General features: G+C 58.8%; 54 protein-coding genes (2 of these 54 running past the window's edge). 43 read left to right on the top strand and 11 right to left on the bottom strand.

The window, feature by feature from the left end; genetic code table 11:
* The 11 genes from smc to ffh form a co-directional block, all read left to right on the top strand.
* Nucleotides 1-80 carry the 3' end of a chromosome segregation protein SMC gene (smc, locus tag ABRP86_RS04790; protein ID WP_349862781.1) on the top strand. The gene continues 3433 nt to the left of window position 1, outside the view, so 80 of the gene's 3513 nt are visible here — the last part of the coding sequence; its start codon lies off the left edge, out of view; its stop codon occupies nucleotides 78-80.
* A gap of 54 nt (nucleotides 81-134) precedes the next feature.
* Nucleotides 135-2204, top strand: a complete 2070-nt coding sequence (ftsY, locus tag ABRP86_RS04795; RefSeq protein WP_349862783.1) for a signal recognition particle-docking protein FtsY — start codon at nucleotides 135-137, stop codon at nucleotides 2202-2204.
* A gap of 251 nt (nucleotides 2205-2455) precedes the next feature.
* Nucleotides 2456-5437 (top strand): DUF4040 family protein, encoded by a 2982-nt coding sequence (locus ABRP86_RS04800; protein ID WP_349862784.1) that lies wholly within the window; start codon nucleotides 2456-2458, stop codon nucleotides 5435-5437.
* Nucleotides 5437-5913 (top strand): sodium:proton antiporter, encoded by a 477-nt coding sequence (locus ABRP86_RS04805; RefSeq protein ID WP_349862786.1) that lies wholly within the window; start codon nucleotides 5437-5439, stop codon nucleotides 5911-5913. Before ABRP86_RS04800 ends, ABRP86_RS04805 begins: the two co-directional genes overlap by 1 nt.
* Nucleotides 5913-7454: a monovalent cation/H+ antiporter subunit D family protein gene (locus ABRP86_RS04810; protein ID WP_349862788.1), complete on the top strand. Its 1542-nt coding sequence runs from the start codon at nucleotides 5913-5915 to the stop codon at nucleotides 7452-7454. The genes ABRP86_RS04805 and ABRP86_RS04810 overlap by 1 nt, the downstream gene beginning before the upstream one ends.
* Nucleotides 7455-7988 (top strand): monovalent cation/H+ antiporter subunit E, encoded by a 534-nt coding sequence (locus ABRP86_RS04815; protein WP_005278609.1) that lies wholly within the window; start codon nucleotides 7455-7457, stop codon nucleotides 7986-7988.
* Entirely contained in the window at nucleotides 7985-8275 is a 291-nt protein-coding gene (locus ABRP86_RS04820) for a cation:proton antiporter (RefSeq protein WP_005278611.1), read from the top strand. Before ABRP86_RS04815 ends, ABRP86_RS04820 begins: the two co-directional genes overlap by 4 nt.
* 3 nt (nucleotides 8276-8278) lie before the next feature.
* Nucleotides 8279-8647, top strand: a complete 369-nt coding sequence (locus tag ABRP86_RS04825; RefSeq protein ID WP_349862790.1) for a Na+/H+ antiporter subunit G — start codon at nucleotides 8279-8281, stop codon at nucleotides 8645-8647.
* Nucleotides 8648-8874: 227 nt separating this feature from the next.
* Nucleotides 8875-9213, top strand: a complete 339-nt coding sequence (locus ABRP86_RS04830; protein WP_005278617.1) for a P-II family nitrogen regulator — start codon at nucleotides 8875-8877, stop codon at nucleotides 9211-9213.
* Between the two features lie 6 nt (nucleotides 9214-9219).
* Nucleotides 9220-11352: a [protein-PII] uridylyltransferase gene (locus ABRP86_RS04835; RefSeq protein ID WP_349862792.1), complete on the top strand. Its 2133-nt coding sequence runs from the start codon at nucleotides 9220-9222 to the stop codon at nucleotides 11350-11352.
* 51 nt (nucleotides 11353-11403) lie between these two features.
* Nucleotides 11404-13044: a signal recognition particle protein gene (gene ffh, locus ABRP86_RS04840; protein WP_005278622.1), complete on the top strand. Its 1641-nt coding sequence runs from the start codon at nucleotides 11404-11406 to the stop codon at nucleotides 13042-13044.
* Nucleotides 13045-13124: 80 nt separating this feature from the next.
* Here ffh and ABRP86_RS04845 read toward each other — a convergent pair whose 3' ends face one another.
* Nucleotides 13125-15392 (bottom strand): acyltransferase family protein, encoded by a 2268-nt coding sequence (locus ABRP86_RS04845; protein ID WP_349862794.1) that lies wholly within the window; start codon nucleotides 15390-15392, stop codon nucleotides 13125-13127.
* A 356-nt stretch (nucleotides 15393-15748) separates the two neighbouring features.
* Here ABRP86_RS04845 and rpsP point away from each other — a divergent pair, with 356 nt between their 5' ends.
* Nucleotides 15749-16249: a 30S ribosomal protein S16 gene (rpsP, locus tag ABRP86_RS04850; RefSeq protein ID WP_349862796.1), complete on the top strand. Its 501-nt coding sequence runs from the start codon at nucleotides 15749-15751 to the stop codon at nucleotides 16247-16249.
* Between the two features lie 151 nt (nucleotides 16250-16400).
* Here rpsP and ABRP86_RS04855 read toward each other — a convergent pair whose 3' ends face one another.
* Together ABRP86_RS04855 and ABRP86_RS04860 are read right to left on the bottom strand one after the other, a co-directional pair.
* The gene (locus ABRP86_RS04855) at nucleotides 16401-17099 is read right to left on the bottom strand and encodes a TetR/AcrR family transcriptional regulator (protein ID WP_349862798.1); all 699 of its coding nucleotides are present in this window, start codon (nucleotides 17097-17099) and stop codon (nucleotides 16401-16403) included.
* A gap of 29 nt (nucleotides 17100-17128) precedes the next feature.
* On the bottom strand, nucleotides 17129-17554 hold the full coding sequence (locus ABRP86_RS04860; protein ID WP_349862800.1) for a cupin domain-containing protein: 426 nt from the start codon (nucleotides 17552-17554) through the stop codon (nucleotides 17129-17131).
* Between the two features lie 88 nt (nucleotides 17555-17642).
* On the opposite strand from ABRP86_RS04860, the gene rimM reads away from it, so the two are divergent.
* The 15 genes from rimM (at nucleotide 17643) to ABRP86_RS04935 (ending at nucleotide 32464) form a co-directional block, all read left to right on the top strand.
* On the top strand, nucleotides 17643-18140 hold the full coding sequence (rimM, locus tag ABRP86_RS04865; RefSeq protein ID WP_349862802.1) for a ribosome maturation factor RimM: 498 nt from the start codon (nucleotides 17643-17645) through the stop codon (nucleotides 18138-18140).
* Nucleotides 18137-19027: a tRNA (guanosine(37)-N1)-methyltransferase TrmD gene (gene trmD / locus ABRP86_RS04870; RefSeq protein ID WP_349862804.1), complete on the top strand. Its 891-nt coding sequence runs from the start codon at nucleotides 18137-18139 to the stop codon at nucleotides 19025-19027. The genes rimM and trmD overlap by 4 nt, the downstream gene beginning before the upstream one ends.
* Before the next feature lie 5 nt (nucleotides 19028-19032).
* On the top strand, nucleotides 19033-19407 hold the full coding sequence (locus ABRP86_RS04875) for a hypothetical protein (protein WP_349862805.1): 375 nt from the start codon (nucleotides 19033-19035) through the stop codon (nucleotides 19405-19407).
* A gap of 97 nt (nucleotides 19408-19504) precedes the next feature.
* Complete coding sequence (locus ABRP86_RS04880) at nucleotides 19505-20098, top strand: hypothetical protein (protein ID WP_349862807.1); 594 nt, start codon at nucleotides 19505-19507, stop codon at nucleotides 20096-20098.
* A 159-nt stretch (nucleotides 20099-20257) separates the two neighbouring features.
* Entirely contained in the window at nucleotides 20258-22582 is a 2325-nt protein-coding gene (locus tag ABRP86_RS04885) for a Tex family protein (RefSeq protein ID WP_349862808.1), read from the top strand.
* Between the two features lie 255 nt (nucleotides 22583-22837).
* On the top strand, nucleotides 22838-25045 hold the full coding sequence (locus tag ABRP86_RS04890; RefSeq protein WP_349862810.1) for a YhgE/Pip family protein: 2208 nt from the start codon (nucleotides 22838-22840) through the stop codon (nucleotides 25043-25045).
* 172 nt (nucleotides 25046-25217) lie between these two features.
* Entirely contained in the window at nucleotides 25218-25562 is a 345-nt protein-coding gene (gene rplS, locus ABRP86_RS04895) for a 50S ribosomal protein L19 (protein WP_005278655.1), read from the top strand.
* A gap of 244 nt (nucleotides 25563-25806) precedes the next feature.
* Entirely contained in the window at nucleotides 25807-26502 is a 696-nt protein-coding gene (lepB, locus tag ABRP86_RS04900; protein WP_349852787.1) for a signal peptidase I, read from the top strand.
* A complete protein-coding gene (gene lepB, locus ABRP86_RS04905) occupies nucleotides 26480-27217 on the top strand; it encodes a signal peptidase I (RefSeq protein ID WP_349852729.1) in 738 nt (245 codons plus the stop codon). The genes lepB (ABRP86_RS04900) and lepB (ABRP86_RS04905) overlap by 23 nt, the downstream gene beginning before the upstream one ends.
* Nucleotides 27195-27845 carry a ribonuclease HII gene (locus tag ABRP86_RS04910; protein WP_349852788.1) on the top strand — a complete coding sequence of 217 codons (651 nt, stop codon included), beginning with the start codon at nucleotides 27195-27197 and terminating at the stop codon, nucleotides 27843-27845. Before lepB (ABRP86_RS04905) ends, ABRP86_RS04910 begins: the two co-directional genes overlap by 23 nt.
* Before the next feature lie 62 nt (nucleotides 27846-27907).
* Complete coding sequence (locus ABRP86_RS04915; RefSeq protein ID WP_005278666.1) at nucleotides 27908-28213, top strand: DUF2469 domain-containing protein; 306 nt, start codon at nucleotides 27908-27910, stop codon at nucleotides 28211-28213.
* A gap of 182 nt (nucleotides 28214-28395) precedes the next feature.
* Nucleotides 28396-28794 carry a YraN family protein gene (locus ABRP86_RS04920; protein ID WP_349862811.1) on the top strand — a complete coding sequence of 133 codons (399 nt, stop codon included), beginning with the start codon at nucleotides 28396-28398 and terminating at the stop codon, nucleotides 28792-28794.
* Entirely contained in the window at nucleotides 28781-30346 is a 1566-nt protein-coding gene (locus ABRP86_RS04925; RefSeq protein WP_349852730.1) for a YifB family Mg chelatase-like AAA ATPase, read from the top strand. The genes ABRP86_RS04920 and ABRP86_RS04925 overlap by 14 nt, the downstream gene beginning before the upstream one ends.
* Nucleotides 30343-31524 carry a DNA-processing protein DprA gene (gene dprA, locus ABRP86_RS04930; protein WP_349862813.1) on the top strand — a complete coding sequence of 394 codons (1182 nt, stop codon included), beginning with the start codon at nucleotides 30343-30345 and terminating at the stop codon, nucleotides 31522-31524. Before ABRP86_RS04925 ends, dprA begins: the two co-directional genes overlap by 4 nt.
* A 22-nt stretch (nucleotides 31525-31546) precedes the next feature.
* Complete coding sequence (locus ABRP86_RS04935; protein WP_023022897.1) at nucleotides 31547-32464, top strand: tyrosine recombinase XerC; 918 nt, start codon at nucleotides 31547-31549, stop codon at nucleotides 32462-32464.
* Between the two features lie 7 nt (nucleotides 32465-32471).
* Here ABRP86_RS04935 and ABRP86_RS04940 read toward each other — a convergent pair whose 3' ends face one another.
* Nucleotides 32472-32993 carry a M23 family metallopeptidase gene (locus ABRP86_RS04940; RefSeq protein ID WP_023022894.1) on the bottom strand — a complete coding sequence of 174 codons (522 nt, stop codon included), beginning with the start codon at nucleotides 32991-32993 and terminating at the stop codon, nucleotides 32472-32474.
* A gap of 391 nt (nucleotides 32994-33384) precedes the next feature.
* Here ABRP86_RS04940 and rpsB point away from each other — a divergent pair, with 391 nt between their 5' ends.
* From rpsB to ABRP86_RS04965, 5 genes are all read left to right on the top strand, one after another.
* On the top strand, nucleotides 33385-34218 hold the full coding sequence (rpsB, locus tag ABRP86_RS04945; protein WP_005278684.1) for a 30S ribosomal protein S2: 834 nt from the start codon (nucleotides 33385-33387) through the stop codon (nucleotides 34216-34218).
* A gap of 305 nt (nucleotides 34219-34523) precedes the next feature.
* Nucleotides 34524-35336 (top strand): translation elongation factor Ts, encoded by an 813-nt coding sequence (tsf, locus tag ABRP86_RS04950; protein ID WP_284769594.1) that lies wholly within the window; start codon nucleotides 34524-34526, stop codon nucleotides 35334-35336.
* Between the two features lie 229 nt (nucleotides 35337-35565).
* Nucleotides 35566-36252, top strand: a complete 687-nt coding sequence (pyrH, locus tag ABRP86_RS04955) for a UMP kinase (RefSeq protein WP_051138368.1) — start codon at nucleotides 35566-35568, stop codon at nucleotides 36250-36252.
* 70 nt (nucleotides 36253-36322) lie between these two features.
* A complete protein-coding gene (gene frr, locus ABRP86_RS04960; protein ID WP_023022888.1) occupies nucleotides 36323-36880 on the top strand; it encodes a ribosome recycling factor in 558 nt (185 codons plus the stop codon).
* Nucleotides 36881-37004: 124 nt separating this feature from the next.
* The gene (locus ABRP86_RS04965) at nucleotides 37005-37883 is read left to right on the top strand and encodes a phosphatidate cytidylyltransferase (RefSeq protein WP_023022886.1); all 879 of its coding nucleotides are present in this window, start codon (nucleotides 37005-37007) and stop codon (nucleotides 37881-37883) included.
* Between the two features lie 113 nt (nucleotides 37884-37996).
* On the opposite strand, the gene ABRP86_RS04970 is transcribed toward ABRP86_RS04965, so the two are convergent.
* Nucleotides 37997-38398 (bottom strand): LapA family protein, encoded by a 402-nt coding sequence (locus tag ABRP86_RS04970; protein ID WP_349862815.1) that lies wholly within the window; start codon nucleotides 38396-38398, stop codon nucleotides 37997-37999.
* 92 nt (nucleotides 38399-38490) lie between these two features.
* Here ABRP86_RS04970 and rlmN point away from each other — a divergent pair, with 92 nt between their 5' ends.
* Complete coding sequence (gene rlmN / locus ABRP86_RS04975) at nucleotides 38491-39615, top strand: dual-specificity RNA methyltransferase RlmN (protein WP_349862817.1); 1125 nt, start codon at nucleotides 38491-38493, stop codon at nucleotides 39613-39615.
* Between the two features lie 178 nt (nucleotides 39616-39793).
* Here rlmN and ABRP86_RS04980 read toward each other — a convergent pair whose 3' ends face one another.
* Nucleotides 39794-40282 carry a DUF2631 domain-containing protein gene (locus ABRP86_RS04980; RefSeq protein WP_349862818.1) on the bottom strand — a complete coding sequence of 163 codons (489 nt, stop codon included), beginning with the start codon at nucleotides 40280-40282 and terminating at the stop codon, nucleotides 39794-39796.
* Between the two features lie 140 nt (nucleotides 40283-40422).
* Here ABRP86_RS04980 and dxr point away from each other — a divergent pair, with 140 nt between their 5' ends.
* From dxr to map, 5 genes are all read left to right on the top strand, one after another.
* Nucleotides 40423-41583, top strand: coding sequence for a 1-deoxy-D-xylulose-5-phosphate reductoisomerase (dxr, locus tag ABRP86_RS04985; protein ID WP_349862820.1), 1161 nt, complete (start codon nucleotides 40423-40425; stop codon nucleotides 41581-41583).
* A 13-nt stretch (nucleotides 41584-41596) separates the two neighbouring features.
* Nucleotides 41597-42805, top strand: coding sequence for a M50 family metallopeptidase (locus tag ABRP86_RS04990; protein WP_349862822.1), 1209 nt, complete (start codon nucleotides 41597-41599; stop codon nucleotides 42803-42805).
* A gap of 177 nt (nucleotides 42806-42982) precedes the next feature.
* Nucleotides 42983-44146, top strand: coding sequence for a flavodoxin-dependent (E)-4-hydroxy-3-methylbut-2-enyl-diphosphate synthase (ispG, locus tag ABRP86_RS04995; protein ID WP_023022875.1), 1164 nt, complete (start codon nucleotides 42983-42985; stop codon nucleotides 44144-44146).
* A gap of 95 nt (nucleotides 44147-44241) precedes the next feature.
* Nucleotides 44242-46092 carry a penicillin-binding transpeptidase domain-containing protein gene (locus ABRP86_RS05000; protein WP_349862824.1) on the top strand — a complete coding sequence of 617 codons (1851 nt, stop codon included), beginning with the start codon at nucleotides 44242-44244 and terminating at the stop codon, nucleotides 46090-46092.
* Nucleotides 46093-46157: 65 nt separating this feature from the next.
* Nucleotides 46158-47027 (top strand): type I methionyl aminopeptidase, encoded by an 870-nt coding sequence (map, locus tag ABRP86_RS05005; protein ID WP_023022871.1) that lies wholly within the window; start codon nucleotides 46158-46160, stop codon nucleotides 47025-47027.
* 119 nt (nucleotides 47028-47146) lie between these two features.
* Here the strand turns inward: map and mtr are convergent, their stop codons facing one another.
* Together mtr and ABRP86_RS05015 are read right to left on the bottom strand one after the other, a co-directional pair.
* Entirely contained in the window at nucleotides 47147-48547 is a 1401-nt protein-coding gene (gene mtr, locus ABRP86_RS05010; protein ID WP_349862826.1) for a mycothione reductase, read from the bottom strand.
* A gap of 35 nt (nucleotides 48548-48582) precedes the next feature.
* The gene (locus ABRP86_RS05015; RefSeq protein ID WP_349862828.1) at nucleotides 48583-49620 is read right to left on the bottom strand and encodes an alpha/beta hydrolase; all 1038 of its coding nucleotides are present in this window, start codon (nucleotides 49618-49620) and stop codon (nucleotides 48583-48585) included.
* A gap of 285 nt (nucleotides 49621-49905) precedes the next feature.
* Between ABRP86_RS05015 and mqo the strand changes: the two genes are divergently transcribed.
* Nucleotides 49906-51402, top strand: a complete 1497-nt coding sequence (mqo, locus tag ABRP86_RS05020; protein WP_349862829.1) for a malate dehydrogenase (quinone) — start codon at nucleotides 49906-49908, stop codon at nucleotides 51400-51402.
* A gap of 107 nt (nucleotides 51403-51509) precedes the next feature.
* Here mqo and ABRP86_RS05025 read toward each other — a convergent pair whose 3' ends face one another.
* Entirely contained in the window at nucleotides 51510-52865 is a 1356-nt protein-coding gene (locus tag ABRP86_RS05025) for a protein adenylyltransferase SelO (RefSeq protein ID WP_349862831.1), read from the bottom strand.
* Nucleotide 52866: 1 nt separating this feature from the next.
* Complete coding sequence (locus tag ABRP86_RS05030; protein WP_349862833.1) at nucleotides 52867-53691, bottom strand: PhzF family phenazine biosynthesis protein; 825 nt, start codon at nucleotides 53689-53691, stop codon at nucleotides 52867-52869.
* Nucleotides 53692-53757: 66 nt separating this feature from the next.
* Between ABRP86_RS05030 and ABRP86_RS05035 the strand changes: the two genes are divergently transcribed.
* From ABRP86_RS05035 to ABRP86_RS05050, 4 genes are read left to right on the top strand one after another with little or no spacing between them, the layout of a single operon-like run.
* Nucleotides 53758-54939, top strand: coding sequence for a sensor histidine kinase (locus tag ABRP86_RS05035; RefSeq protein WP_284630972.1), 1182 nt, complete (start codon nucleotides 53758-53760; stop codon nucleotides 54937-54939).
* Nucleotides 54932-55684 (top strand): response regulator, encoded by a 753-nt coding sequence (locus ABRP86_RS05040; protein ID WP_349862835.1) that lies wholly within the window; start codon nucleotides 54932-54934, stop codon nucleotides 55682-55684. Before ABRP86_RS05035 ends, ABRP86_RS05040 begins: the two co-directional genes overlap by 8 nt.
* 59 nt (nucleotides 55685-55743) lie before the next feature.
* A complete protein-coding gene (locus tag ABRP86_RS05045; RefSeq protein ID WP_349862837.1) occupies nucleotides 55744-56643 on the top strand; it encodes an ABC transporter ATP-binding protein in 900 nt (299 codons plus the stop codon).
* A 28-nt stretch (nucleotides 56644-56671) separates the two neighbouring features.
* Nucleotides 56672-57409 carry an ABC transporter permease gene (locus ABRP86_RS05050; protein ID WP_023022852.1) on the top strand — a complete coding sequence of 246 codons (738 nt, stop codon included), beginning with the start codon at nucleotides 56672-56674 and terminating at the stop codon, nucleotides 57407-57409.
* A 22-nt stretch (nucleotides 57410-57431) separates the two neighbouring features.
* Here the strand turns inward: ABRP86_RS05050 and yaaA are convergent, their stop codons facing one another.
* Nucleotides 57432-57671: the 3' portion of a peroxide stress protein YaaA gene (gene yaaA, locus ABRP86_RS05055; RefSeq protein ID WP_023022850.1), read on the bottom strand. 483 nt of this gene lie beyond the right edge of the window; 240 of the gene's 723 nt are visible here — the last part of the coding sequence; its start codon lies beyond the right edge, outside the window; it ends in the stop codon at nucleotides 57432-57434.

Below are 57671 nucleotides of genomic sequence, written 5' to 3' on the forward strand. Positions count from 1 at the left end.
CCGGACTCGCGCCGGGAGCCGAGCAAGCAAGCCGGGATGCGACGCGGCTTGGAGTTGATGCACCGCAATCAACGGAATAGAAGATTTCGCCGCCCCTATGTGCCGCAAGTCCGAAAGGCTGGCACTATAGAGGCATGAATTCTTTATGGTTATGGATCGGCATAGCAATCGTTGTCATTGTGCTGATTGTCGTCTTCATTGCAATCGGCAAAAAGCGCGGTGAATCCAAGAAGGTTTCTTTCGAAAAACCCAAGGAAGAAGAGCCCAAACAGCTAACCCAAGAGCAAAAGTCCGGCAATTACCAGGCGAAGTCCGGCTTCAACTTTGCCCCAGCGGGCTCAAAAGACCCCGAAAAGGTAGCGCAGGAGAAGCCACGGCAGACCCAACCGCAGCAGGCTAAGCAGCCGCAGCAGCCGGAATCTTCGGAGCAGTCGGAGCCCAGCGCCACCGATATCGCGAATGCCCAGCTCAACGGTGAAGAGCCACCGGCGGCTAAGCGGCTTGAACCGGCTAAGGACAAGGACGCTGCCCCCGATAAAGCGGCCAAGCAGGAAGAACCGCAGCGCCAAGAACCTGCATCTGACGAGCAGTCAAAGAAGCCCGCAGAACCTGAGCAACCTGCAGACGAGGGCGGCGTAGCCAAGCAGGATAAGGGCATAAGAAAAGACGACGGCGCTGGCGATGAAGCTAAGGCCGAGTCCGAGTCCAAGCCTGTCGCGGATAAGTCTGAGGGTAAGGGCACTGCCGGCACGGCCGCTGCCGCTGCAGCCGCCACTGGGGGAGTCGGTGCCGCTGCTGCAGCTTCTGGTGACCGACAAGAATCCGCCGCAGATAACGAAGCGGAAAAGGAAGCTGCAGGCCAAGCAGAGGATCACTCTGGCGAGCCGGATTCCGCGCAGGCTTCTACGCCTGCTTCTGGTGAGAAGGAAGCAGAAGGTAAAGAAGCGAACGGCAGCGAGCAATCCGCCCCAGCCGCCGCCGAGAAACCTGCGGCAGAAAGTGCGGACGACCGCGGCGCGCTGGACCATGAAGAAAAAGACCCAGAAGACGTTGTATCCGTCGAGGCCGCCGAGGTAGAGGACGAATTGCCGGTCTTTGACGCGGTAGTAGATGATAAAGACGCAGACCACATCGAAGAACGCGTCGATAACCACGAGGAAGCCGAAGAAGCCGCAGCTGCAGCCGATGCACAAACGGATGCCGCGGAAGCAGCGAAGGAACAAACCCCGGTACCAGATGGCGAACCTGCTGCGGCGGCCCAACCCACCGAGGACATCGCTCCGGCGGGAGGCCGCCTCGGCCGTCTGCGCGGCCGCCTCTCTCGTTCTCAAAACGCCATCGGCCAAGGCCTGATGGGAATTCTTTCCGCCGGTGATCTGGATGAAGACGCCTGGGAGGAAATCGAAGATACCCTCATCATGGCGGATCTCGGCACCAAGTCCACGATGAAGGTCACCGATTCTTTGCGTGACAAGATCGCAGAGCGTGGCGTGTCGAGCGAAGAAGAAGCGCGTGCGATGCTGCGTGAATGCCTCATCGAGGCCTGTCACCCAGAAATGGATCGCTCCATTCGCGCGATGCCTAATGATGGCAAGCCAGCCATCGTCATGGTCGTAGGCGTTAACGGCACCGGTAAGACCACCACCACCGGTAAGCTCGCCCGCGTCCTCGTATCGATGGATCACAGCGTCCTGCTGGGTGCGGCAGATACCTTCCGTGCCGCAGCAGCTGATCAGCTAGAAACGTGGGGACGCCGCGTGGGCGCCGAAACCGTGCGCGGCAAGGAAGGCGCAGATCCCGCCTCCGTGGCTTTTGACGCCGTGGCCACCGGTGTGGAGCAGCAGGTCGATGTCGTCTTGGTTGATACGGCCGGCCGCCTGCACACCTCGACCGACCTGATGGATCAGCTGGGCAAAGTCAAGCGCGTTGTAGAAAAGAAGACCGAGGTTGATGAGGTTCTCTTGGTCCTCGATGCCACGGTGGGCCAAAACGGCCTGGCACAGGCCCGCATTTTCCGCGAGGTAGTGGACATCTCCGGCGTGGTGCTTACCAAGCTGGACGGCACGGCTAAGGGCGGCATCGTCTTCCAGGTGCAAGAGGAGCTGGGCGTTCCAGTCAAGCTTGTGGGCTTGGGCGAGGGCGCCGATGACCTTGCGCCATTTGAAGTCGAAGGATTCGTCGATGCCTTGTTAGGTGAGAAATAGGGTCTTCTCTCTCAATCGTTTTAGATAACTCCTCAGTACCCCGGCTGCTTACAAAAGCGAGAGAGCCGCGGACGCTGGGGAGTTTTCGCTCGTCTATGTGCCGTGCACGTATGCCCCGCGAGCATGGGGAGCCGTGGATTACTGTGATCTGGATTGGGCTGGTGAGCAATGGTAATCTGGTATGGCTGTATTTAGTGATTTGTGCGAAATTCGCACCAATCCAAGACCAAGGTTCGTGAGGCAAGTATTTCGTGACGCTACTTTTTGCTGTCCTCCTTGCGGCATTGGCAGTGATCTTGGCACCGGTGACCGTAAAGGTCATGGACCGACAGGCGGGCTATCCATTAGCCGTCCTCTTTCTCATCGCAGCGGTGCTCATTGCTAAGGATTTTTCTGCCATTGCAGCGGGGGAGGAACTCAGTTTCCAAGCCACCTGGGTACGCGATTTTATTGCACCGGGGGTTGACGTAAGTTTCGCTCTGCGCGGAGATGCATTGAGCATCTTCTTCGCCATGTTGGCTCTCGTTATTGGCGCTGTCGTGTTGACGTACTCGGCAGCGTATCTCCCGAAAAATGAGGGAAATACGAGCTTTTATACATTGATGACGGCATTCACGCTGTCTATCTTGTTGCTGGTTCTGGCCAATGACGTTGTTGTCCTATTCCTCGCTTGGGAGCTTGTCTCCTTGGCTTCCTTCATGCTCATTGCGCGCTCTGGCTCTGGGGGAGAGGCAGGTTCGCAGCGCACCTTAATCCTGACGTTCATCGGTGGCCTGACGCTATTGACGGCATTGGGCATCGCCGCGGTGACCACCGGTTCGACCACCATCTCTGAGATCCTTGCCTCCTCGGTATGGGATGAACGTCCAGGCGTGACTGCAAGCGTTGCCGTGCTTATCGCGGCTTCTGCCTTTACCAAGTCCGCTCAATTCCCATTCCACTTCTGGCTGCCAGAAGCCATGGCCGCCGCTACGCCAGTCTCGGCGTTCCTGCACGCCGCGGCCGTGGTTAAGGCGGGTATCTACTTGCTTATTCGCTTCTCCACGGTCTTCTACGATGTCGCGGTATGGAACTGGGTGCTCATCGTCGTCGGTATGGGCACGGCGGTTATGTCCGCGGTATTCGCGGTGCAAAAGACGGACCTGAAGAAGCTGACCGCTTATTCCACCGTGTCTCACCTGGGTTGGATTGTCGCCACCATCGGTGTGGGCACCCCGTTTGCTATTGGGGCAGCACTGGTGCACACCTTGGCACACGCGCTCTTCAAATCCTCGCTGTTCATGCTCATCGGCGTCATTGACCATGAAGCAGGGTCGCGCGATATCCGCCGCCTTGGCCCGCTGTGGAATAAGATGCCGTGGACGTTTGGTTCTGTAGTCATCGGCGCCGCATCCATGGCTGCGGTACCTCCACTACTGGGCTTTGTATCCAAGGAAGGCATGCTTACCGCCTTCGAGGACGCCCCGATCGGCGGCGCAGGTCAAGCAATCCTGCTCATCGTGGCAGGTATCGGTGCCTTCTTTACCTTCACCTACTCTGCGAAGATCGTCTTCGGCGCATTCTTCGATGGACCGCGCTCTATGGACGATGTCCACGAAGCCCCAGTTGCCCTGTGGCTTCCCGCGGCATTGCCAGGCTTTATGTCCCTGCCGCTCGTCTTCGTCCTGGGTATTTTCGATGAGCCTTTGGAGCATGCCGTTGGCGCCGTGGGCATGGAAACGCATTCGCACCTTGCGGTATGGCATGGAATCAACGTGCCATTTATCATCTCGATCCTCGTGCTGGTGGCCGGCATCGCCGGTCTCTTTGCCCGCAAGAAGATGTGGCCGGCCTTCGAGGGCCGGAACTTCATGCCGCGCAGCGGCAACGAGCTCCTACAAAGCCTGCAAGATGGCTGCGCCAAGCTCGGCCAGGTATTGGGCAAGATGTCCGATTCCCACAACCCTTCCCGTCATATCCTGCCGATCGTCATCGTGGTTATCGTCCTCGCGGGTACTACCTTGTTTGGTGAGGGTGTCGACGGCGTACCGTTGCAACCGCGCGTCGATGGCCTCGATAACCCGTGGGACCTGCTGCCTTTGGGCATCATTGCTTTGTCCGTATTTGGGTTGGTTCGCACCAAGAACCGCCTTACCGGCGCCGTCATGATCGGCATTGCAGGTACGGGAGTTACCTTGCAGATGTTCCTCTTGGGTGCACCGGACGTGGCACTTACCCAGTTCATGGTGGAAGCACTCTCTGTGGTCGTCATGATGATGGTGCTGCGTTATCTGCCGGAGACTTTCCAGCCTGTTACTGATAAATCCCGCAGGGTAGGCTCCATCGTCATTGCCGTCTTGGCCGGTATTGCGGCCTTCCTCGGCGTGTGGGGCCTGATGGGCCGCCACGAACGCTCGGATTTGGCGCTGTGGTACCTCGACAAGGCACCGGATATCACGGGTGGCGATAACGTCGTGGCCACCATCATCGTGGAATTCCGTGCACTCGATACCTTGGGCGAGCTGTCCGTGCTGGGGATGGCCGCCGTCGTTATCGCAGCCATTACTACGACGCTGCCGCGCTTCCCGTTCAGCTCGGGTACGCGCCCGGCGCCATTCGGTCAGTCGCAGCTGAACTCCGTGCCGCTGCGCAAGGGAATCAATATTGTCATTCCTTTGCTCATCATTATGTCCGTCATCGTCTTCTTCCGCGGGCACAATGCCTCCGGCGGCGGATTCCCCGCGGCGCTCATCATGGGTGCGGCTATTGGCCTGACCTACCTGTCCCGGGGTTCCGATGAAATCGTCTTCGGCCGGATGACCCCAGTGCACCTCACCGGCATTGGCATCATTACGGCGCTATTGGCAGGCTTTATTGGTTTCTGGCACGACGGCTTTGGCAATGGTGGTTTCCTCACCGCCCTGCACGGCGAAGCCTTTGGCCAGCACTGGACGACGTCCCTCATCTTCGACCTCGGTATTTACCTGGCCGTGTTGGGCATGCTCACGACGGCCATCAACGCCTTGGGCGGCTACCTCAGGCCTGGTACCGAGCGGGACTACCTGCCGTGGATTCATGACGATGACTCGGCCCTGCCGGCCACGCCGCGCATTGCCGTTGAGGATGCGGACGATCCGTATCCAGACCCAATCAACCCGTCGACGGATCCGCTCGCTTTGCTGAGCCCCAAAGAGGCAAGGACAAAGACAAAGCAACGTCGCCGTTCTAACGCCAACCGAGGAGGGGAGAAGTAATGATTCTCGCGTTAACTATCGCCATCCTCATCGGTGGCGCCGTCTACCTCATTCAGCAACGCGGCTTGGTCCGCATTGTGTTGGGCATGATGGCATTCGGCCACGGTGCCAACCTGACCTTGTTGGCCACTGGCGTGTACTCCTACCGAGGTGAAGCCTTTCCCTCAGAGGTGCCCCATGACCAGATGGCCGATCCGCTACCGCAGGCTTTCGTTCTGACGGCAGTTGTTATCTCCATGGCAACCTCGACCATCCTGTTGACCATGGCTGCGATGGGCAAAAACGATGACACCGATGTTGTAGAACCCGTCGATGACAACACTATCGATCACGCATTTTCTACATTGGGCCGCGATGCCCAGAACTGTGCGATCTTGGAAGAATCCGCGAATGAGCTCGATCGCATTGGCCGGGTAGACCACGACACCCCTGTGGCTGAACGCGGGGTAAATAGGAAGAAGGAGGATGAAAAATAATGGCTGATGTTGTAGCCCAACTTCTTCCGCTTTTCCCGGGCATTCCGCTCATTGCTGCGGCTCTTGCCTTGCTGGCGCCGTGGCGCGCCGTCCGCGATGCGATCATGCTCATCATCCCCGGAGTCGGTGTCTTCGCCGGCCTGGGACTGTTGATCTACACCATGAACAATGGGGTAGTGGCGCATACCGTGGGCCTCTACGTAGGCAACGTGGGTATTCCGCTCGCTGCGGATGCGTTCTCTGCGCTGATGATCATCACCACGATGATCGTGGCCTTTGGCGCAAACTGGTTCGCCATTGTGGGCGGGGAAACTAAGTCTCGTTACTATCCATCGCTCACGCTGATTCTTATCACCGGTGTATGCGGTGCGTTGCTAACCGCTGATCTCTTTAACTTCTTCGTGTTCATTGAGGTCATGCTGCTGCCGTCCTACGGCCTTATCACCATGTCTGGTACGTGGTCGCGCCTGGCGGCAGGACGCGCGTTCGTCCTCGTTAACCTTTTTGCCTCCACGCTGCTGGTGGTTGGTGTCGGCTATATCTATTCCGTCACCGGCTCGGTTAACCTGGCTGCCCTGCAGGGAGCCGCCGCCGGCAACGGCCCGGTGACCGTCGCCGCGGGCATTATCCTTATTGCGATTACCGCCAAGGCCGGTGTCTTCCCGGTGCAGTCTTGGCTGCCGCGTACCTATCCAGGCACCTCGGCCGCAGTGATGGGCCTTTTCTCCGGCCTGCACACGAAGGTCGCCGTCTACATGCTCTACCGGCTGTACGTGCAGCTTTTCGATCTCGAACAGCGGTGGAACGTCCTCATCATCGTCCTCATGCTGATCTCGATGATGATCGGCGCCTTTGGTGGTCTGACCGAAAAGACGATTCGCCGTGTGCTGGGTTACCAGATGCTCAACGGTATGCCGTTCATCTTGGTGATGCTGGCCTTTACCTCGGAAGACCCAAGCCGCGCCCTGGCCGCCGGTATCATGTACACGATTCACCACATGGTGACCGTTGGCTCGTTGATCCTGGCGTCCGGTGCTATCGAAGAGACCTATGGCACGGGTGACTTGACCAAGCTATCCGGCCTCGCGCGCCGCGATACCATCATCGCCTGGATTTTTGCCGCCGGTGCCTTCTCCGTGGTGGGCTTCCCGCCATTCTCCGGCATGTGGGGCAAGCTCATGATCGTCTTCGAGGTCGCCCGCAATGGCGGCGCTTGGGCCTGGATTGCTATTGCCGCCATCATCATCGCCTCCTTCGCAGCATTCTTGGCGATGTTGCGCGTCTGGCGCGAAGCCTTCTGGGGACACGATTTGCCCTCGGACAAGGTTCCAGATGAGCTCATCATCCGCAAGAAGCTCATGGCGCCTTCCGCAGCGCTCATCTTGGTCTCGCTGGGCATGTTCATTTTCTCCGGCGTGGTTATTGATGCGGTGGAAACCGCAGCCGAGCAACTGCTGGACACGACGGCTTATACTGACACCATCTTGGGCGATGATTCAGCCGCACTACCTAATATCGATGACATTCAGGAGGGCCGATAAATGCATGCCGTAGCTTATGCACTCTGGCTCATCAAGGAGATTTTCGTTGCTGGGTTCACCCTGGCGATGTCAGCATTTAAGCCCGATAACGAATACCACCCGGTGATCATTCGGTACCCACTGCGCGTTACTAGCGCCTGGGAGATTTTCTGGTTCACTTCTTCCATTACCGCTACCCCTGGCACGCTGTCTTTGGGACTGCGCGAACCACCGCGCAAGGGCTTGCCCCGCATCGTGCTAGTACAAGCGGTACAGGGGTCCGATCCTGCGGCGATTGTGGCTGACTTGGCCGATATGGAAGAGCATTTGGCACCGCGCGTTAAGAGCATCGACTATGGCGTTCCTGGGCAAGGGGATACGACGGAGCTTGATGAGGCTTTCTACGAATTCCCCTTGGATACCCTCGGCCGCTATATGCGCTCGCCGGACCTCGCGCGGGCGGAGGACACTCCGCTTTCGGAGAGCCAGGCGGACGTCGAAAAGCCCAAGCACCTCGCCCGGAAAATTCAACGCAGGAAGGAGACCGACCGATGATTGATTTTGCAACATTGTCCCCATTCGGTTGGGTTGTACTGGTGTGCGTGTTCATCATGGGCGGGGCCGCCTGGTGCGGGGTGCTATTAGCGCTGCGAACCCGCGATGAGCTCACTCGCGCGGTGATGTCAGACATCGTCTTTTACGGCATGATCTGCATGTACCTCGGCTGGTCAATGATCAACAATGCCCCCTTGGCCTATGACATTGCCCTGATTGGCGCCATCGCGGCCGGTATTTTGCCGACCTTGTCTATGGCCCGCATTATTTCGAAAGGTCGGCGATAAGTCATGGCTGTTTATGAGATTATTGCTTCGGTTCTGCTCATTGTCGCCACCATCCTTGTGGTGGCAACCGTGGTCTCCTTGTGGCGCGCGCCGGATGCCTTGACCCGTGCCAACCTGATGGGCCCGACCGTGGGTTTGGCGGTGCCGCTTATTATCGTCGCCAAGCTCGTGGTGGATTTTGGCCAAGATGGCTTTTCTTTGGCGCTTCTTATCAAGGGCCTCATCGCTTGCTTTGGCGTGTGGATTATCGGCTCGGTGGGCTCGTTCTACCTGGGACGTTCCATCTATGGCGTTGCGGTTACTGACGTCAAGCACGCCAAACACAATAATGAGAAAATCCAGACCGTCTATGCAGATGAAGACGAAATCTAGGGTTATTCTTTCCTCATGAGTAGCGCGGGTGCGTACCTCCTCCAAGGAGGGGTGCGGCCCGCGCTTCTTTTGCGCTGCCGCGGTGCTTAGCGCAGCGGGTCCTAGCTTGATTTACCGATTGCCACCGTAATTCGGGCACATTCGGAAGTTGGGCGGGGTTAGACTGGAACGCAGCATATCCGCGCCAGGTTTGGCCGCTGAACTTTACTTTTCTTCAGGAGGATTAAATGAAACTAATTACCGCCATTGTTAAGCCGTTTACTCTGCCGGATATCCGGGAGGCATTAAAACAGCAGGATGTGCACGGCCTTACCGTGACCGAAAGCCAGGGCTTTGGGCAGCAGAGCGGGCACAGTGAGGTTTACCGCGGTGCCGAGTACGCGACGGACTTTGTGCCCAAGGTGAAACTTGAAGTTTTGACCGCTGATGACCAGGTGGAAGACCTCATTGATGCCATCGTGGATGCCGCTTATACCGGTAAGATTGGCGATGGCAAGATTTGGATTACTCCGGTAGAAGACGTCATCCGCATCCGCACCGGGGAGCGCGGCGAGACCGCCCTGTAATTACAGATGGTGGCAGCATCCGCTCTTCGCAGCGAAGCTTATGCAGCGGCGGTGCGCATAGTCCAGGGTTTGGACCTGCCGCCGCACACGGCGCTAGCAGCAACCGGCTCTTTAGCCCGCCAGGAGATGACTCCCTATTCCGATATTGATGTCATCTTGATTTTCCCAGAGGACCATGAGCCAGATGCCAACCTGGTAGAGGACTTGTGGTATCCGGTCTGGGATGCCAAGTATCGGTTGGACTTTGCTCTGCGTACCCCGCAGGAGTGCGCGGAGATTGCCCTGCAGGATGCCTCGGCCGGTTTCGCGCAATTGGACCTGACTTATATCGCTGGCGATAAGCCGCTTGTCGATGACGCCCGTCAGCGCCTCCTGCACGCGTGGCGTCGGCAGCTGCAGCGGGGCTTTGATAGCTTCGTCGATATCGCCATCGCCCGGTGGAACCGCTCCGGCGCCGTCGCCACCATGACCAACCCAGACTTAAAAAACGGGCGTGGGGGATTGCGCGATATTCAGCTCCTGCGCGCTTTAGCCCTGGGCAACCTATGTGATCTGCCCGCGCTGGAGGAAGAGCGGCGGCTGCTACTCGATGCCCGGACCCTGCTGCACGTCAAGGCCCGCCGTCACCGCGATATTTTGGATCCGGACTTCGCGGCAGATGTTGCTGATGAATTGGGCTTTAGCAGCCGCTATGAGCTCACCGCGGCGTTGGTTACTGCGGCCTCTGCGGTCGATGAGGCGGTAGAGCGTAGCTTGGCCACAGCCCGCGGCGTTTTGGGTAGCCGCAGCGCTGGTCCGGCGCAGGGGCGAGACCGCGTGCGACGCCCCCTCGATGTGGACGTCGTGGCCGATGGTGCCGTTATCTCCCTGGCTCGCACACCCAATTGTGAAGATCCATGGTTATTGACCCGCGTCGCGGCGGCCGCGGCGCGGACGGGCTATTCCGTCTCGGCGGCGACGTGGCGAGCACTGCAAGAGCTGCCGCCCCTGCCGGAGCGGTGGCCGCGGGCGGCCGTCGATGACTTTTTCGCGATCCTTTCCTCGCCGTCCCATACCCCACGGGTGATTGCGGAGTTGGATCGCTATGGGCTGTGGGAGCGCTTGGTCCCCGAATGGGGCCATGTGCGCGGATTACTGCCCAGGGAACGAAGCCACATGCATTCCGTGGATTATCACTTGGTTGCCACAGTGACGCGCTGCGCCGAGGTGCGCACATCTGTGGCCCGCCCAGATCTCCTCCTCTTGGCTGCGTTGTACCACGATCTGGGCAAGGGCCATGACCGCCCGCACGAGCAGGTAGGGGCAGAGCTGGTGGCGCGGCAGGCAGCGCGCATGCGGTTTAATCTTGCAGATATCTCCCGCGTGCAAACCGTGGTGGCGGAACATACGAGCCTGGCGCGATTGGCGGCGACGATGGATCCGAGTTCGGACGCCGCGCGCGATGCCCTATTAAATGCGTGCCATTATGACCAGTTGACCATTTCGCTGCTTGCCACCTTATCCAAGGCGGATGCCTTATCGACGGGCCCTGGGGTTTGGTCCGCTCGCACCGCTCAGGCGCAGGCCCTGATCGTGGCCCGCGCCTTGGAGGCCAATAAGCCACGCATAGTGACCCGCCCCATAGTGCGTGTTCCGCAGGATGATTACGGGGTAGGCCTTGCGGTCGATTGGCAAGAGGAAGTGGTCACCGTGACGTGGTCCGGCGCCAATAAGGCAGAGTTTAAGCGCATTTTTGCGTTGATATCTGCCCTGGGATGGACCATCGTGCGGGCCAATTTCGTGCGCGGTGATGCTGGTGACTATCAGGCGGAATTTGTCATCCGCACCGTGCAAAAGACGCTGAGGGAGGCCGCGGAACCGGACAGGTTTATCCAGTCCTATAATTCGCGGACGTACACCGAGCTTCCCGAGATCGCAGGTGAGCCCACGACGGCGGCGTTTAACGTTGGCGGAATCTTAGAGATTCGCACCGTGGAGAGAATAGGCGCGTTGGGCTATCTGGTGGAGGCTTTGCCGGAGTTTATGTGGCTGCGCCATGAGATTTTGGGCGCCACGATGATTGTGCACGTTTTCTTTGGCGCTTCGGTTTCTCGCGCCCAGGTGGTGGGGAATGTGACCAGGGCCCTGGCTAGGGACTAAGATTGAATAATTGAACTTTAGATCGATCTAATTTAAGGGAGCGCATCCGTAGTGTTTGACTCACTATCAGACCGCCTACAGTCAGCCCTGGCGGGCCTGCGCGGCAAGGGCAAATTAACTGAGGCGGATATCAACGCCACGACTCGTGAGATTCGTTTGGCATTGCTGGAAGCTGACGTTTCTCTGACGGTGGTGCGCGGGTTTATCAAGCGCATCAAGGAACGCGCCCGCGGCGCGGAAGTATCTGAGGCGCTCAACCCCGCCCAACAGGTGGTCAAGATCGTCAATGAGGAGCTCATTGAGATCCTCGGCGGCGAAACCCGTCGGTTGAACCTGGCCAAGAATCCTCCGACCGTCATCATGCTGGCCGGTCTGCAAGGTGCTGGTAAAACCACCCTGGCCGGTAAATTGGCCAAGCACCTCACGAAGCAGGGGCACACCCCCATGCTCGTGGCCTGTGACTTGCAGCGCCCAGGCGCTGTGCAGCAGCTGCAGATCGTCGGCGAGCGCGCGGAGGTCCCTACCTTTGCCCCAGACCCAGGTACCTCCCTGGATTCCAATGACCACGAGATGGGTACCTCTCACGGGGACCCAGTGGACGTCGCCAAGCGCGGTATTGCTGAGGCGAAGCAGAAGCAGCACGATGTGGTCATCATCGATACCGCCGGCCGCTTGGGCATTGATGAAACCTTGATGACGCAGGCGCGCAATATCCGCGACGCCGTAAACCCGGATGAAGTCCTGTTCGTCATCGACTCCATGATTGGTCAGGACGCCGTGCAAACGGCGGAGGCCTTCCGCGATGGCGTGGACTTTACCGGCGTGGTTCTCACGAAGCTGGATGGTGACGCCCGCGGTGGTGCAGCGCTATCCATTCGTGAGGTGACCGGTAAGCCGATTTTGTATGCTTCTACCGGTGAGAAGCTCGATGATTTCGATGTCTTCCACCCAGAGCGCATGTCTAGCCGCATTCTGGGCATGGGTGACCTGCTCTCCCTAATTGAGCAGGCGGAAGCCACCCTGGATCACCAGAAGGCCGAAGAAGCAGCCTCTAAGCTTGGCTCCGGCGAGCTCACGCTGAATGACTTCTTGGATCAGATGCTGATGATCCGCAAGATGGGTCCCATTGGCAACTTGCTGAAGATGATGCCTGGCGGCAAGCAGATGAATGAGATGGCCGCCATGGTGGATGAAAAGCAGCTGGATCGCATCCAGGCCATCATCCGCGGTATGACCCCAGAAGAGCGCGAGAACCCGAAGATTTTGAACGCATCGCGCCGCAAGCGCATCGCCAATGGTTCCGGTGTGAGCGTATCCGAGGTCAACCAGCTCATCGAGCGCTTCAACCAGGCCAAGAAGATGATGTCCAAGATGGCCGGCCAATTTGGCATGGGAGGTGGCGGACGTTCTGCCACCAAGAAAAAGCCTAAGGGGCGCAAGGGCAAAAACGGCAAGCGCAAGAAGGGCAAAGGTGGCGGCGGCAACCGCGGGCCCAAGATGCCAGGCGGTATGCCAGGAATGGGCGGCGGTATGCCGTCGATGGAAGAGCTACAGCAGCTGCAACAGCAGATGGGAGGCGCTGGCGGTGCCGGTGGCCTCGGTGGTGGAAAGATCCCTGGTATGCCCAAGATGCCCAAAGGCATGGAGAATATCGACCTCGATAACCTCAACTTTGGCAAGGGTAAAAAGTAGCCGCGCAGAGAAATAAATAGAAGGTGGCCCATTGCTTACAGGTAATGGGCCACCTTTGTGCGTGCCGTCGCGGGGAGCGTTTACACCGGATCGTTTTCCGGGGTATTGGGGTACGGCACTGGGTTGGCGCGCCGCGCACCACCGGTGGTGGGGGAAGCTGGCGATTCCTCTAGTGCTGCCTCCGCCTCTTCAGGGGAGATTTCTGGCGCCTCTTGCTGGACTTTTTCGCCGTTCAAGAAGGGCGTGAGGGCTTCTCGGATCATCGGCATCGCGGAATCCGCAAAGGCATTGGTGATGTGGTGCATATCGCGGTAGACCATGGTGTTGCCGATGATGACCGGGCAATCGCCATTAGCATCGCAGAACCACGGCGCGGTATCGAGTGACAGCATGTTTTCGTACTGCGATAGAACAACGGCACCTGGATCGTAAGGTTGGTAGACCTCCTCAAACCGCATGCCGCAGCCCACAGCGTCTTCAGTGGCAACGTAGCACTCATCGAATTCGCGCGGCTCCCCGTCCTCATCGAATCCCCACGGGTTATCGCGGAAACCCAGGAAGGGGATATCGCGCTTGGACAGCTCATCCCAGAAGGCTTGGTAGCCGGCGGGCACCGCGTCGGGGCCATGCCCAAACTCGTTTTGCGGGCGGGTGGTATTGGAGATAACCAACTCTGGCTGAGCTTCGGCAATGCGGTCCATGACCAGTTCACCCCACTCGGCGCACTCTGGGCTGACCGTGACGTCATCGCCAAGCTCGATGGGGCAACCTTGGCGCAAGAGAGGAACCAGCTTGAAACCCATCTCTCGGCCGAGGCGGTCCAAGGCAGAGGAGTATTGCTCCGCGTGGGATCCTCCCACCAAATAGACTTCCTTTTCGGCAGTGGTGTCGCCGAAAATGCAGGGGGTCTTGCCGTCCCTGCGCGTCTCAAAGAAGAAATCAGCGGGCTGAGTATCGGGCACGAAGCACCAGTTTGCAGCAACCGGCGGCTCGATTCCTCCAGCAACGATGGGATCTGGTTTGATTTCTACTCCGTCCGGCGGGGTGATGTCATTAATGAATGTCGTGGCTCCGGGATATTGCTGAGGATTGAGCATTTCCGCGTCAGCATTATTAATGGTGCGCAGCCACAGCGGCTGAATGAGAAGCAGCGCCGCGACACAGCTGGCCACTACGACACCGCCGATGGCTCGACCGGCACCGGCACGGGTGGACAGACTAGAGACCGCCTTGTGGGCCGGAAGGTCCTCTGCCAAGGGTCGCTTGCGGTGCTGGCGCAGGGGGCGTTCGATGAAGCGATGCGTGATATCTGCAAGCAGCAGGGAGATGGCAATAATAATGATGCCCAGCCACCACGACGGGGTCTGCTGACCCAAGTACGAGGTGGACAGAATAAGCAGCGGCCAGTGCCAAAGGTACAGCGGATAGGCGATATCGCCTAGCCAGCGCGCCTTCTTAGAGGCCATGGCCTTGGAGATCTTGCCGCCACCGCCCAAAATGATGAGCACGGCACCGCCCAAAGGCAAAAGCGAGAGCGGTCCTGGGTAGGCGGTGGTCTCTGCGATGATGGCGCCGGTAAAGACCAGCATGAAAAGGCCAAGGCCGGTAAACAGGTCATAAAAACGTGCAGGGATTTTCCATGCGGAACCGTAGATGGCTAGAACCGCACCGAGGGTCAACTCCCAGGCACGCGACCACGTGGAGTAGTAGTTTTCTGGCGTTCCGTGCAGCCCATGGCGCGAGGCATAGGCAAAGGACACGATGGTCACTACGATGAGAATGGGGCCGGCGATTTGATTGACCGTGGGGAAGCGGCTGGTCCGCAGCGAAGAATGCTGCGGACGCCATTTCATAATCGCGGCCAGGATGAGGGCAAAGGCTATGCCCATCAGGTAGAACTGGCCCTGCACAGACATCGACCACATATGCTGCAGCGGGGAAGTATCGGCGGCGGCCGCAGTGTAGTCAGCGTTTTGGCGCGCCAGTTCCCAGTTCTGGTAGTACAGCATGGTTGCTGTAATTTGCTGGGTAAATTCAGTGCCCATGAGCTGCGGCGTGCAAAGGCGCACCAAGATATACGTCACACCGATGACTAAAACGAGGCTTGGTACCAAGCGGCGCAGCGTGCGCCAGATTGGCCACCATGGGTTCAAGGAGGCGTTGGGCTTGCCGGCATAGCGCAGCTGCGAGCCTAAGAAGAAATAACCGGAAAGCAGTAAGAAGACATCCACGCCGCCAGATACACGACCGACAAAGACGTGGTAGATAACTACGAGGCCAATTGCGATACCGCGCAGACCATCGAGGTCATAGCGGTATCGAAAGTTGCGTGGAGAATCATTTGTCATAAAACGTCATTTCGTGCGCTTGTTCATGGAAAACAAACGCGGCGTATTTCAAAGCCTTCTGTGGCAAAGGTTTACATTCGGCTAATAAGGGTACTCTTTAAAGGTCTCGAAGGCATAACGGGGCAACGTAAAATGCGGGAGACGCGAAGATTTTAAAATACTGCCTGCACACGCTAAAATGGTTCGGGTTATCGCGGTGGTGCGAACTGCTGATGATAATGAGACGTTTCATTCTGCGTAACACCGTTCCCGTCTACGGTCGGCCGGTACGTCACGCGCAGATAAAATCCAAGGGTTGAACCGGCGTGCTAAACAGCGCGTGTCTGAACTGCCCAGTGACTAGAAAAGGAGCCATCATGGCTGTCAAAATTAAACTGCAGCGCGTAGGTAAGATCCGCGCCGCTGAATACCGCGTAGTTATCGCTGATGCTCGTACCCGCCGCAGCGGCAAGGTCATCGAGAACATTGGCATCTACCACCCGAAGGAAGAACCTTCCCTCATCAAGATTGACTCCGAGCGCGCACAGCACTGGCTGTCCGTTGGCGCACAGCCAACCGAGCCTGTATTGGCACTACTGAAGGTCACCGGTGACTGGCAGAAGCACAAGGGCCTGCCGGGTGCCGAAGGCACCTTGAAGGTTGCCGAGGAGAAGAAGTCCAAGCTGGACCTCTTCAACGAGGCATTGTCTGAGGCTAATAACGGCCCAACCATCGAGGCCATCACCGAGAAGAAGAAGGCCAAGGAAGAAGCGAAGAAGAAGAAGGAAGCTGAAGAGGTCGCTGCAGCTGAGGCTGCCGCCGCTGCTGCCGGCGAGGCAGACGCTGATGCAGAAGCTTCTGAGGAGTCCGCAGAGTAATCTGCTCGTTCTCTAGCGCCCGTTTCTAATTAGGACGGCTGTGCATAAACTTCATCCCCCACCCGTCATCGTTGCATTTATGCGCGATAACGAGTGGGGGATTTTGCGCGCTCGGCCAGCGCGCAGCCATCACCAAGGCTAGTGGCTAGCGCTATTCACTGCGTGGCCGTAATTCGGGGTAATTGGCGTATACATCGCCCGGATCTTCAAAATCCATTCCGCGCAGGTTGCCTGCGACGACAGGCTTAAACAGCTTATAGATTTCCTCCCGCGGCAGTTTAGACAGGGGCCCATCAATGGCAAGTACGGTAAACCCGTGGACGGCGGACCACGACAGCAAGCTATTGTGTAGGAAATATTCTTTATTGGGCGTTTGGCCGAGGGCTTGGGCGTGGCGGGCCAAGAGATCGAAGTAGCGCTGAATCATATTCAGGTGCTCGCTTTTTGGATCATCGGGAGTCAAAGGGTCTACGCCAAGCATAAAGCGCAGCGCCTTCCACTCCAGCATGCAACGGAAGAAATTCGTTTCATCCAAGGCAAATTCGAGGTAGGCATATCCGACCTGCACGAGGTGATCGGGAAAGGTGAGGTCGCCAGCTTTATCGGTGGTGTGGTGAAGGCGGCGCACGAGCTCGTCGGTGGCTAGCTCGGCCACCTTATCGTGCAGTTCTTCCTGATCCTTAAAGTGCCGGTAGGCCGAGGTAGGGGACACTCCTGCAGCGCGGGTGACGGCGCGGATGGTAATAGCCCCGGGGCCTTTTTCCTTGCCTAATTGCACAGCGATCCGTAGCAGCTCGTCGTGGAGGTTTCCGTGGTGATAGGGCTTGTTATGAGACTGCGGTGTATCCAAAATCTTTCCTAATGGTGTGTGTATTCCAATTAGCCTGTGAGCATCGTTAAAAGCATTAGTGCCGGTTGCCTGTCCGACTGTACTGTGGGTGAGTCCGAAGTCACATTCGGTAGGGGTGCGGCAACGCTATGCACTATATAGGCCGGTAAGTGCACAATGTTACCTGGGGCTAGTGTGACCGTGTTCTCCCCGCAGGTGAAATTCACTTCGCCGCGTATCACCTGCACGGTGATCGGGTGGGCGGCTTTGTGATCCGGCAAGGTTTGACCAGGGGAAAAACTGAAAAGGATGAGGTTTGCGCGCTCACCGTTCAAGACTCGCTTGACCCCAGGGCGCTCGCGTTCAGGATTGGTGGGAGGTGCCAAAGCCACCAGATCAAGGTCGATCAAGGGGGAGCTCGGTGCCACCTGATGCGCACTGCGTGGATCGGAGGGCGGGTGGGGAGAGTCGTTCATGCTTCAAGCGTAATGCCTAAGAGCGAGATTGTGGGGGGGGTGCGGCAGGAAACAAGAGCAACTGGGTGTATGCGGTAAACTCTGCGCCATGGAATTGATGATTGGGCGCGTCATTAAGTCGCACGGTATCAAGGGAGAAGTGGTGGTAGAGCCCACCACCGATGAGCCTGAGGTGCGCTTCGCGGTGGGAGAAAAACTGCAGGGAAGGCAGGGCCGCAAGGAACACGAGTTGACCATCTCTGCGGTGCGCAGCCACAAGGGCAGGCTTTTGGTGACGTGCAAGGAAATTGCCGATCGTACGCAGGCGGAAAGCTTGCGTGGCACCCAATTTTTCGCTGCCCCATTAGAGGATGACGATGAGGGCTTTTATGACCACGAGCTCGAAGGTCTGCGCGTAATCCACGACGGGGAAGACATCGGCTCTGTGGCTTCCGTCGTGCACGGGCCTAGCCAAGATCTCTTGGAGGTTGAGCTGTCTACCGGCACTTCTGCCTTGGTGCCCTTTGTCCATGCCATCGTTCCCGAGGTCGACTTGGAAGCCGGCTTGTGCATCATCCAACCCCCAGAAGGGTTGTTAGACCTATGAGGCTCGATGTAGTGACCATCTTTCCGGAGTACCTGCAGCCGCTGCGCCATGCCCTTTTAGGCAAGGCAATTGAGCAGGGCCGCCTCGAGGTGGGCGTGCACGATTTGCGGCAGTGGGCCACGGATGCGCATAAATCGGTCGATGACTCGCCCTTTGGCGGTGGCCCAGGAATGGTTATGAAGCCGGAGGTATGGGGCCCGGCGCTTGACGATGTCGCATTCGGGACCACTGCCCCCACCCTCGATTCTTCCCTGCCGCACTTAAACCGCCCACGCCACGATGAACTAGAGGGCGTCAAAGCTCAGGCGTATGGCGCTGAGGCGGAACAAGATGAGTGGGAGAGCGGCAGTGAAGATGGCGATCTCCCGCTGCTTCTGGTTCCCACCCCAGCTGGGGCGCCGCTGACCCAAGCGGACGCGCGGGCATGGTCAACCGAGGAACATATTGTTTTTGCCTGTGGGCGTTACGAGGGCATCGACCAGCGCGTGGTTGAAGATGCAAAGAAGCGCTACCGCGTTCGGGAAGTATCCATCGGGGATTATGTGCTCATCGGCGGGGAAGTCGCCGTATTGGTGATAGCAGAAGCCGTAGTCCGTCTTATCCCCGGGGTATTGGGCAATAAGCGCTCGCATGAAGAAGATTCCTTTTCTGATGGCCTATTGGAGGGGCCGAGCTATACCAAACCGCGCGAGTGGCGAGGGCTTGCGGTGCCGGAGGTTTTGACCTCTGGAAACCATGGGCTAGTAGACCGGTGGCGCCGAGAACAAGCGTTGGAGCGCACGTGGCAGCGCCGCCCGGAGTTATTGAATCAGGTGGAATTGAGCAAGGCGGAGAAGGCGTATGTAGCGCAATTGCGCGATCGTGAATCTAAAGGAAAGGCACAGTAGTGCAGGTGAGCGCGGATCTTTCTGTACTGATGCCCCAGGAAGAATGGGAAGAATGCCTGGCAGGTATGCCAGAGAAATTGCGCGATGCAGGTTTTGTGCCGGTAAATATTTTTGCCGCCATGATCGCCCCGTCACCGCCGGCAGATAGCCCTTTGGTCCAGGAATATGAATTCAGCAATGGAACCGCGGCGGAAGGGACGCCGTTGTGGCGGGTCATCGTCAATGGCGATACTGCCGCACCCCTGCCTGCTATAGCGCCCATGGTTGCTGAGTGCCTGCCGCCCACCGCGGCGTGGTTGGGGAGTACAGAAATTGGGCATACCGAATTTGCGTGGTCGGCTGAGCCGGTATGGAGCGCAGAGACCAGTGAAGAAAATTAAGAAAAATTCCCTGGGAAACTTGTATTAGGGCTGGGTAGTGCTACTGTAAGGGCAGCATACACTCGCAGTTTTACTTGCTCTCCAAGGATTTTCTCGCATGACTTCTCCCAACGGAAATGATTTTGGCGGATATAACCAACAGCCGCAATACGACCAGTACCTTGGGTATTCTCAGCCCGAGCAGAGCCGCGGCGGGAATGGCGCCATGATTGCGGCGATCATTTTGGGAGTTGTGGCACTCCTTGCTATTGCCGCTGCGACCGTCTTTTTCGTGGTTGGAAATAAGGATAATTCCAGCACTACCGCGCAGGAAACCCAATTCCAGCAAAAGGCTGACTCCTCAAAGGCTGATGACAAGGACGACGAGAAGTCGTCGGATAGTGAAGCTACCGTGACCAAGACCGAGCAGGCACCTGCACCCGCCCCGGCACAGGCACCTGTAAGCAGCGGCAATGGGCACTCGTGGGGCGACTACACGAGCTATTACGCTGCCACCAGTAAAACGTCAGAGGCATTTGCAAAAAATGTCTACAACACCTTTATGAATAACTGGGTGTCCGGTGGCGGAACGGATGCCACCTTGAGCGTCTATTCACCGACTACCGGTGGTACCTATACGATGTACTGCTCCGGGAACTCCTCGCGGGTGAGCTGCTCTGGCGGCGATAGGGCCCAAGTAGTCATCCACTAAAATAGCGCGTCTTTTGTTCCTCTTCTTCCTGCTTTCAGCGTGCAGGAGGAAGAGGATTTTTGTGTGCCCTGCGGTGGCAAGCCGGGGCGATGGAAAAGGCATGCGGTAGATTGGGTGGGTCCCATACCAAGCTGTGAAATAGAAGTGTGAGGAATCTACGTGAATATTGCGGCCACCATCGCGGCGGAGATCGGCGCTCAAGAACCCCAGGTTTCGACGGCGCTGAAGCTCCTTGCGGAGGGAAATACGGTGCCTTTCATTGCGCGCTATCGCAAGGAGGTCACGGGTGGTTTGGATGACGCCCAACTGCGCACCATCGAAGAGCGGGCCACCTACCTGCGCGAGCTAGAAGAGCGCAAAGAGACAATCCTTGCCGCCATCGATGAGCAGGGCAAGCTGAGCGATGACCTGCGCAGCCAGATCCTTGCCTGCGATACCAAAGCTCGGCTTGAGGATTTGTATCTGCCGTATAAGAAGCGGCGCAAGACAAAGGCGGATATCGCGCGCGAAGCCGGCTTGGAAGAGCTGACCGACATATTGATTGCGCAGCCGCAGGCCCAGCCGGAGGAACTGGCACAGGGCTATCTCACGGAGGGTTTCGCGGATACCAAAAAAGCTCTGGAGGGTGCGCGCTCTATTCTTATCGATCGCTTCGCGCTCGATGCGGACTTGGTAGGTGGCGTACGCGAGCGCATGTTTAACCAGGGTGCCATGCAAGCGCAGGTGGTGGAAGGAAAGGAAGCCGAGGGGGCGAAGTTCAAGGATTACTTCGACTTCAACGAACCTTTTTCTTCGCTGCCCTCTCACCGCATACTGGCGCTCCTGCGCGGGGAGAACGAGGGAGTGCTGCAGCTGCACCTGGACGCCGGTGATGACGCCGACTACGAGGACCTCATTGCGGATCGCTTCGATCTGGATCGCAGTTCCGCGTGGCTGGATAACGCAGTGCACTGGGGGTGGCGCACCAAGCTGTATGTCTCCTCCAGTCTGGATGTGCGCATGCGCTTGAAAGAAGCGGCAGAAGAAGGCGCGCTCAAGGTCTTTGCCACGAACCTGCGCGACGTGCTGCTTGCCGCTCCCGCGGGCCAGCGCGCCACCATCGGCCTCGATCCGGGCTACCGCAACGGCACCAAATGCGCCGTGGTGGATAAAACAGGCAAGGTACTCGATACCACCATCGTCTATCCTCACCAGCCGCAAAACCAGTGGTCGCAGGCGGTACAGACCCTGTCCACGCTGTGCGCGCGGCACTCGGTTGACCTCATGGCCATCGGCAATGGCACTGCCTCCAGGGAAACAGAAAAGCTCGCGCACGAGATTGCTGACCTGCTCAAACAAGCTGGCGGCCAGCGGCCGACGCCCGTCGTGGTCTCCGAATCCGGTGCATCGGTCTACTCTGCTTCGCAACTGGCGGCGGAGGAATTTCCCGATATGGACGTCTCGCTGCGCGGCGCGGTCTCCATTGCCCGACGCCTGCAGGATCCGCTGGCAGAGCTGGTGAAAATCGATCCTAAGGCCATCGGTGTGGGCCAGTATCAGCACGATGTGAACCAGACGTCGCTGGCGCGCACGCTGGATGGCGTGGTGGAAAGTGCCGTCAATGGCGTCGGCGTTGATCTCAATACGGCCTCGGCGCCGCTGTTGGAGCGCGTGGCGGGTGTTAATCCCACCATTGCCGCCAATATCGTGGCCTACCGCAATGACAACGGTTCTTTTGCTACCCGCAAGGAGCTGAAGAAGGTGCCGCGCTTGGGGCCGAAGGCCTTTGAACAGTCTGCGGGCTTCCTGCGCATTAATGGGGGAGCGGACCCGCTCGATGCGTCCGCAGTTCACCCGGAGGCCTATCCCATCGTGACGCGGATAGCGGAGCAGACGGGGCTGGGCATCGGCGAGCTCATTGGCAATACCCGGGTACTGGACAAGCTGGATCCCGCCGATTTTGCCGACGAGACCTTCGGTATTCCTACCGTGAGCGATATTATCGCCGAGTTGGATAAGCCCGGCCGCGATCCGCGCCCTGAGTTTAAGACCGCTACCTTTAAGGAAGGCGTGCATAAGGTCTCTGACCTTACTCCAGGCATGGTTTTGGAGGGCACGGTCACCAATGTGGCGGCTTTTGGCGCGTTTGTCGATGTCGGAGTGCACCAAGATGGCCTTGTTCATGTCTCTGCCATGAGCCATCAATTTGTTTCTGATCCCCACGAGGTGGTGCGCTCTGGCCAGGTGGTCAAGGTCAAGGTGATGGAGGTCGACGTCGATCGCCAGCGCATTGGACTGTCGCTGCGGTTGGATGATGAGCCAGGCCAGCCCGCGCCGAAGCGTCGCGGCGGCGATTCGCAGCGCGGATCCGGCAAGCGCGGCGGTCAAAAGCCCTCGCGCGAAGCGGGGAAGAAGGGCGGCCGCAACTCCGATCGCGGAGGCTCCCGCGGGCGCCCGGCAGCCAAGGGGACCATGGCCGCTGCCCTGAAGAAGGCCGGCTTCTAACCTCTCATTTCAGCGGCCTACCAGCACCGCAGGGTGGGCCGTTGCCTGAGGTCGCGGTGGGGAGAATTTCCCCTCCGACCGCGCACACGACAAAAATATGACCGCCACTTGCAGTCGATGCGGACTCCCGCGCCTTCTAATGGTAAGTTGGGCAAAACTAAATAAATGGCGTCCTTCCTCTCCTGCTTTAGCGAGGTACTCCTGAGCGGATGGGGAGTAAGGGAGGCGCCGAACTACTGCCATAAGGAGACAACTATGAGTCGTGCGGCCGATAGCAGCCACGGTGCCGAGGATACCGCAGAGATGCCTTCGATAAGCGGCGGGGAACACAAGGGCCGGGGAGCGCTGGGCTGGCACCGCCTCCTAGATTGGCGCCCGCGCAGTGCTTTGTCGCGGGTGCTTATCGTATTTTTCCTCGTTGCGCCCATCATCGTGGCTGGAACCATGATGTGGGCCATGTGGGATCCATCCAAGTACATGCGCAATATTAACCTCGCCGTGGTCAACGAAGACGCGGGCGTGGATAAGCAGGGCAAGCACACCAACTATGGCGACCAGGTGGTCAAGGGCTTGCTGGATACCGATTACCTCAACTTCTCTGAGGTTAACAAGGGCGAAGGCGATGAGGGACTGGTCAAGGGCGAGTACTTGATGGTCGTGACGATCCCGAAGAATTTTTCCGAACAAGCCGTCACCATCATCAGCGATAAGCCCGAAAAGCCTGAGATCAACTTCGCTAGCAATGACTACTACGGCACGAATGGCTCCGTGATTTCCTCCAGCCTCATTCCGCAGGTGCAAACCAGCGTGGAAAACGCCATTTCCAAAAAGTACGCAGACCAAGTCATCGAGGGGCTTACTAAGCTGAGCGATGGCCTGAACAATGCCTCGGATGGTGCGGGGCGCCTCGATGAGGGCGTCGGAAAGCTGCAAGAGGGCGGCGGGCGCGCGATTGAGGGCATCAACAAGCTCGACAATGGTGCGGGAACGCTTAATAACGGCACGGCCGAGCTCCTCAACGGAACGACGCGGTTAAATGACAGCGTCGGGCGGTTGAATGACGGTGCGGGTCGGCTGAGCGATGGCGCCGCGCGCCTCGATGACGGCGCCTCTCAGCTTGCCGATGGCTCCGACAAGCTCCTTGCCGGCACCGGCCGCCTCGCCGATGGTGCAGGCCAGATCGATGCCGGAGTCAATCAGCTCACGGGCATGCTCATCCCCGTGCTGAAACAAGCCCAAGCCGTGGTGCCCGGTCTTAACCAGCTGGTAGACGTTCTGCGCGGGCTTGGCATGAACCAACAAGCAGACCAGCTTTATTCCCTCGTATCCAAGCTCGATCCCGCATCCAGTGAAAATATGGTGGGGCAACTGGAAAAACTGTCCGCAGGTACCGGCCAGCTGCACTACAACCTGTCCGATCCGCAATCGGAATATCTGGGTGGCCTTACCACGCTGAACGGCGGGGCACACCGCCTGTCCGATGGCATTAAGGAATTGCGCGGTGGAGTCGGAACGCTAAGCAGCGGTACCGCACAGCTGCAGGACGGCGCGTCCCGCCTGCAGGATGGCGCAGCTCGCCTCCACGATGGCACGGGCGCGCTCAAGGACGGCACCGGCCGGCTGATAGAAGGCGGAGCCGAGCTCAAGGGCGGCATGGATCGCCTCAAGGAAGGTTCCGGCGAACTATCCACGAAGCTTGCCGATGGCGCCGCCAAAGCCCCCACCGTTTCCCGTCCAGAGGATTCGGCGCAAAATATGGCGGTGCCCATCAATTTCACCGCATCCAATGTCCACCCCGTGCAAACGGTGGTCAACCCAGCGGATCCGACCGAGAAGAATATTACCGGCGGTGCCTCCATGCTCTTCGTGCTTGTATTCGGCTTCCTCGTGATGCTGCTGCTGGCGATGACGCTGCCGTACTACATGGCGCGTAGGGGAGCACGGGTAACTAGCCCTGCCCGCAGCGTATTCGGCGCTTTTGCCGCGCTAACCGGGCTGAACTTCCTCGTGCTGGCGTTTATGGCCTTGATGTCTTCTACCCTGGGATGGCAGCCGGCAAGCTGGTCCATGATCGCCCTCGTACTCGCTGCGATATCCGCCGTAGGTGCTGCGACCTACCAGTTCTTCCTAGTTACTTTTGGGCGCAAGATTGGTTCGGTCTTTGCCGCCGGCGCCTTCGCCCTGGGCGTGATGGTCTTTGGCGGGGTATGGCCAGTCGTGGCGATTCCGCGCGCGCTGAGCCTGCTGCACCCCTTCCCCCCGATGTCTTATGCCAAGGATGCGTTTACCCGCGCCACCGATGGCATTCATGATGGAACGTTCTGGAGTGGGATTATCATCCCCTTTAGCATCACGGTGATTGCCGTGGGGGCCTCGTACCTTGTTTTCCGCGCGCGGCACCTGGGCACGGCGAAGATCCTCGATGAGCACCATTCCCGTTTCCGCTCGCCCATGCCCGCCTAGGGTGCCCCCCGGCCCGTTCGCCCCAGGTAGGGTAGTAAATCTGCGAAGCGGAGGAATTTGGAATTGGCCGGTTCCTATGGAAAAATAGTCCATTGTTCTATGTAACGGGCACGAACCGGTCAGGCTATGCGCCGCTAGGGTCCTCTGTCCCAAACTGAAAAGGAATATTGGTATGACCAACATTATCGACAAGGTCGATGCAGCACAGCTGCGCGACGACATCCCGTCCTTCCGCCCCGGCGATACCCTCGACGTCAACGTCAAGGTTATTGAGGGTAACAACGAGCGTGCACAGCTCTTCAAGGGCATCTGCATCCGCCGCCAGGGCTCCGGTATTCGCGAGACCTTCACCGTGCGTAAGGTTTCCTTCGGTATCGGTGTAGAGCGTACTTTCCCGGTTCACTCCCCGAACCTCGAGTCCATCAAGGTCTCCCGCCGCGGCCGCGTTCGCCGTGCGAAGCTGTACTACCTGCGCGATCTGCGCGGCAAGAAGGCTCGCATCAAGGAGCGTCGCTAGTTCTAGCGCCGCCCTGGGCGCCGCCTATCTCCCTTCCTTTCCTGCATGCACAGTGCCGGAAAGGGAGGGAGATTTTTATTGTGCACCCCTCGAATCATTTCGATTTCCTGTGAATCGCCCCGCAGGCACGGGAGCCAACCCGGATCGCGGGCATGCAGTTGCTAGGATCTGACGGGTGAATAACGAAAGCATCTCGCAGGGCAATGAAGCGGCCACGGAGAAAGCAACCACGGAGAAAAAACAAATGCCGTGGTGGCTGGAGACTCTCGTGGTCGTCGTCTCCGTGTTGGTGGTCGTGGGGCTATTCCAAAACTTCATTGGCCGCCAATACGTGATTCCCTCAGGATCCATGGAGCCGACGCTGCATGGCTGTGAGGGATGCACGAATGACCGCATCTTTACAGAAAAGGTCTCTTACTACGGTGATAAGGGCCCAGAGCCAGGCGATGTCGTGGTCTTTAAGGGCACCGAGGACTGGAACGGGAGTTACGTCTCCCCGCGCTCATCCAATTCCGTCATTCACGGCATTCAGGATGCGCTGAGCTTTATCTCTTTGGCGCCGCCAGATGAAAATACCCTGGTCAAGCGCGTTATCGCCACCGGCGGGCAGACGGTTTCCTGCCAAGAAGGCGATCCGGCCGTCATGGTGGATGGAAAGCCTATCAAGCAAGACTACGTACAGGATCCGCCGACCTATCCGGTGGATGAGTCGACCGGATCGGAAGCCTGCGGCGGCCCGTACTTCGGCCCGGTGAAGGTGCCTGAGGATAATATCTGGGTCATGGGGGATAACCGCACCGCGTCCGCGGATTCGCGCTACCACATGGGCGATAACTTCCACGGCACGATCCCCGTAGATAACGTGCGCGGAAAGGTACAGTTCGTATTCTGGCCGTTCAACCGCATTGGTGGGGTCGATGACCCAGACATCCAAAGCTAAACCACAGCAACAGCGCCTGCGCACGCGCGATTTCCTTGCGCCGGTCATAGGCGGCTTCGTGATCCTAGTCTTATTGCAGGCTTTCGTGGGCAGGATGTATGTCATTCCCTCCGCGTCGATGGAACCCACGCTGCATGGCTGCACGGGCTGCGATAATGACCGCATCGCGGTGCAGAAGATGAGCTATTACTTCCACGACCCAGATCCGGGCGATGTCGTAGTATTTGAAGGCCCTGAGTCTTGGAATACGGAATTTGAGGTGCAGCGCTCCAATAACGTGCTGGTGCGCGGTGCCCAAAACGCCTTGGCGTCAGTGGGGCTTTTGCCCAATGGGGAAAATATCCTGGTCAAGCGCGTTATCGCCACCGAGGGTCAGACGGTCAAGTGCGAGGAGGGCGATTCCGCGGTGATGGTGGATGGTGCACCGATAGACCAGAGCTTCACGTTGGATCCTCCCGAGATCCCGGTCGATCCCGGCTCCGGCTCGCAGGCATGTGGCGGCGAGTACTTTGGCCCCGTTACCGTTCCAGAAGGCAATATGTGGGTCATGGGGGATAACCGCACCAATTCCCTGGATTCTCGCGCGCACATAGGCGATCACCTGCAAGGCACCGTGCCGGTGGACAACGTGCGCGGCAAGGTAGAAGCCGTGGTCCTGCCCGTATCGCGCTTTGGCGGCATCGACGATCCGGATATCCAGGATGCGGCGGCTTAAGCAGCAGCGCACCTTTGAAGTGGCGTTGGCTCGGGCGGGGCTCGGCCCCGTCGCCGGGGTGGATGAGGCCGGCCGCGGTGCGTGCTGCGGCCCCATCACCATCGCCGCCTGCATCCTGCCCGAGCGCATCGTGGGCGAATTGGATACCTTAACCGATTCCAAAAAGCTCACGCCCCGCCAGCGCGAAAAGCTCTTTCCCATCATCAAAGACAAGGCTGTGGACTGGTCTGTGGTGCATATTGGTGCGGGGGACATCGACAAGCGCGGCATCCAGCACGCCAATACCTCAGGCATGCGCCGGGCGGTAGCGCGCCTGGACAAGCGCCCGGGCTATGTGCTTTCCGATGCCCTCTTTATCCCCGGCCTCACCCAACCTCACCTGCCCATCATCGGTGGGGACGCGGCGGCGCGATGCATTGCGGCGGCGAGCGTGCTGGCCAAGGTAAGCCGAGATCGCCTCATGCGGGATCTAGACGAGCGCTTTCCAGGTTATGGATTGGCTGGGCATAAGGGCTATGGAACCAAGGCACACGAGGCCGCGATTGCCGCTTTGGGGGCGAGCCCAGAACACCGCATGAGCTACAGCAATGTGCAGCGCGCGCATGCCCAATTCACTGCGCGTGCCTAGCGAAAATTGTGGTTTCTGCGCGCTAAGCTAGGGCGAGCTATCCCATATTTTGGAGGTCCACAGTGAGTGCAGAGGAACTCGAAAACTACGAGGCAGAGGTAGAGCTGTCCCTTTACCGCGAATATCGCGATGTCGTCAGCCAGTTTTCTTATGTCGTAGAAACCGAACGCCGTTTCTACCTGGCCAATGCCGTAGAACTGATTCCCCATACCGCCGGGCCCGATGTGTACTACGAGGTGCGCATGTCCGATGCCTGGGTATGGGATATGTATCGTTCCGCGCGCTTTGTGCGCTACGTCCGCGTCATTACCTACAAGGACGTCAATATCGAGGAACTGGATAAGCCGGATTTCATCATGCCGGACTAGGGCACTGGGCGCCTGTCAACTCGGCGCCCACTTCATCCCGCCGCAGCTGTGGATAACTCTTCGTCATGCCGAAGTTATTCACATCCGCGGCGGTTTTCTGGTTTTCGGGCTTGTAGCCGGCCCGCATCCTGCGGTGTTCTGTGCGTGCAGCACAAACAGCACGAAAGAAAAGGAGGCCGCACATGCAATTTGCATCCGATAAACACCTCGCTACGAAGCGCCCCCGGCACAGGCAAGAACTAGGCAAGCGGGGAGAATCATTCGCCGCGCGCTACCTCCGCGAGCGTGGATCCGATATTATCGCCGCCAACGTTTCCTACCGAGTGGGAGAAATCGACCTTATCGCCCGCGAGCCCGATGGCACGATCGTCTTCGTGGAGGTGAAAACCCGCTCTACCGCGAGCTTTGGCACAGCCGAAACCGTGACTCCACACAAGCTTTCCCGCATGCGCAGGGCCGCCGTCCAGTGGCTAGACGGCAAGCCACTGGCCACCGTGCGCTTCGATGTCATTGCTCTCGTCGTCAAAGGCGAGGGTTTTGAACTAGAGCACTTTACGGGGGTCGACGATGGCCCTCGGTAAATGCTTAGCAGTCTCCCTGCACGGCGTGCTCGCCCGCGTCATCAATGTCGAAGCCAACGTAGGGCACGGCCTGCCCGGAATCCATGTGGTGGGGCATGCGGATACCGCGATATCTGAATCCCGCGACCGCATCAAGACCGCCGCCGCGAACTCCCGCCTGCCATGGCCGAAAACCAAGGTGATTGTCTCTATGTCGCCGGCCTCGCTCCCAAAATCAGGCTCCCACTTTGATCTGCCCATGGCCCTTGCGATTCTTGCCGCCCACGTAGAACAGCACGGCGCTGACTACGCGCGCTCCGTGCAATCACCCAGTCAGGTTCTCGAAGAAACCCTGGTGCTTGGGGAACTAGGCCTGGACGGCACGGTTAGGGCAGTACCCGGCATCATCCCAGCGCTTCTTGCCGCCCGCGAGGAGGGCATTTCTACGCTGGTCATTCCGCCAGGCAATGCGGCCGAGGCCACCCTCGTTCCCGATATGAATGTGCTGGTTGCAGCCACGCTCTTTGATGCCTTTGCCTGGGCGCTAGGAGAGCGTGACCTGCCTCGCGCGGCCGAGTGTCGCTCTGATCAACCCGCACCGGCGCCCGCACAGGAACGCCTCGACTATTGCGATATAGCCGGACAACACCATGCCAAGTGGGCTGCGGAAGTCGCCGCCGCCGGTGGGCACCACCTGTTGATGATTGGCCCACCAGGTTCGGGAAAATCCATGATCGCCTCGCGCCTGCCCAGCATTCTTCCGGCGCTAAGCCTGGACCAAATGGTAGAAACCACCGCGGTCCACTCGCTCACGGGGACCCCCGGTGAAGTGGTCTCCCACGCGCCCTTCATCGCCCCGCACTCCTCGGTTACCCGCGCAGCGCTCCTTGGTGGTGGAAGCGGTCATCCTCGCCCAGGGGCGGTAAGCCTGGCCCATAATGGGGTGCTCTTCCTCGATGAAGTCAGCGAGGTAAGCGCCCCGGTCCTCGACGGAATGCGCGCGCCTTTGGAAGAAGGCCATGTCCGCCTGGCACGCGCGCAGCAGGAGATTGACTACCCGGCGCGATTCCAACTGATTATGGCCGCCAACCCCTGTCGGTGCGCCGCCGAAGATCCCTCTAAATGCACCTGCAATCCGCATGACCGGCTTAATTATCTATCGAATCTGTCGGGGCCGTTGCGCGACCGCTTGGACATGGTGGTCACCCTCTCCGGACAGTCAGCCACCATCAATGCGGAGGGCGAAGAGTCATCTGCCGCCATTGCCGAGCGGGTCGCTGCGGCTCGCGACCGTGCCCGGGCGCGGTGGGCAGCCGACGGCATTCCGGCACGCGTTAACGGTGCCGTGCCCTCGTCCTATTTGCGCCGGCACCGCCCGGCTTCCGAGTCCGCGATGATCATGTTGTCTGCCTACCTTGCCGAGGGCGAGATTTCACAGCGCGGCATCGACCGCGTCCTGCGCGTGTCGTGGACCTTGGCAGATTTGCACGGCAGCTCCACACCCGATCTCGCGGAAGTGGGCCAAGCCCTCGACCTTCGTTCGAGCCAAACGGTAGGGAGGATTTCGGCATGAGCGATCTTGATTTATCGACGCCGCTTGCCACATGGGTATATCTCAATCGCGTGGTAGAGGGCCCGTCTGCCTCCTTGCAGGCCTTGCTGGAACATCGTTCGGCAGAAGAGATTGCCCACGGGATTTATCACCGAGCCGATTGGATCGGGCCTCTTTTAGCACGCACCGCCTCGCGGTTTGATTGGGTGCGGCAAAAAGAAGATCTCGCTGCGGCAGAGCGCGTTGGGGCGCGCTTGATTACGGCCGATAGCCCGGAGTGGCCAGCAGAGGCGTTTTCTTCTGCCTTTGGCTTTTACCAGAATGGCGCGGACGCGCCGGCCACGTTCGATGAGCAAGCGGTGCCTCCGCATAGCTTGTGGGTACGCGGCTCAGCGCTGAAACCCGAGGTAGGGCAGGCCGTTGGAATCGTGGGCACGCGCGCCATTTCGCGCTACGGGTGGCAAGCAACCCAAAGCGTGGTCTCGGGCCTAGTGAATCATGAATGGACTATCGTCTCCGGCGGCGCCTTGGGCGTAGATACCGTGGCGCATGAGACCGCCTTGCACAACGCGGGTCGCACTATTGCTGTCGCCGCATGCGGGATCGATAAGAATTATCCGGCCCGCAACGGCGGACTCTTTGACCAGATAGCCGATAATGGCTGCATCGTCTCAGAATTCGCTCCAGAAACTGCACCCAAGCGGCATCGCTTCCTCATTCGCAACCGCCTTGTTGCGGCGCTAAGCCAAGGAATCGTGGTCATGGAAGCGGCATATCGCTCGGGCGCGCTTACTACCCTCAACTGGGCAGAAGCCTTGGGGCGCGTTGCCATGGCGGTGCCGGGACCAATTACGACGAGCGGTTCGCTCGGGTGCCACCAGCGCATCCAGGACGGGCGGGCCCAGTTGGTCGCCAGCGCTGATGAAGTCCGCGCCCTGGTGGGCCGCGCCGGGACGGTTGATCCGGAGGCGCAGTATGAAATGAATTTTGCGGCGTCTTTAACGCAGCGATTATCGCGGAATGAGCTGCGGGTCTTTGACGCGACCCCGCCGCCGGGCAGCCCTCCGGCTACTGCTGAAGATATTGCGCGGGACGCGGGGTTCCGCCTGCCCCTCACCGTCCACTTATTGCTTGCCCTAGAGAAAATGTGTGTGATCGTACGGGAAGGAAATAACTGGGTTCGCTTAGAGATGGGCTGAAAAGCAAGTAAACTCGTGGGGTATGAGTGATAAACGGAAGACCGCAGTAACCCATGGCCCGGTCAGGCAAATGGACGAGGCAATCGAGGACTTTGCGGACTTCCAACTCCATGTCAAAGGCCGTGCGGAGGCCACGGTGCGTGGCTACCGCGCGGACTTAAAAAACCTGGCCCAAGACATCGATACATTTGCGGATTTTAACCTCAATAACCTGCGCCAGTGGCTAGGAAACGCGGTCGCAGAAGGAAAGGCGCGCGCAACGCTGGCGCGCAGGACTGCCTCAGTTAAAGCCTTTTCTACCTGGGCGGAAAGGGAAGGCTACCTCACCCGCGATGTTGCGGCACGATTGGTAACACCGAAGGTGGGCCAGCATCTCCCGACGGTGATGGCACCGCAGCAGGCGGGAGAGCTTGTGGGCAATGCGGTTTCTGTCGATGAAGCGCATTTTCAGCGCGATAGCGCCATTTTGGAGTTGCTCTATGCCACCGGAATGCGCGTGGCGGAATTGGTCCGCCTCGATATAGAAGACGTGGACTTAAAGCGGTCCACCGCACGTGTAACCGGTAAGGGAAATAAGCAAAGGGTCGTGCCCTTCGGCGCTGCCGCAACCGATGCCCTGCAGCAGTGGTTAGACGGCGGGCGCAAAGAAATGGCGCGAGGAGATACCCGCGCCATCTTTGTAGGCAGCAGGGGAGCGCGCATTGACCAGCGCCAGGTGCGGCGCATCGTGGACAAAGCTGCCACGATTACCGGCACAAGCGGCCTAACACCTCACGGGGTGCGCCACCTTGCGGCTACACACCTCTTAGAAGGCGGCGCGGATTTGCGCGTGGTCCAAGAGTTACTGGGTCACTCGTCTTTGAGTACCACACAGATTTATACGCATGTTTCCGCAAAGCGGCTAAAGCAGGTCTATTCCCAGGCCCACCCGCGGGCCTGAGTGATTCTTATAAAGGCTTGAGCCGGATGACCGGCATATCCAGCAGGCTTAAGGGGTCGATGTAGCTGTCTTTGGCAATCCGCGCGCCCCAATGCAGCCCTGGTGTGCCGTCTACTGGGTGGCCGAGTTTGCCTATGGTTTGGCCCTCGTGCACCGCTTGGCCTTGGGTAACGCTCGCGTGCACGGGTTGATACGTGGTGCGAATGCCATCGGCATGGTCAATCGACACCACCGGAGTTCCTGCAACGGTGCCGACAAAAGCCACGGTGCCGGATTCGGCGGCGACGACTGGGCTGCCAATTCTTAGGGCCATATCGACGCCTCGGTGGCCCGTGCTCCACTTATGCTCGGGCTTATCAAACCCGCGCAGCACTCGCACCGGGCGCGGTTTACCCGAGGCGGGATCGACGTATGCGGCAGCGGGCGCCGCGCACAGTAGAACCAGCGCACCAGTGAGGATGGTGGCGAGGGTGGGGATAAGGGGGCATCGGCAAGCGGCGGTGTTTCGTGGTCGTGGCAATAGGTGCATGGGGCACAGTGTGGAGCGCTGCGGTCAATAATGCCCGGCGAAGGGTGGACCGGCTGTGGATAAACTAGCAGCGGTGGGGCGGAAGAAACTCGAGTGACAATCGAGGTGAAACGCCCAGAGAAACTTGTGGAAAAGTGCTCGTTCGGTTTGGAAATTCCAGCTGGCTGGGATTATTGTCTTCTATAGCAGTGTGTCCGCTGGGTGGTAATCATCACGGAGGCATTGACTACGCGCGACGAAGTTGTCGCATCCTGCATCAAGGGTGTGGCGGCCCGGCAGCTGACGTGGTCCTTGGAAACAAGGTGTTAGCAGGGCCTTCGTTGCTAGGGTGCGGAATAAAACACCGCACATTTGGAAAACCGAAAGACAATTAAAAGAAAGCGAGCGAATCATGGCAGTTGTAACCATGCGCGAGCTCCTCGACGCTGGTGTGCACTTTGGCCACCAGACCCGTCGCTGGAACCCGAAGATGCGTCGTTTCATCTTCACCGACCGTAACGGTATTTACATCATCGACCTGCAGCAGACGCTGACCTACATCGATGAGGCATACGAGTTCGTTAAGGAAACCGTCGCTCACGGTGGCACCATCCTTTTCGTTGGCACCAAGAAGCAGGCGCAGGAAGCAGTTGCTGAAGAAGCAACCCGCGTCGGCATGCCCTATGTCAACCACCGCTGGTTGGGCGGCATGCTCACCAACTTCCAGACCGTGTCCAAGCGTCTGAAGCGCATGAAGGAACTTCAGGCTATGGATGAGCGCGAGGACGGCTACAAGGGCCGCACCAAGAAGGAAGTTCTGATGCTCAACCGCGAGCGCGCCAAGCTTGAGCGCGTTCTGGGCGGCATCTCCGAGATGGCCAAGACCCCGTCCGCACTGTGGATTGTTGACACCAACAAGGAGCACATCGCGGTTAAGGAAGCTCACAAGCTGAACATCCCGGTTGTTGCCATTCTGGACACCAACTGCGACCCGGATGACGTTGACTTCCCGATCCCGGGCAACGATGACGCAATCCGCTCCACCAAGCTGCTGTCCGGCATCGTGGCTTCTGCCGTCGAAGAGGGCAAGAAGGCTCGCGAGGAGCGCCAGCTTGCAGCTGCTAAGGAAGCTGCCGGCGATTCCGCAGAGAAGGAACAGCGCGATGCTGAGGCTGCTGCGGCCGCATCCGATCCTGCTTCTGCAGAAAAGGCTGAGGAAGCACCCGCAGACAAGCCTGCACAGTAGGCCTGCCTCTTGTGAGGATACTTTCTTAACTGCACTTAATTGAATACCCCACGCACATTTTGGTGTGGGGCAGCTAGGGAATAATTCCTGTACAAGGCTGTTTACCTAACCCCTACCACCGTGTGCTACGGCGGTAGGGGTTACTTTTATCTATGCTGGAGGCGGCTAAAATTAGCCTCCGTACGACCGCATTGATGAAGGCAAAATGGGGTAGATATCCCCACCCAAAGACGGCGCGAGACCGCTTCTTCGGCTACGCTGTCTCAACGAACACTGATTGATTTTCAAGGAGGATCGCCCTAACTATGGCGAACTACACTGCTGCAGACGTGAAGGCACTGCGCGAAGCAACTGGCTCCGGCATGCTCGATTGCAAGAAGGCCCTAGAAGAAAACGGCGGCGACTACGACAAGGCCGTTGAATTCCTGCGCATCAAGGGTGCGAAGAACGTGTCCAAGCGCGCTGACCGTGAGGCTACCGAGGGCCTCGTTGCCGTATCCGGCAACACCATGGTTGAGATCAACTGCGAGACCGACTTCGTGGCAAAGAACGAGGGCTTCCAGTCCTTCGCCAACAAGATTGTTGAAGCTGCAGCCGCAGCCAAGGCTAATTCCCCGGAGGAACTCAACAACGTAGAGATCGACGGCCAGAAGGTCTCCGAGTTCGTTGACCAGGAGTCCGCAAAGACCGGTGAGAAGCTGCAGGCTCGTCGTGCAGTCACCGTCGATGGCGATAACGTTGCTGTCTACCTGCACCAGCGCTCCGCTGACCTGCCTCCTGCAGTCGGTGTCTTGGTTTCCTACGAAGGTAACAAGGAAGGCGCACACGCTGCCGCACTGCAGATTGCAGCAATGAACGCTGAGTACCTGAAGCGCGAAGACGTTCCTGCAGAGATCGTCGAGAAGGAGCGCTCCATCGCTGAGGCCACCACTCGCGAGGAGGGCAAGCCTGAGGCTGCGCTTCCAAAGATCGTGGAAGGCCGCCTGAACGGCTTCTACAAGTCCGTTGTTCTGCTGGAGCAGGCTTCCTTGTCCGATAACAAGAAGACCGTCAAGCAGGTCGCAGAAGAGGCCGGCACCACCATTACTGGCTTCGTCCGTTACGAGGTTGGCGCTTAAGTCTAAGCCCGCTTTTTAGCCTTTAAAGCCCACGGGAGGTACGCCCTCTCAGTGGGCTTTTCTGCTGTCTAGGGGCAGTGGGGAAGGGGTGGCTGCTGGCCTGTGGTGCGGTGTGGGGAAGCGGCGGCTGTGTGGGTAAGATGGAAAAGAAATAAAATCAGCCCGCGCAAAAGGAGACGATGAAGGCGTGACTTCTGCAGACGAAAAGCGAACCGGATACAAACGAGTAATGCTGAAACTCGGCGGCGAAATGTTTGGCGGAGGCAAAGTCGGAATTGACCCGGACGTTGTCGACAATGTAGCTCGCCAAATCGCCGAAGTGGCTGAGCAGGGGATCGAAATCGCTGTGGTGATTGGCGGCGGCAACTTCTTCCGCGGTGCAGAGCTCTCGCAGCGTGGCATGGACCGCGCCCGCTCTGACTACATGGGAATGCTGGGCACGGTCATGAACTCGTTGGCCCTGCAGGACTTCCTGAAGCAAAAGGGCGTTGATTGCCGCGTGCAAACGTCTATCAACATGGCGCAAATCGCCGAGCCGTACCTGCCACTGCGCGCTGACCGCCACCTGGAGAAGGGCCGCGTCGTTATCTTCGGTGCCGGCATGGGCATGCCGTACTTCTCCACGGATACTACGGCCGCGCAGCGCGCACTAGAAATTGGCGCCGATGTCCTCTTCTTGGCCAAGGGCGTTGATGGCGTGTACTCCGACGACCCACGCACGAACCCCGATGCGGAGCTCTACACCCAAATCACTCCGCGCGAGGTCATTGAAAAGGGCCTCAAGGTCGCCGATGCAACCGCCTTCAGCCTGTGCATGGACAATGACATGCCGATCTTGGTCTTCAACCTCTTGGAAGAGGGGAATATCGCCCGCGCGGCCAGCGGTCAGGTTATCGGCACGCTGGTGCAGTCCTAATTCTAAAACGGCACAGAACCTGCTACCTTTTATACAGCTACCCCTCAACGTTGAAGGATGATTCAGCCTCATGATCGATGACATTCAGCTCGAAGCAGAAGAGCACATGACCGCTTCCGTCGAGCACACCCGCGAGCAGCTGGTGACCATTCGTACCGGACGCGCGAACCCGGCGATGTTCAACGGGCTCATCGCGGAGTACTACGGTGCGCCGACCCCGATTACTCAGATGGCTACTATCTCTGTTCCAGAACCGCGCATGTTGCTCATCAAGCCATACGAGCAGTCCATGATCCAAGAGATTGAAAACTCCATCCGCAACTCGGACCTGGGCGTTAACCCCACCAACGATGGCCACGTACTGCGTGTGACCGTTCCGCAGTTGACCGAGGAGCGCCGTAAGGAAATGGTCAAGCTGGCCAAGAGCAAGGGCGAAGACGGCAAGATTGCCATCCGTAATATCCGCCGCAAGGCCATGGAGCAGCTGAAGAAGCTCCAAAAGGATGGCGAAGAGGGCGAGGATGAGGTCCTTGCCGCAGAAAAGGAAATGGAAAAGATTACCGCTGGTTACGTCGATCAGGTTGACAAGCTAGTGGAAAACAAGGAATCCGAATTGATGGAGGTCTAGGCCTTTTCCGCTGCCGCCGCGCCCACATCGGCCGGCGGCGCTTTTCTATACGTAGTATTTTTGTATAGGAAATAGATAAGCCCCGCGACGCGCATACAACGCCAAGTGAAAGGAGCCGGTCACGGTGAGTGACGCCTTGAACCGCCGATTGCCGCAGCCGAAAAATGGTCCCGGCCGTGACTTGCCGGCGGCTATTGGAGTAGGCGTGGGACTTGGCGCCCTCGTCGTCCTCGCCGTCTGGGCTGGCCCCTTGGCCTGGTATGCGGTGGTAGCCGTCGCGGTCGGCGGGGCAATGTGGGAAGTCCTTACCCGCTTGCGGGAGAACTCGTACTATATCCCGCGCACCCTGTTAATCATTTTGGGCCAAGCCATGGTGTGGATTTCTTGGCCGCTCGGCGCGCCCGGCCTCGTGGCCGTCTACGTCACCGCCGTGCTCATTTTGATGTTCGGCAGACTTTTTCATAACGGGCGGCATCGCCCACCCATCAATTACCTGCGGGACATGTCCGTCGGTATCTTCGTGCTGACGTGGATTCCACTGTTTGCGACCTTTGCAGCGATGCTGTCGCTGATTTCTTCCCCGGTGGCCAGCGGCGCCGCTTCCATCATGGTCTTTATGTTGTGCGTGGTCGCCTCCGATACGGGCGGCTATGTCGTCGGCGTCATGTTTGGTTCCCACCCCATGGCACCGGCCGTGAGCCCGAAGAAATCCTGGGAGGGATTTTGCGGCTCCATCGCCTTCGGCATCATCGTTGGGGCGCTTTCCGTCCACTTCCTCTTGCACCACTCGGCGTGGGTAGGTGCCTTGATGGGCCTTGGCCTTGTTATTTGCGCCTCGCTGGGTGACTTGGTGGAATCGCAATTTAAACGAGAGCTGGGCATTAAAGACATGTCCCACATTCTCCCTGGACACGGCGGCCTTATGGACCGCCTTGATGGCATGCTTCCCTCTGCCATGGTTACTTGGGTGGCCATGAGTTTTATGGCAAACATTGCGGTCTAATCCGAGCTGGGGCCACCGCGTGTCAGAGGGTGCTGAATATAAAACCGCCGCTTCCCGCTGCGTCACCGAAATAACATTTCGGGGGGCAGGGAGGAGAGCGGCGGTAGGGCTATTTAGCCTTGGGCCTGCTTGCGCAATTGGCGGCGCAATTCGAGCATGCGCCACACACCCACAAGCGCCATGATGAGAGCGCCGCCAATGGTAAACATCAGGTAGGCAATGCCTGCTGGGAACTGACCCGACCAGCCGAGGAAGTTCATAGGAACTTCTTGCTGGTTTTGCAGAATGAAGATGATCAACACGATCAGCAAGAGGAAGCCTACGATGAGAGCTGCCCAGGTGCTAGCGGCGAACGAGCCTTGGGCTTTTTGTGGTGCGGCAGCGGGTTCGGTGGTGCCGGCGCCGGTGGAGACTTCCTTGCTTCCAGATTCGGCCAGAGCAGCATGATCTTCTGCCGCGGTGGCCTCATCATCGGAGGTGGAAAAGTCATCTTCGGGGTATTTCGGATTGGTCATATATCCATTATTTCTGTAAACCCTTCCAAAATTCCACTTGGCTATAAATTGAGGCGTTCCCAATTGGAAAAGTACCGGTAAACCGTGGAAAGATGGGCATCATTATGGCTCAACCAGTAAAACTTAACTTCTCCGCGCCGCGGCGCGGTCTGCCACCCAAGCACTTTGCGGATCTCTCTGAAAGCGAGCGCATCGATAAGCTCGCAGACATCGGCCTACCTAAATTCCGTGCTAAGCAAATTGCCAAGCACTACTACGAGCATCTTACTGACGACGTCGAAGAGATGACGGATATCCCCGCCGGCAAGCGCGAGGAGGTGAAGGAGGCATTCTTCCCTGAGCTCATGAAGCCTATTCGTACGACTTCTACTGATGATGGGGAGACCACTAAGTCCCTGTGGCGCTTGCACGACGGCACCCTATTGGAGTCCGTCCTGATGCGGTACCCCGGCCGTGCTACCTTGTGCATTTCTTCCCAGGCTGGCTGCGGAATGGCCTGCCCGTTCTGTGCTACCGGGCAGGGCGGACTAGACCGCAACCTTTCTACAGGCGAAATCGTCGAACAGTTCCGCCACGCAGCCGCAGCAATGGCGGCCGAAGGCGGACGCTTGTCCAATGTGGTCTTCATGGGCATGGGAGAGCCGCTGGCAAACTACAAGCGCGTGGTCCAGGCGGTGCGCCAGATTACCGGCCAGGATGGAACGGGCTTTGGGCTCTCGCAGCGCAATGTGACCGTATCCACCGTGGGTTTGGCACCTGCCATCCGCAAGCTCGCGGACGAAGACCTTGCCTGCACGCTTGCGGTGTCGCTGCACACGCCGGATGATGAGCTGCGCGATAGCTTGGTTCCGGTAAATAACCGCTGGTCCGTTGATGAGGTCCTCGATGCCGCACGGTACTACGCCGATAAATCCGCCCGCCGCGTGTCTATCGAGTACGCCCTTATCCGGGATAAGAATGACCAGGATTTCCGCGCCGATATGCTGGGCCGCAAGCTGCACCAGAAGCTCGGCTCCAAGGTGCACGTCAACGTGATCCCGCTCAACCCGACGCCGGGCTCGGAATGGGATGCAGCTCCCAAGGCGCGGCTTAATGAATTCGTGCGCCGCGTCCAGGCACAGGGAGTGCCGTGCACTGTGCGTGATACTAAGGGCGATGAAATCGCGGCAGCCTGTGGCCAACTTGCCGCCGATGAACGAGAAGACATGTCGGCCTAAGAGCCCGCTGTCACAGCCACCTAGGCATTTTTGGATAAGTGCTTAGGTGGTTTTCTCGTTGTATTCTGCGTTTACACGTGCGGTGCAGTCAAACGCAGTACGGCTACGTACCCGGTAAAACCACAAAACCGCCGAGCCCCTCGCATTAAGGCGGCCCGGCGGTTTTCCGTAGCTAGGATTACAGCGCGTGCTTGCCGGAGCTTACCTCGGCAGCGTCGGACGCGGAGTCAACACGCAGGTGGGCTACGCGGGAAGGCTCGATATTCAACGCGCGCAGCTGGGAGTCGGTCAACTCGGTGTAGGCACCGGATACGGTCTTCTGGTCATAAGTCCAGTCCCGTTCTTGGTGGTCGGCCGGCTTATTATTAGAGGTGATGGTGCGCACCTGGTTGAGCTTCGGCTCGAAGGTGAAGATGAGCAGGCCCACAACCAAAAGGACGGTCAGGGCGACGAGCCAGACGGTCTCCACGTGGCCCTTGTGGTTACCAAAGTTGAAACCAATCATGAAAATCACGGAGATCCAACCCGCGATTTGCACACCAGAGCGGCTGATGCGGGACCAACCGAAGCCTGCGGATGGAACATCTTCGGTAGAAACACCGTCATAAACCTGCGGTACCGGCTTGTGGGAAGACACTTGCTCTCCTTCGCTATCGCGTGTGTCCATTAATCGAGGGGGCACACCAATGCCATTTGACTGACACCTATTTTAAAACATCGTGGCTGCAAAGGCGATCAAACACCCCCGCCTGTCTGACCGGCTCCACCTCATGGCAGGGCGCGGTAAATGACCGCTAGGGTAGAGGGGTGACTACTCAGCGAATCCTTATCCTTGGCTCCACCGGCTCTATTGGCACGCAAGCATTAGAAGTAATTGCGGATAACCCCGATAAATTCGAGGTCGTGGGCATTGCCGCGGGCGGCTCTAACCCGCAGCAGATCATTGACCAGGCCCGTAGCTTCCACCTTTCGTTTGACCACATCGCCGTTGCCCAGCCTGCGGCGGCTGCGGAGGTTTCTGCGGCTTTAGGCGGCACGGTACTTTCTGGTGATGGAGCTGCAGAAGAGCTGGTGCGCTCGGTTCCCGCCGATACCGTGCTCAATGCCCTAGTGGGCTCCCTCGGGCTTAAGGCCACTTTAGCCACGCTGGACATGGGCGAGTACCTCGCGCTAGCGAATAAGGAGTCCTTGGTTGCCGGCGGCACGCTGGTCACGAAATCCGCGCGGTCAGGTCAGATCGTCCCCGTGGATTCGGAGCACTCTGCGATGGCGCAATGCCTGCGCGCGGGAGAAGAAGGCGAGCTGGCCAAGCTCGTTCTCACGGCCTCGGGTGGTCCCTTCCGCGGCCAAAAGCGTGAGCAGATGTGGGAGGTTACTCCGCAGCAAGCCGCGCAGCACCCTACGTGGTCGATGGGGCAGATGAATACGCTGAATTCCGCCACCTTAATTAATAAGGGGCTCGAGCTCATTGAGGCCACGCTGCTTTTTGATATTGAGCCAGAGCGCATCGATGTCACGGTTCACCCGCAGTCGGTCATCCACTCGATGGCCACTTTTAAGGACGGCTGCACCATCGCCCAGGCCTCGCCGCCGTCGATGAAGCTGCCCATTTCCCTGGCGCTGAATTGGCCCCAGCGTGTGCCGGGGGCGCAGCCGGCTCTTGATTTTTCCCAAGCGCATACGTGGAATTTTGAGCCGCTTGATGATGTCTCTTTTCCTGCTGTATCCCTCGCTCGCGAGGCCGCGGCGCAGGGCACTGGCGTGATTTATAACGCGGCCAATGAAGAGGCCGCCGCGGCCTTCTTGTCCGGTCGCATCCACTTCCCAGAGATTGTTGATGTTGTAGGCGAGATCCTCGGGGAGTCTTCCCAGTTTGCTGGTGTAGTCTCTACCCTCGATGAAATCCTCGCTGTAGAAGGCGAGGCTCGCAGGCGTGCGAATGCGCGCATTGACCGTTTAGCTGACTAGAAAGCTTTCTTTAATGGCAAATTTGCTGGGCATAGTGTTTTTTGCCCTTGGCATCGGGCTGACCGTGGCACTCCATGAGGCGGGGCATATGTTTACTGCCCGCGCCTTTGGCATGCGGGTACGGCGCTATTTCATTGGCTTTGGCCCGCGCGTTTTTTCCTTCCGCAAGGGGCATACCGAATACGGCCTGGCCGCGTTCCCGGTGGGTGGATTTTGCGATATCGCCGGGATGACCGCGCAGGATGAATTCCTTACGGAGGAAGAAAAGCCCTATGCAATGTATAAAAAGCCATGGTGGCAGCGCATCATCGTCCTTGCAGGCGGTATCGGCGTCAACCTGATCCTCGGCTTTGTCATCTTGTATTTTGTGGCGATGACTGCGGGACTTCCCAACCCAGATGCCGATGTGCGCCCGCGGGTAGGGGAGGTAACCTGCACCGCTGACCAAAAAGAAAACCAGGAGCTGGAATCGTGCACCGGGAACGGGCCCGCTGGTAAGGCCGGTGTCCAGGAGGGCGATATCATTCTCGCGCTCGATGGCGAGCACCTAGATTCCTTTACGCAATTGCGCGATGAGGTCATGCAGCGCCCTGGTGAGACCGTGACGCTTACCGTAGAGCGCGGTGGTGAGGAAAAAGATTTCTCCATCGAACTGGAAACGGTCAAGCGCCTGAATCAACAGGGCGAATTGGTCGATGCCGGTTCGATCGGGCTGAGCAATGAGGTCCTCGACATCGTCGAGAAGTATTCAGCAACGGAAGCGTTGCCTGCAACCTGGCATTTCACCACGTATTCGCTCGAGGCCACGGTGGAAGGAATCAAACAATTCCCCGCTAAGGTACCGGGAGTGGTGGCCTCCATCTTTGGCCATGAGCGGGATGTCAATGGGCCGATGTCCGTCGTCGGTGCATCGCGGGTTGGCGGCGAACTCGTGGAGCGCTCCCTGTGGGCATCGTTCTTCATGATGCTGGCGACGCTGAACTTCTTCCTCGCCCTGTTTAACCTCATTCCGCTGCCGCCCTTTGACGGCGGCCATATCGCGGTCATCTTGTATGAGAAGATCCGCGATGGCATCCGCAAGCTGATGGGTAAGCAGCCGCTGGGCCCTGCCGATTACACCAGGCTCATGCCCGTCACCTATGTCATGGCGGCCCTGCTCATGGGGCTTGGCGTCGTGATCATCATCGCGGATGTGGTTAACCCGATCAGGCTATTTGGCTAGGTTTGCCCTTCCCGCGCCCGCCGCGGGGAGTGGGTGGAGAGCCCAACGTATAGTGCACATTTGCAGCGCGAGCGGGAACTTTAGCGCTTAACCATCTAGTGCTAGAGTGGGGACGTTCAACACTTATTGTGCAATAACGTTTAGCAACGAGCCACGAGCTAGAAATAAGGAGCATTCATGTCTAGTCCTATCGGTCTAGGAATTCCTGACGGGCCTCCGCCAGTATTGCACCCGCGCCGGAAAACGCGGCAATTGCACGTAGGCCCAGTGGGCGTTGGTTCTGACTACCCAATTTCGGTGCAGTCGATGACTAATACCAAGACCCATGATATCAACGGCACCCTGCAGCAAATCGCACAGCTTACTGCCTCTGGCTGCGATATCGTGCGCGTGGCCTGCCCAAAGCCGGTGGATGCGGAGGCGCTGCCGGCCATCGCCAAGAAATCCCCGATCCCGGTCATCGCGGATATCCACTTCCAGCCCAAGTACATCTTCCAGGCTATCGATGCTGGCTGCGCGGCAATTCGCGTCAACCCCGGCAACATCCGTGAATTTGATGGCCGCGTTAAGGAAGTGGCAAAGGCCGCTGGCGATGCGGGAATCCCCATCCGCATCGGCGTCAATGGCGGTTCGCTGGATAAGCGCCTGTTGGAAAAGTACGGCAAAGCCACCCCAGAGGCGCTCGTGGAGTCCGCTATCTGGGAGGCGGGCCTGTTCGAGGAGCACGGCTTTGGCGATATCGCCATCTCCGTTAAGCACTCTGACCCAGTCCTGATGGTGGAGGCCTACCGCCAGCTGGCTGCGCAGACCGATTACCCACTGCACTTGGGTGTGACGGAAGCGGGCCCGAAGTTCATGGGCACCATTAAGTCCTCCGTCGCTTTCGGCGCCCTTTTGGCAGAAGGCATCGGCGATACGATTCGCGTCTCGCTGTCCGCCCCGCCGGAAGAAGAGGTCAAGGTGGGAGACCAGATTCTCCAGTCCTTCAACTTGCGGCCGCGCAAGCTGGAAATCGTGTCCTGCCCGTCGTGCGGCCGCGCGCAGGTGGACGTGTACAAGCTGGCGGAAGAAGTTACCGCCGGCCTCGAGGGAATGGAATTTCCCATCCGCGTTGCCGTCATGGGTTGCGTCGTCAACGGCCCGGGCGAGGCCCGTGACGCCGACTTGGGCGTGGCGTCCGGCAACGGCAAGGGCCAGATCTTCGTCAAGGGCGAAGTGGTGCGCACCGTGCCGGAAGACAAGATCGTGGAAACCCTCATTGAAGAGGCAATGCGCATTGCAGATGAGCAAGGTCTCGAAGCCGTGGACGGCGCTAAGGCCGATGTCCGCGTGACGCAGTAAGCCGCATTCTTCAACGCGCTAATTTTTAATAGACTGCCCCGCACCTCGGTGTGGGGCAGTCTTTTTTGCTGCATGCGCTGCTAATGTGCCAAAGCATGAAGAAGTTATTCGCACTGGTTGCTACAGTCTCGCTTGCTGCAACTGGTGTGGTTGCTTGTACCCCTAAGCCCGTATCTGCACAGCCGGTGGCAGAAGAGTTCATTGAAGGCATGGAGAGCCGAAATAACGAGGGCTTGGAGGAGCTTACGGATTCCCCCGATGACGCCACGCAGGCCCTCGATGATACTTATTCGGGCTTGCAGGCAGAGGGCCTCGATATTGAACTCGAGGGGGTAAAGCAGGACGAAACCGTGGCCACGGCGGATTATAAGGTCACGTGGGATCTGCCCAAGGACCGCAGCCTGAGCTATACCACGCAGATGACCTTGACCAAGGCCGAAGATGAGTGGACGGTGCGGTGGAAGCCCAGCATTATTCACCCGGACTTGGGCGCGCACCAGCACTTGGAGCTGCGCGCCTTGGAAGCCACGCGCGCCAGCGTCGTCTCCTCCAACGGGGTGGAGCTGATGAGCCCCGGGTTGAATTACCGCGTCATCGTGGATACGAGCTCGCTTTCCGATGTCCGCCCCACTGCCTCCAAGGTCAGCAGCGCCCTTGCTGCGGCGCACCGCGCGGACGACTCGATCGCGGAGGTGGACGCCAAAGAGCTCGCCGAAAAGCTGGAAAAGGCAGATTCTGCCTATTCGGTGGGCCTTTATACAGAAGAGCAGGAGTCCGTCATCCGCGCCAAGATGGAGGGGATGGACGGCGTCCGCATTAATGAAGAACCCGCGCTGGTGACCCGGGACCGCGGCCTCGCACCCGATCTCTTATCGCGCGTGCGCTCGGCCGTCAATGACGAGCTCGACGGCGAGACCGGCTGGTCCATTGCCGTCGTCAATGAGAACGGTGCGGCGCTTTCCGATGTCGAAAAGCATGCGCCCGAGGCCGCCCCCTCGATCAAGGTCGGCTTGGATTATGACGTCCAACGCGCGGCACAAGAGGCGGTGGATCAGCGCTCGGACGCCCAAGCCATGCTGGTGGCAATCCGGCCTTCCAATGGCGATATCCTGGCGGTGGCGCAGACCGAGAAGGCGGACGAAGACGGCGATGTCGCCCTGCAAGGCCAATACCCGCCGGGCTCGGTTTTCAAGATCCTTACCGCCGCTGCGGGTGTGGACAAGCAAGACTTGACCACGGATACCATCGTTCCGTGCCCCGGTACGATGGATATCTATGGCCGCGTGGTGACCAACTACAACGCGTTTTCGCTTGGCAATGTGCCGTTAAGCCAGGCCTTCGCTCAATCGTGCAATACCACCTTCGCCGATATTTCTACCAAGCTGGCCCCTGGTGAGTTGAAGGAAACCGGCAAGAAGTTTGGCTTCGGGGTGGATTATGAAATCCCCGGGCTGACCACCACGACCGGCTCGATTCCGGAGGGCAAGGAAGTACTGGAGCGTACCGAGGCAGGTTATGGGCAGGGCTACGACCTCGCTAGCCCATTCGGCATGGCTATGGTTTCTGCCTCTGTGGCAGCGGGGAAGACGCCAACGCCGAAGCTTATTGAGGGCCGCGAGACCAAGGCATCGGACAAGCCGGCGCAGATCTCCGAGGACGTGTTGAATAACGTGCGCGGCATGATGCGACAGGTGGTTACCAGCGGTACCGCCCGCGGAATGCAAGCAGGCGGAACCATCTACGGTAAGACTGGTGAGGCCGAGATCAATGAAGGCTCGCACGCGTGGTTTACGGGCTACCGGGAAGAAGACGATATCGCCTTCGCCACGCTCGTCGTGTTGGGCGGCGGCTCTGAATCTTCGGTAGCCATTACGGATAATTTCCTGCAGAAGTTGGATGATTACCGCTCGCGCCCCAATGATGGCCCAGCCCCCATGGTCGAGTAAGTCGCGGCCTTGGGCGCGGTACCCGGATACTGCGCTACGCGGTATGAGGACTACCATGGGCAATTATGAGTACTCGTGGAAAATTGAAGCCAGGTAAACCAACCCCCATCCGGCCCGTGCCAGATGACATCGAACGCCCGGAATACGTATGGAAAGATGAGGTACAAGAGGCCATTGGTGAGCCTTTTGTACAGTCTCCCGAAGTGATTGAGAAGATGCGGGAGGCCTGCAAGATCGCGGCCAACGCGCTGAAGGAAGCCGGCAAGGCCGTAAAGCCTGGCGTAACGACGGACGAGGTCGACCGCGTGGCGCACGAGTATATGTGTGACCACGGTGCGTACCCGTCCACCTTGGGATACCGGGGCTTTACCAAGGGCACCTGTGTATCGCTCAATGAAATCGTCTGCCACGGCATTCCGGATACCACCGTGATTGAAGAAGGTGACATCGTCAATATCGATGTCACCGCTTATAAGAACGGCGTGCACGGCGATAATAACGCCACCTTCTTAGCCGGTGACGTATCAGAGGAGCACCGCCTTTTAGTAGAGCGCACCAAAGAGGCCACGATGCGCGGCATTAAGGCCGCAAAGCCTGGCCGCGAGATCAACGTTATCGGCCGCGTTATCGAGTCTTATGCAAAGCGCTTTGGCTACAACGTGGTGCGCGATTTCACCGGTCACGGCGTAGGACCCACCTTCCACAACGGGCTGGTGGTCTTGCACCACGATTCCACCACGTACCGCGATATCTTGGAACCGGGCATGACCTTGACGGTAGAGCCGATGATTAACCTGGGTTCGCTGGATTACGATATTTGGGACGATGACTGGACCGTGCAGAACCGAGACGGTAAGTTCACCGCCCAGTTTGAGCACACCTTGGTCATCACTGATGATGGCAATGAAATCCTGACCATCCCAGATGAGGATTAATCGCTAGGGCCTTTCTTAAATGGCTCTAGGCACGGCGAAAGCCGCCTCCCTAACCACTCGCGTGAATGAATACTCCGCGTGGTCGGGGAGGCGGCTTTAGCTATGGGGCTAAGGAAGCCTTAGTCCCATTCGAGGCCCAAGATGGCGTTTTCTACAACCTCGGGAAGGGCTGGGTGGATCCAGTACTGCTTGCGGGCAAAGTCGCGCAGGTCGATCTTATAGGTCAGCACGGTAATCAGCTGCTGGATCAGGGTGGAAGACTGCGGGCCCATCAAGTGGGCGCCGAGGAGCTGGCCCGTCTTGCGATCCGCAATCAGCTTGCAAATACCCGTGGTATCTTCCATGGCCCAGCCGTAGGCCACGTCGCCGAAGTTTTGAATCTTCACGGTGACATCGAAGCCCTGCTCCCGGGCTTCTTCTTCCTTCAAGCCCACCGTGGCGATCTGCGGGTGGGTGAAGATAGCGGCGGGAACATTGTCGTGCGGAAGCTCCTGCAGATCCTCTGGGTGGAGCAGGTTGTGCTGGATGGTGCGGGCTTCGGCGTTGGCGACGTGCTTGAGCATGTAGGGCGAAGAGACATCGCCAAGCGCCCAGACGCCTTCTGCATCCGTGAGGCCATGAGCATCGGTGGAAATGCGGCCATTGTCTAGCAGCTTGATGCCGGCCTTGTCCACATCCATGAGATCGCCATTCGGCTTGCGGCCGGTGGCAACCAGGATTGCGTCTGCCTCGAGGGTCTCGCCATTGTCGAGCTCGAGCTTCACGCCCTTGTTGGTTTCTTCCAGCTTGGTGCCATTAGCAATCCGTACATCAAAGCGCTCGCGGGCAAGCTCGTTGAAGCGCGAGGAGAGATCGGAATCGAGGTGGCGCAGCAGGGTTTCGCTGCGGTTGACCACGGTAACCTTGGTGCCGAGGCCATCGAAGACGTGGGCAAACTCCATGGCGATATAGCCGCCGCCCACGATGATCAGGCTTTCTGGTTGGCGGTCCATCCGCATGATGTCTTCGTTGGTGTAGTACTTCACACCGGAATTGGCGTAGACCTCAGGGATTACCGGGCGGGAGCCAGTAGCGACGACGATCTGATCGGCGCTGACGACGTGATCGCCGGTCTGGATGGTCTTAGGGCCAACGAAGCGAGCGTGCTCGTCGTAGACGGTAATATTCGGGGTCTTATCGCCGCGGCGGTAGTCCTCGCCGCTTTGGGCGATCTGGTCGATGCGGTTGTGGAAGACGCGCTCCACAATGGAGCTCCACTCCACGTTGTTAACCTGGGCATCGATGCCAAGACGCTCGCCTTCGCGGGCGGCGAGGGCGACATCGGCAGCGTAGACGTACATCTTGGTGGGGATGCAGCCGACGTTCAGGCATGTGCCACCGAAACGGCCCTTTTCGATGATGGCAATTTTCTTATCATGAAAGTCGCGGTTAGCAATGGAATTGCCGGAACCGGTGCCGATGATGATGAGGTCGTAGTGTTCCTCTGCGGCAGGAGTATTTGCTGTATCAATTATGGTCATATCTGTACCTTAATCCATGTGTCCAATCCGGGAATTTATGCTGGTGTAGGGGCATCCACGATGGTGGGAAGCCAGGCATCGCACGCTGCGAAGGCCTCTTCTAAGGGTTGGGGGAGGGACAAAAAGACATCGTGGCGCGCGCCTTCGATGGAATGCAGCGTGTAGTGGGCATTGAGCTCTTTCGCCCACCGCCGGGTCTGGGCGACATCGATGATGCAATCGGCGTGATTAACCGCATCGCAGTACGGAGTTCCCAATAGGGAGCGGGTAGATTGCAGCGTCAATACGGGGACTCCGGTGTTAATACGCCCGCTGTGTATGGCATCGAAACCGTGGAATACGGCGGCTAGCCAGCCGATATATTTCTTATGGCCAGCTAGAGGTTTTAGTCTGAGGTCATAGTCCCACTCGCCGTAGAAGTCCCTGTGCACCGATTCGCCATAGGCAGTGAGGTTGCCCCCAGGTAAGGCGGTCTTGGGTGCGATTTTGGCGGCGGAATATATGACAGGCTTCAGCGCGGAGACCGCCCAACCGGGAACGCCCATCATGTCGAGCCAAGGGCTATTGAGAATCAGCCCCTTAAGACGGGAGAACCGCTCCGCATCATGGCGGCGCAAAAAATCCATCCACAGCGGCGCAATCAGGCCACCAGTGGAGTGGGCGATAACGATTACGTTGTCGTTTGCAATGGCATCGAGGGCCGCGGAAAGATCCGCGTAATATAAGGACAAATCCGACACGTAGTGCCAGGACTGGCCTGGGCGGCGCGAACGGCCGCATTTGCGCAGATCGACCGCGTAAAAGTCATAGCCTTGTGCCGCAAAATGCTCTGCGACGTGCGTCTGAAAGAAGTAGTCAGTCATCCCGTGCAGCCACACCAAGGCCGGGCGGGAAGGCGATGAAGATTCGGCAGATCCCGCTGGCGTGGAGCCTTCGCTCGAGCCCGGCACATAGCGGACCAGGGTGGTGACAACGTCCCCCTCGCCATCGGGATCGGGGCCAAGGTCGAGGGTGGCTGATTGAAAATCGGGGCCGAGGATATCGGGCCCCCATGACGGAGTTGCTGTAGCCATGACACGAGTCTAGTCAACTCTAAAGGTTCGCTACGGTAGCTGCATGACCTGCCATTATTTCCCTACAATGTGAAGTGTGTAACAGACCTCCCTCTATTGTGGTGGCCAAGGTGGGGGAGAAAAACCAATCGAGTGGAGAAAAGCGTAAGGTAAGGCGTTAATGCGTGACACATCGGCAGGTTGGCTGTGCAAAACAGTCGCGGTGTGGGGCGCAAAGCGCTTAAAATATATGGTGCAGAATGCGCCGATGCATATAAATTTTCAATTCGAAGAGGTTATAACACAGTGTCCTCAGCAAAGAAGACAGCACAAGTTGTAGATGAGGTTGATGTCGCACTGGTCGGTGCCGGCATCATGAGCGCCACCTTGGGCGCCATGCTCCGCGAGCTGGAGCCGAGCTGGACCCAGATGATCTTTGAGCGCCTTGATGGCCCCGCCCTGGAATCGTCCTCTCCGTGGAATAACGCCGGTACCGGTCACTCCGCTCTGTGCGAGCTCAACTACACGCCAGAGAAGAACGGCCGCATTGATATCTCTAAAGCCATTGCCACCAACGAGAAGTTCCAGAAGTCGCGCCAGTTCTGGTCCCACCAGCTCAACAACGGCATCCTGACTGAGCCCAGCGAGTTCATCAACCCAGTCCCACACGTGTCCTTCGCTCAAGGTGAAATCCAGGCGGACTACCTGAAGCGCCGCTACGAGGTGCTGAGTGAAAAGCACATGTTCCCCGGCATGCAGTTCTCTGATGACGAATCCACGTTTGCGGAGAAGCTGCCGCTCATGGCAGAGGGCCGCGACTTTTCCAATAAGGTCGCTATCTCTTGGACCGAAGTCGGAACCGATGTGAACTTCGGTGCCTTGGCCAAGCAATTCCTGACCGCTGCGCGTGCATCTGGCACGGAGATCCGTTACGGCCACGAGGTCTTCGATATCGACCGCGATGGAAATGACTGGAAGGTCTATTCCAAGAATAAGCACACCGGCGATATCACCGTGGTGAAGGCGAAGTTCGTCTTCGTCGGCGCCGGTGGCTATGCCCTGGACTTGCTGCGCAAGGCAAAGGTGAAAGAAGTAGCAGGCTACGCCGGATTCCCCATTTCCGGTCTGTGGCTGCGTGCCAAGAATCCGGAGCTCATTGAGCAGCACCAGGCCAAGGTCTACGGTAAGGCTGCGGTGGGTGCTCCTCCGATGTCCGTGCCGCACCTGGATACCCGCGTTATCGATGGCGAGAAGGGTCTGCTGTTTGGCCCGTACGGCGGTTGGAGCCCGAAGTTCTTGAAGAAGGGCTCCTACTTGGACCTCTTCAAGTCAATTCGCCCGGATAACATCACCTCTTACCTGGGTGTTGCGGTGCAGGAGTTCGGCTTGACCAAGTACCTCATTGATGAGGTGCGCAAGGACTTCTCCGCCCGAGTCGATTCCCTGCGTGAATACGTTCCGAATGCGAAGGAAAGCGACTGGGAGACCGTGATTGCCGGTCAGCGCGTACAGGTCATTAAGCCTGCAGGCGCCCCGCGCTTCGGTTCCCTCGAGTTCGGTACTGCATTGGTTAATAACCAGGAGGGCAATATTGCCGGCCTGCTCGGCGCTTCTCCTGGTGCTTCCATTGCCCCAGCTGTCATGCTTGAGCTGCTCGAGCGTTGCTTTGGCGAGCGCATGATCGACTGGAGCGATAAGATTCGCGAGATGGTCCCGTCCTACGGCATGAAGCTGGCCAATGATGAGGACTTCTACAACGAGATGTGGGAATACACTCAGAAGACGCTGAAGCTGGAGCGCTAAACCGCCTTCGGCTTGGGCTAATTCCCCGCCCGTGCCCTCCACGCAGAACCTACTGCGCGGAGGGCTTTGTGCTGCTCAACCCCCCGAATTTCGGGGATGCCCGCACTTTAGGTTCCGCAGTAGGTTAGAAAACCTGCGAGCCCATTCGGATCGGGCTGTTCGTAAGACGGATGCGGGTGCCACGGGTGGGTCACGGCGTGGAGCAGATCAGTAAAGGGCTGCATATCGCCGGCCTCGGCGGCGCGCAGTGCCGCTTCGACGGCCATATTCCGAGGAATGACCCGGGGCACGGCAGCATCCACGGCATCCGGGGAGGGGTGAGTAGCCAGGTAGCTATCCAGGAAGTCCGTACCTGTGAAGAGCTCTTGGGCAGGAAGGGTGTGGCCGCGGGCGGCATCGGCAAGCGCTCGGTGCGCCAGCGTGATATCCGGCCGGGATAGCTGTATGGCGGCAAGGTAGGCCGAGGCTACCTCGGTAGAGGTATCAAGAGCGGTAGCCATGTCGCTGCGGCGCTGGGTGGCGAATTTCTCCTGGAAGCCGTTGATGGTCTCTTGCGCGAAGTTAACCCCGGCATTGATATCGGTATCGAATAGCGGCACGAGCGATTCCGCGAGCCGGGCGAGATTCCAGCCCAGGATTGCGGGCTGATTGCCAAAGGCATAGCGTCCCTGCTGGTCAATGCTGGAAAAGACCGTATCGGGCGAGTAGGCCTCCATAAAGGCACACGGGCCGTAATCAATGGTTTCGCCGGAGATGGTGGTGTTATCCGTATTCATCACTCCATGGATAAAGCCCAAGCGCATCCACGAGGACACGGTGGCAATCTGGCGGTCCATGACGCCCTGGAAGAACTCCCGGTAATCTGCCCCAGGGTAGTGGCGCGCGATGGCATAGTCCGCGAGATCTTGCAGGTGGCCAGACTGCGCGGCATAGTGAAAAGTTCCGACCCGGATATGGCTTGCCGCCACGCGGACCAGAACGCCTGCCGGCTGCACGTGTCCGCGCTGGATGGGCCGGCCGGTAGAAATCACAGCAAGCGAGCGCGTAGTGGGTACACCGAGGGCGTGCATGGCTTCAGAAACCAAGTACTCGCGCAGCATGGATGAAAGGGTGCCACGACCATCGGCACCCAGCCGGGAATAGGGGGTAAGCCCCGTGCCCTTGGCGTGGAGATCCCACAGCGTCCCGTCCATTTCTACCTCGCCCAGCAGCATGGCCCGTCCATCGCCCATCTGCGGATTGAAGGAACCGAATTGGAAGCCGGAATAGGCCATGGCATGCCCGCCGTCGCCGCCCAAGAGGAAGTTCAGGCCGGCTGCAGAGCGCAGCCAGTCCGTATCCAGCCCCAGCTGTACTGCCAGCTCCTCATTGAGGATTACGAGTTTAGGATCCGGTTGTTCTTCGCCGTGTGTGGTCGCCACTAGTTCCGGCAGGTGTTCGGCATAGTCGTGGTGTAGGTGCATCTTAGGCCTCCAATTGTCCTTGCACGCGGATGTGGATGCGGCCGCCAACCCAGATATCGGCGCCGTCATCGTGGATAAAGACCTCACCGTCTCTTCCCAGCTGGCTGCCCTGGCGGGCGGTGTAGCGGGTAGGGACCAACCCGCGCGAGCGCATGAATTGTGCGGCACCGCCGTTGAAGGAACCGGTGACCGGATCCTCGAATTCTGCGGTAAACGCGCGCACTTCATAAGCAGCGGAATCAGTACCCGCGCCGCTATTACACGTGCCCACCACGCCCACCTTGGGGCGGGTTGCGGCGGGCTGAACCGCGCGCACGGCCGCCGCATCGCGCAGCTGTATAAGCCGCCAACCGGGCCCATTATCCACCCAAGCGGAATCGATGACATCTGCTTCTGCGATATTCAATCCCGCGCAAGCCTCTGCAAGTTCGGCACTGCTCAGCGGCCCGCTCGCACGCAGGGGAGGTGTGGCAAAAGAATAAATTACTGCGCTTTCGCGCACGGAGACCATTCCCACCCCGCATTCCTGCACTATGGTGCCCTCCTTCTGCGGTTCATTGCCGAGCGCCCGCCAGACGGCGGCGCTACCCAAGGTGGGGTGGCCGGCGAAATCAAATTCTTCGTGCGGGGTAAAAATGCGCACGCGATAGTCCGCCGCGGGATCGGTGGGCTCGAGCAAGAACGTAGTTTCAGAAAAATTGGTCCAGTGCGCGATGGCTTGCATCTGCTGCGTCGAGAGCCCATCGGCATGGGCCACGACGGCGAGCGGGTTACCGGAAAACGCCGAGGTGGCAAAGACATCGACTTCAAAGAACTGGAGCTGCATGCCCGCCAGTCTAGTCAGCCCGGGGGATGACGCCGGCTGGTTAGTTTCTGCGCTAGCCTTGCCCTTATGTCTAAGCTTTGGCCGGATCGTGTGCGCGACTGGATTGGCCCGCCGTGGCGAATCATCATTCCCGTGTTCTTTGGCGTACTTTTGCCCAATGCCGCGAACTTTTTACACACCGATTCGCCCTTCCAGGCCATCGTCGCGGTCTTGTACACCGTCGGCATCCCGCTGGCGCTGTGGCTGCATCCCAAGCTGCAAGAAAAGTCCATCTTCTTCGTCGCCGGCACCATGACGCTGTGCATTTTCACGCCCTTGGCCTCCCTGGCAAACTTTCACGCCCCGATTTTTGCCTACACGGCATTTCTCATCGGCACGCACTCGCGCAAGCGCTTGCGCTATATCTGGCTTGCCTGGATTGCCCTCGGCTCCTTGGCCGGAACGACCGCAAGCCTATTTGGGGAAAAGTTCTTCGCGGGTAGCGACATCGGCCTGGGCGATGCGACCATGAGCCCGCTGCTTGCCTATGCCGGCACGGTCCTGCTCGGCTGGCCGGTCTTGGGCTTTTTCTACCTGCTCGGCACCAATAATCGGAAGCGCCGGGAGGGCCAACAGCTGCTCATCGAGCGCGCGGAGATGGCCGGTGCCGTCGAGCGCAACCGCATCGCCCGCGAGATGCATGACATCGTCGCCCACAACCTCGCTGGCGTCATTGCGCTTGCCGATGGCGCCCGGTTCGCCGCCGCCAAAGACCCCAAGGTAGCCACGGAGGCGCTCGATACCATCGCCTCCACCTCGCGCGAGTCTTTAAAACAGATGCGCAGCCTGCTCTCCGTCTTGCGCGAAGAGGATTCGCGCGGGGAGACCAAGGCCCCAGGCACCTCAGACATCGCCGGGCTGTTTTCGGAGGCCCGGCGCGCCGGCTTCGATATCACCGTCTACGGCATGGAAAAGCTACCCGCCGATAGCGACGAGCTCTATCAATTCACCATCTACCGCATCGTGCAGGAGATGCTGACCAATATGCTCAAATACTCCAGCCAAAATAGGGGAACCCTGCGCTTTCGCAGCGATAGGTCGGCGCTTGTTATCGAGGGGCACAACCCCATGGCACAGCCGGACGAGGACCACAGTCCCGGCTACGGGCTCATCGGGATGAAAGAGCGCGTAAAGGCCTATGGTGGCAGTGTGTCCACCAAGGCCGAGGATGGAACGTTTGCAATCACCGTGGAGGTACCGCATGTCTAATCCGGAACAGGAACCTGAGCCCATTCGCATTGCGCTTGTCGATGACCAACCGCTCCTGCGCGCCGGGTTCGCCATGCTGATCGGCTCGCAGGAGGATATGAGCGTGGTCTGGCAGGCCTCCGATGGCGATGAGGTACTGGGCCTTGCGCGGCAAGAGCCTGTCGATATCATCCTCATGGACGTGCAGATGGCGCGGGTCAACGGCATTGCGGCCACGGAGGAAGTTCTCCCGGAATGTCCCGATACCAAGGTCATCATGCTGACCACCTTTGATGACCAAAACTTTGTCCACGGTGCAATCTCTGCCGGGGCTTCTGGATTCTTGCTCAAAGACGTCGAACCCGAGGAGCTGCTCTCAGCCATTCGCACCGTGCACTCAGGCGAGGCCGTGCTCTCACCGCGCATTACCGCTCAGGTGCTCCAACAAGTCCGCAGCGAGGATAGCGGGGAGGAGCACCCGGCTTCGCATACCGCCGCGGACGCACAGTCCGGCTCTGATCCCGCAACGACCCCGCCTTCAGCGGAGCTTACCCCGCGCGAAATGGATATTTTAAGGCTTATGGCATTGGGGTATTCCAATACCGAAATATCCGAAGAGGAATTTGTCTCCATGGCAACGGTTAAGACCCACGTGCGCCACGTGCTGACCAAGACCGAGTCCCGCGACCGTGTCCAGGCCGTGCTGTATGCCTATACCCATGGGGTGGTCACCGTGGAAGAACTGCTCTCTCATCCCCAGGGATGAACCGCTAAATCCGCCTCGAGGATGGTTACTTCGCGCCGGGAAAGCGCCAAGATAAAACCATGCTCACAGTTACACAGCTTTCCAAGAAGTACGGTTCCTTTACAGCAGTAGACAACCTCTCCTTCGAGGTTCCCGATGGCCAAGTCACCGGGTTCCTAGGGCCCAATGGCTCCGGCAAGTCCACCACGATGCGCATGTGCGTGGGGCTAGAAAATCCCACCTCCGGCACCGCCACATTCGATGGCACCCCGTTCCGCGAACTACCCGATCCCGCCTCCACGGTGGGCACCTTGCTTGATGCCAACTGGTTCCACCCCGGCCGCAGCGCCCGCGCGCACTTGGGCTATATGGCGGCACTGCAGGGCGTATCGATGGACCACGTCGATGACACCCTGGAGCGAGTTGGGCTCGGGAAGGTCGCGAAAAAGCGCATCGGGGGTTATTCGCTTGGCATGAAGCAGCGCCTCGGACTTGCCTGCGCCATGATGGGCCAGCCTAAGCACTTGCTTCTCGATGAACCCGTTAACGGCCTTGACCCTGAGGGCGTGCACTGGATGCGCGACCGCATCCGCGAATTCGCCGCTGGGGGATGCTCTGTGCTGGTTTCTTCCCACCTGCTGTCAGAAATGCAGCTGACGGCGGACCGCCTGGTGGTCATCGGCAAGGGCAAGCTCGTTGGCGAAGGAACGGTAGAAGAATTCGTCAATGCCTCCGGTGCTACCACCGTGGAGGTCGTGGTGGACCAACCAGAAGAGCTGGCCCGCTTGCTGCACGATTCGAAGGCAGAAACCACCTTCGATGGGGAAGTGTTGCGCATTACCGGCTTAGACCGCGACGAGGTCGGCCAATTGTGCTTTGACCACCGCATCCGCATTAGCAGCCTTGAGGTCAAGCACCCCTCCTTGGAAGACGCCTTCCTCGGCGCTACCGCAGACCACCTGGATTACCGCTCCGCATAACTCGCTTAAGAAAGGCAGATGATGAGCCATGAATACCATCGTTTCCGAATCCCGCAAGATATTTTCCCTGCGCTCTACGTGGGTCTACCTCGCAATCATCACCGTTGGGCTGACGGCCGCCAACGTGCTGATGGGAGCTATCCGCAATGACGACAGCGCCCTCCAATCTTCCGACGTGGCCATTGGTGCCATCTTTGCCGTCGTCATCATGATCTTTTCCTCGGCCACGTTGGTTGGCGGCGATCTACAAAAAGGCACCGTAGCCTGGAGCTACCTATCCACCAATCGGCGCTTGCAGGTGCTCTCGAGCCAAATACTCGTGATCACCGTAGCTAACGTGGCGGCCGCAGCCTTGGCCGGCATCCTTGGAATGCTGCTCAACAGCGCGCTCGGCGGATCTTATGACTTCTCCAGCTTCGTACACTACCCAGATAACGCAGTATTCCTCTTCACCTTTGTGGAATACATCGTCTACACCCTGCTGGCCACAGGCCTAGCATATATCCTGCGCAGCGGTACTTTTGCGGCGATGCTGCTCATTATCGAATACTTCGTCATCGAAAGCGTGCTGACCTCGATGGACATGGGCTGGGCCAAATTCATCCTGCAGATTTTGCCCGATGCCAACCTGCGCACCTTCTTCCAAGGCCAAGACACTTTCGGGCTCATGGCCCCGCAGTGGGTATCCGGTGTCATCGTCCTGGCCATGGTGGTAGCTGTCCTCGGCGGGGCCGCAGCCGTCCAGCGCCGTCGCGCCGTGGTCTAAGCTCCTAGCAGGCACTCACACCCTACGGGGATACGATGAGTGTAAGCTCCTGCGAGCCGTGCGGTGGTTCCTCCACCGTCATGCCAGCAGCGCGCGCGATCGCGGCGACATCGGCGGCGCTGAAGGCATCGGCAGGCGAAAGCGCCAGTTCCCGGGCCAATAGGCCCTTATAGTGCTTATTAAAGTGGCTGACCACCTTGCGCGAGCCATCCGGCTGCACGCTTTCTACCCGCACCGTCACGGCCGAAGGCAGCCTACCCAG

It is taken from the genome of Corynebacterium sp. KPL3927, assembly GCF_040225835.1.
GTDB lineage: Bacteria > Actinomycetota > Actinomycetes > Mycobacteriales > Mycobacteriaceae > Corynebacterium.

Bases quoted from the DNA above. Each gene is read 5' to 3' on its own strand.
- ftsY (WP_349862783.1), top strand. From the start codon at position 135: ATGAATTCTTTATGGTTATGGATCGGCATAGCAATCGTTGTCATTGTG.
- ABRP86_RS04805 (WP_349862786.1), top strand. From the start codon at position 5,437: ATGATTCTCGCGTTAACTATCGCCATCCTCATCGGTGGCGCCGTCTAC.
- ABRP86_RS04810 (WP_349862788.1), top strand. From the start codon at position 5,913: ATGGCTGATGTTGTAGCCCAACTTCTTCCGCTTTTCCCGGGCATTCCG.
- ABRP86_RS04815 (WP_005278609.1), top strand. From the start codon at position 7,455: ATGCATGCCGTAGCTTATGCACTCTGGCTCATCAAGGAGATTTTCGTT.
- ABRP86_RS04820 (WP_005278611.1), top strand. From the start codon at position 7,985: ATGATTGATTTTGCAACATTGTCCCCATTCGGTTGGGTTGTACTGGTG.
- ABRP86_RS04825 (WP_349862790.1), top strand. From the start codon at position 8,279: ATGGCTGTTTATGAGATTATTGCTTCGGTTCTGCTCATTGTCGCCACC.
- ABRP86_RS04830 (WP_005278617.1), top strand. From the start codon at position 8,875: ATGAAACTAATTACCGCCATTGTTAAGCCGTTTACTCTGCCGGATATC.
- ABRP86_RS04835 (WP_349862792.1), top strand. From the start codon at position 9,220: ATGGTGGCAGCATCCGCTCTTCGCAGCGAAGCTTATGCAGCGGCGGTG.
- ABRP86_RS04845 (WP_349862794.1), bottom strand. From the start codon at position 15,392: ATGACAAATGATTCTCCACGCAACTTTCGATACCGCTATGACCTCGAT.
- rpsP (WP_349862796.1), top strand. From the start codon at position 15,749: ATGGCTGTCAAAATTAAACTGCAGCGCGTAGGTAAGATCCGCGCCGCT.
- ABRP86_RS04860 (WP_349862800.1), bottom strand. From the start codon at position 17,554: ATGAACGACTCTCCCCACCCGCCCTCCGATCCACGCAGTGCGCATCAG.
- rimM (WP_349862802.1), top strand. From the start codon at position 17,643: ATGGAATTGATGATTGGGCGCGTCATTAAGTCGCACGGTATCAAGGGA.
- trmD (WP_349862804.1), top strand. From the start codon at position 18,137: ATGAGGCTCGATGTAGTGACCATCTTTCCGGAGTACCTGCAGCCGCTG.
- ABRP86_RS04880 (WP_349862807.1), top strand. From the start codon at position 19,505: ATGACTTCTCCCAACGGAAATGATTTTGGCGGATATAACCAACAGCCG.
- ABRP86_RS04890 (WP_349862810.1), top strand. From the start codon at position 22,838: ATGAGTCGTGCGGCCGATAGCAGCCACGGTGCCGAGGATACCGCAGAG.
- rplS (WP_005278655.1), top strand. From the start codon at position 25,218: ATGACCAACATTATCGACAAGGTCGATGCAGCACAGCTGCGCGACGAC.
- lepB (WP_349852787.1), top strand. From the start codon at position 25,807: ATGCCGTGGTGGCTGGAGACTCTCGTGGTCGTCGTCTCCGTGTTGGTG.
- lepB (WP_349852729.1), top strand. From the start codon at position 26,480: ATGACCCAGACATCCAAAGCTAAACCACAGCAACAGCGCCTGCGCACG.
- ABRP86_RS04920 (WP_349862811.1), top strand. From the start codon at position 28,396: ATGCAATTTGCATCCGATAAACACCTCGCTACGAAGCGCCCCCGGCAC.
- ABRP86_RS04925 (WP_349852730.1), top strand. From the start codon at position 28,781: ATGGCCCTCGGTAAATGCTTAGCAGTCTCCCTGCACGGCGTGCTCGCC.
- dprA (WP_349862813.1), top strand. From the start codon at position 30,343: ATGAGCGATCTTGATTTATCGACGCCGCTTGCCACATGGGTATATCTC.
- ABRP86_RS04935 (WP_023022897.1), top strand. From the start codon at position 31,547: ATGAGTGATAAACGGAAGACCGCAGTAACCCATGGCCCGGTCAGGCAA.
- ABRP86_RS04940 (WP_023022894.1), bottom strand. From the start codon at position 32,993: ATGCACCTATTGCCACGACCACGAAACACCGCCGCTTGCCGATGCCCC.
- rpsB (WP_005278684.1), top strand. From the start codon at position 33,385: ATGGCAGTTGTAACCATGCGCGAGCTCCTCGACGCTGGTGTGCACTTT.
- tsf (WP_284769594.1), top strand. From the start codon at position 34,524: ATGGCGAACTACACTGCTGCAGACGTGAAGGCACTGCGCGAAGCAACT.
- pyrH (WP_051138368.1), top strand. From the start codon at position 35,566: ATGCTGAAACTCGGCGGCGAAATGTTTGGCGGAGGCAAAGTCGGAATT.
- frr (WP_023022888.1), top strand. From the start codon at position 36,323: ATGATCGATGACATTCAGCTCGAAGCAGAAGAGCACATGACCGCTTCC.
- ABRP86_RS04970 (WP_349862815.1), bottom strand. From the start codon at position 38,398: ATGACCAATCCGAAATACCCCGAAGATGACTTTTCCACCTCCGATGAT.
- rlmN (WP_349862817.1), top strand. From the start codon at position 38,491: ATGGGCATCATTATGGCTCAACCAGTAAAACTTAACTTCTCCGCGCCG.
- ABRP86_RS04980 (WP_349862818.1), bottom strand. From the start codon at position 40,282: ATGGACACACGCGATAGCGAAGGAGAGCAAGTGTCTTCCCACAAGCCG.
- ABRP86_RS04990 (WP_349862822.1), top strand. From the start codon at position 41,597: ATGGCAAATTTGCTGGGCATAGTGTTTTTTGCCCTTGGCATCGGGCTG.
- ispG (WP_023022875.1), top strand. From the start codon at position 42,983: ATGTCTAGTCCTATCGGTCTAGGAATTCCTGACGGGCCTCCGCCAGTA.
- ABRP86_RS05000 (WP_349862824.1), top strand. From the start codon at position 44,242: ATGAAGAAGTTATTCGCACTGGTTGCTACAGTCTCGCTTGCTGCAACT.
- map (WP_023022871.1), top strand. From the start codon at position 46,158: ATGAGTACTCGTGGAAAATTGAAGCCAGGTAAACCAACCCCCATCCGG.
- mtr (WP_349862826.1), bottom strand. From the start codon at position 48,547: ATGACCATAATTGATACAGCAAATACTCCTGCCGCAGAGGAACACTAC.
- ABRP86_RS05015 (WP_349862828.1), bottom strand. From the start codon at position 49,620: ATGGCTACAGCAACTCCGTCATGGGGGCCCGATATCCTCGGCCCCGAT.
- ABRP86_RS05025 (WP_349862831.1), bottom strand. From the start codon at position 52,865: ATGCACCTACACCACGACTATGCCGAACACCTGCCGGAACTAGTGGCG.
- ABRP86_RS05030 (WP_349862833.1), bottom strand. From the start codon at position 53,691: ATGCAGCTCCAGTTCTTTGAAGTCGATGTCTTTGCCACCTCGGCGTTT.
- ABRP86_RS05035 (WP_284630972.1), top strand. From the start codon at position 53,758: ATGTCTAAGCTTTGGCCGGATCGTGTGCGCGACTGGATTGGCCCGCCG.
- ABRP86_RS05040 (WP_349862835.1), top strand. From the start codon at position 54,932: ATGTCTAATCCGGAACAGGAACCTGAGCCCATTCGCATTGCGCTTGTC.
- ABRP86_RS05045 (WP_349862837.1), top strand. From the start codon at position 55,744: ATGCTCACAGTTACACAGCTTTCCAAGAAGTACGGTTCCTTTACAGCA.
- ABRP86_RS05050 (WP_023022852.1), top strand. From the start codon at position 56,672: ATGAATACCATCGTTTCCGAATCCCGCAAGATATTTTCCCTGCGCTCT.